37 protein-coding genes and 1 pseudogene are annotated in these 45,175 nt (G+C 70.8%); 10 read left to right on the top strand and 28 right to left on the bottom strand.

What is annotated here, in order from left to right; translation table 11 throughout:
* From der to M8C13_RS41975, 5 genes are all read right to left on the bottom strand, one after another.
* A partial coding sequence (gene der / locus M8C13_RS41995) for a ribosome biogenesis GTPase Der (protein WP_374213357.1) occupies nucleotides 1–1,338 on the bottom strand: 1,338 nt, incomplete at its 3' end.
* 41 nt (nucleotides 1,339–1,379) lie between these two features.
* A complete protein-coding gene (locus tag M8C13_RS41990) occupies nucleotides 1,380–2,069 on the bottom strand; it encodes a 1-acyl-sn-glycerol-3-phosphate acyltransferase (protein ID WP_252486420.1) in 690 nt (229 codons plus the stop codon).
* A complete protein-coding gene (cmk, locus tag M8C13_RS41985) occupies nucleotides 2,066–2,815 on the bottom strand; it encodes a (d)CMP kinase (protein ID WP_252486419.1) in 750 nt (249 codons plus the stop codon). Before cmk ends, M8C13_RS41990 begins: the two co-directional genes overlap by 4 nt.
* Before the next feature lie 191 nt (nucleotides 2,816–3,006).
* The gene (locus tag M8C13_RS41980; RefSeq protein ID WP_252486418.1) at nucleotides 3,007–3,768 is read right to left on the bottom strand and encodes an SDR family NAD(P)-dependent oxidoreductase; all 762 of its coding nucleotides are present in this window, start codon (nucleotides 3,766–3,768) and stop codon (nucleotides 3,007–3,009) included.
* 1,027 nt (nucleotides 3,769–4,795) lie between these two features.
* The gene (locus M8C13_RS41975) at nucleotides 4,796–5,212 is read right to left on the bottom strand and encodes a MarR family transcriptional regulator (RefSeq protein ID WP_252486417.1); all 417 of its coding nucleotides are present in this window, start codon (nucleotides 5,210–5,212) and stop codon (nucleotides 4,796–4,798) included.
* Nucleotides 5,213–5,291: 79 nt separating this feature from the next.
* Between M8C13_RS41975 and M8C13_RS41970 the strand changes: the two genes are divergently transcribed.
* Both M8C13_RS41970 and M8C13_RS41965 read left to right on the top strand, forming a co-directional pair.
* On the top strand, nucleotides 5,292–5,774 hold the full coding sequence (locus M8C13_RS41970) for a TrkA C-terminal domain-containing protein (RefSeq protein WP_252486416.1): 483 nt from the start codon (nucleotides 5,292–5,294) through the stop codon (nucleotides 5,772–5,774).
* Between the two features lie 5 nt (nucleotides 5,775–5,779).
* A complete protein-coding gene (locus M8C13_RS41965) occupies nucleotides 5,780–6,955 on the top strand; it encodes a cation:proton antiporter (RefSeq protein ID WP_252486415.1) in 1,176 nt (391 codons plus the stop codon).
* A gap of 39 nt (nucleotides 6,956–6,994) precedes the next feature.
* Here the strand turns inward: M8C13_RS41965 and M8C13_RS41960 are convergent, their stop codons facing one another.
* Nucleotides 6,995–7,432 (bottom strand): VOC family protein, encoded by a 438-nt coding sequence (locus M8C13_RS41960; RefSeq protein WP_252486414.1) that lies wholly within the window; start codon nucleotides 7,430–7,432, stop codon nucleotides 6,995–6,997.
* Between the two features lies 1 nt (nucleotide 7,433).
* Nucleotides 7,434–8,003 carry a DinB family protein gene (locus M8C13_RS41955; RefSeq protein ID WP_252486413.1) on the bottom strand — a complete coding sequence of 190 codons (570 nt, stop codon included), beginning with the start codon at nucleotides 8,001–8,003 and terminating at the stop codon, nucleotides 7,434–7,436.
* Between the two features lie 62 nt (nucleotides 8,004–8,065).
* Between M8C13_RS41955 and M8C13_RS41950 the strand changes: the two genes are divergently transcribed.
* The gene (locus M8C13_RS41950) at nucleotides 8,066–9,103 is read left to right on the top strand and encodes a YafY family protein (RefSeq protein WP_252486412.1); all 1,038 of its coding nucleotides are present in this window, start codon (nucleotides 8,066–8,068) and stop codon (nucleotides 9,101–9,103) included.
* A gap of 51 nt (nucleotides 9,104–9,154) precedes the next feature.
* On the opposite strand, the gene M8C13_RS41945 is transcribed toward M8C13_RS41950, so the two are convergent.
* The 8 genes from M8C13_RS41945 to sfnG all read right to left on the bottom strand — a co-directional run bounded on the left by M8C13_RS41945 (nucleotide 9,155) and on the right by sfnG (nucleotide 18,435).
* Entirely contained in the window at nucleotides 9,155–10,210 is a 1,056-nt protein-coding gene (locus M8C13_RS41945; protein ID WP_252486411.1) for a glycoside hydrolase family 19 protein, read from the bottom strand.
* Nucleotides 10,211–10,244: 34 nt separating this feature from the next.
* Complete coding sequence (locus M8C13_RS41940; RefSeq protein ID WP_252486410.1) at nucleotides 10,245–11,198, bottom strand: alpha/beta hydrolase family protein; 954 nt, start codon at nucleotides 11,196–11,198, stop codon at nucleotides 10,245–10,247.
* A 91-nt stretch (nucleotides 11,199–11,289) separates the two neighbouring features.
* Nucleotides 11,290–12,969 (bottom strand): chitinase, encoded by a 1,680-nt coding sequence (locus M8C13_RS41935; RefSeq protein WP_252486409.1) that lies wholly within the window; start codon nucleotides 12,967–12,969, stop codon nucleotides 11,290–11,292.
* Between the two features lie 152 nt (nucleotides 12,970–13,121).
* A complete protein-coding gene (locus M8C13_RS41930) occupies nucleotides 13,122–14,279 on the bottom strand; it encodes an LLM class flavin-dependent oxidoreductase (protein WP_252486408.1) in 1,158 nt (385 codons plus the stop codon).
* 11 nt (nucleotides 14,280–14,290) lie between these two features.
* Complete coding sequence (gene ssuE, locus M8C13_RS41925; protein ID WP_252486407.1) at nucleotides 14,291–14,845, bottom strand: NADPH-dependent FMN reductase; 555 nt, start codon at nucleotides 14,843–14,845, stop codon at nucleotides 14,291–14,293.
* Nucleotides 14,846–14,854: 9 nt separating this feature from the next.
* A complete protein-coding gene (locus M8C13_RS41920) occupies nucleotides 14,855–16,060 on the bottom strand; it encodes an SfnB family sulfur acquisition oxidoreductase (RefSeq protein ID WP_252486406.1) in 1,206 nt (401 codons plus the stop codon).
* Nucleotides 16,057–17,295 carry an acyl-CoA dehydrogenase family protein gene (locus M8C13_RS41915; protein ID WP_252486405.1) on the bottom strand — a complete coding sequence of 413 codons (1,239 nt, stop codon included), beginning with the start codon at nucleotides 17,293–17,295 and terminating at the stop codon, nucleotides 16,057–16,059. Before M8C13_RS41915 ends, M8C13_RS41920 begins: the two co-directional genes overlap by 4 nt.
* A gap of 3 nt (nucleotides 17,296–17,298) precedes the next feature.
* The gene (gene sfnG, locus M8C13_RS41910; protein ID WP_308202919.1) at nucleotides 17,299–18,435 is read right to left on the bottom strand and encodes a dimethylsulfone monooxygenase SfnG; all 1,137 of its coding nucleotides are present in this window, start codon (nucleotides 18,433–18,435) and stop codon (nucleotides 17,299–17,301) included.
* Between the two features lie 298 nt (nucleotides 18,436–18,733).
* Between sfnG and M8C13_RS41905 the strand changes: the two genes are divergently transcribed.
* Together M8C13_RS41905 and M8C13_RS41900 are read left to right on the top strand one after the other, a co-directional pair.
* Nucleotides 18,734–19,429 carry an alpha/beta hydrolase gene (locus tag M8C13_RS41905; protein ID WP_252486404.1) on the top strand — a complete coding sequence of 232 codons (696 nt, stop codon included), beginning with the start codon at nucleotides 18,734–18,736 and terminating at the stop codon, nucleotides 19,427–19,429.
* Between the two features lie 100 nt (nucleotides 19,430–19,529).
* A complete protein-coding gene (locus M8C13_RS41900; protein ID WP_252486403.1) occupies nucleotides 19,530–20,324 on the top strand; it encodes a lysozyme in 795 nt (264 codons plus the stop codon).
* A 13-nt stretch (nucleotides 20,325–20,337) separates the two neighbouring features.
* Here the strand turns inward: M8C13_RS41900 and M8C13_RS41895 are convergent, their stop codons facing one another.
* The 4 genes from M8C13_RS41895 to M8C13_RS41880 form a co-directional block, all read right to left on the bottom strand.
* Nucleotides 20,338–21,627, bottom strand: coding sequence for a carboxylesterase/lipase family protein (locus M8C13_RS41895; RefSeq protein ID WP_252486402.1), 1,290 nt, complete (start codon nucleotides 21,625–21,627; stop codon nucleotides 20,338–20,340).
* Between the two features lie 272 nt (nucleotides 21,628–21,899).
* Entirely contained in the window at nucleotides 21,900–22,658 is a 759-nt protein-coding gene (locus tag M8C13_RS41890; protein ID WP_252486401.1) for a succinate dehydrogenase/fumarate reductase iron-sulfur subunit, read from the bottom strand.
* Nucleotides 22,655–24,592, bottom strand: coding sequence for a fumarate reductase/succinate dehydrogenase flavoprotein subunit (locus M8C13_RS41885; protein WP_252486400.1), 1,938 nt, complete (start codon nucleotides 24,590–24,592; stop codon nucleotides 22,655–22,657). The genes M8C13_RS41890 and M8C13_RS41885 overlap by 4 nt, the downstream gene beginning before the upstream one ends.
* Before the next feature lies 1 nt (nucleotide 24,593).
* A complete protein-coding gene (locus M8C13_RS41880; RefSeq protein WP_256510633.1) occupies nucleotides 24,594–25,325 on the bottom strand; it encodes a succinate dehydrogenase cytochrome b subunit in 732 nt (243 codons plus the stop codon).
* 76 nt (nucleotides 25,326–25,401) lie between these two features.
* Between M8C13_RS41880 and M8C13_RS41875 the strand changes: the two genes are divergently transcribed.
* On the top strand, nucleotides 25,402–26,328 hold the full coding sequence (locus tag M8C13_RS41875) for a LysR family transcriptional regulator (protein ID WP_252486399.1): 927 nt from the start codon (nucleotides 25,402–25,404) through the stop codon (nucleotides 26,326–26,328).
* A 56-nt stretch (nucleotides 26,329–26,384) separates the two neighbouring features.
* Here the strand turns inward: M8C13_RS41875 and M8C13_RS41870 are convergent, their stop codons facing one another.
* Nucleotides 26,385–27,086: an NAD(P)-dependent oxidoreductase gene (locus M8C13_RS41870; RefSeq protein ID WP_252486398.1), complete on the bottom strand. Its 702-nt coding sequence runs from the start codon at nucleotides 27,084–27,086 to the stop codon at nucleotides 26,385–26,387.
* Nucleotides 27,087–27,236: 150 nt separating this feature from the next.
* Here M8C13_RS41870 and M8C13_RS41865 point away from each other — a divergent pair, with 150 nt between their 5' ends.
* Nucleotides 27,237–27,908, top strand: coding sequence for a TetR/AcrR family transcriptional regulator (locus tag M8C13_RS41865; RefSeq protein WP_252486397.1), 672 nt, complete (start codon nucleotides 27,237–27,239; stop codon nucleotides 27,906–27,908).
* Nucleotides 27,909–28,384: 476 nt separating this feature from the next.
* On the opposite strand, the gene M8C13_RS44940 is transcribed toward M8C13_RS41865, so the two are convergent.
* The 3 genes from M8C13_RS44940 to M8C13_RS41850 form a co-directional block, all read right to left on the bottom strand.
* On the bottom strand, nucleotides 28,385–28,813 hold the full coding sequence (locus M8C13_RS44940) for an STAS domain-containing protein (protein WP_252486396.1): 429 nt from the start codon (nucleotides 28,811–28,813) through the stop codon (nucleotides 28,385–28,387).
* Between the two features lie 90 nt (nucleotides 28,814–28,903).
* Nucleotides 28,904–30,718: an ATP-binding protein gene (locus M8C13_RS41855; RefSeq protein ID WP_252486395.1), complete on the bottom strand. Its 1,815-nt coding sequence runs from the start codon at nucleotides 30,716–30,718 to the stop codon at nucleotides 28,904–28,906.
* 97 nt (nucleotides 30,719–30,815) lie between these two features.
* Entirely contained in the window at nucleotides 30,816–35,189 is a 4,374-nt protein-coding gene (locus M8C13_RS41850) for a HAMP domain-containing protein (RefSeq protein ID WP_252486421.1), read from the bottom strand.
* A gap of 196 nt (nucleotides 35,190–35,385) precedes the next feature.
* Between M8C13_RS41850 and M8C13_RS41845 the strand changes: the two genes are divergently transcribed.
* Together M8C13_RS41845 and M8C13_RS41840 are read left to right on the top strand one after the other, a co-directional pair.
* A complete protein-coding gene (locus tag M8C13_RS41845; protein ID WP_252486394.1) occupies nucleotides 35,386–36,996 on the top strand; it encodes a PP2C family protein-serine/threonine phosphatase in 1,611 nt (536 codons plus the stop codon).
* Between the two features lie 375 nt (nucleotides 36,997–37,371).
* On the top strand, nucleotides 37,372–38,346 hold the full coding sequence (locus M8C13_RS41840) for a hypothetical protein (RefSeq protein WP_252486393.1): 975 nt from the start codon (nucleotides 37,372–37,374) through the stop codon (nucleotides 38,344–38,346).
* Here M8C13_RS41840 and M8C13_RS41835 read toward each other — a convergent pair.
* Nucleotides 38,343–39,269 (bottom strand): metallophosphoesterase, encoded by a 927-nt coding sequence (locus tag M8C13_RS41835; protein WP_252486392.1) that lies wholly within the window; start codon nucleotides 39,267–39,269, stop codon nucleotides 38,343–38,345. The genes M8C13_RS41840 and M8C13_RS41835 overlap by 4 nt on opposite strands.
* A 239-nt stretch (nucleotides 39,270–39,508) precedes the next feature.
* Between M8C13_RS41835 and M8C13_RS41830 the strand changes: the two genes are divergently transcribed.
* Nucleotides 39,509–40,744 (top strand): YibE/F family protein, encoded by a 1,236-nt coding sequence (locus tag M8C13_RS41830; RefSeq protein ID WP_252486391.1) that lies wholly within the window; start codon nucleotides 39,509–39,511, stop codon nucleotides 40,742–40,744.
* On the opposite strand, the gene M8C13_RS41825 is transcribed toward M8C13_RS41830, so the two are convergent.
* The 4 genes and pseudogenes from M8C13_RS41825 to M8C13_RS41815 all read right to left on the bottom strand — a co-directional run bounded on the left by M8C13_RS41825 (nucleotide 40,631) and on the right by M8C13_RS41815 (nucleotide 44,928).
* Nucleotides 40,631–41,620 carry a Ppx/GppA phosphatase family protein gene (locus M8C13_RS41825; RefSeq protein WP_252486390.1) on the bottom strand — a complete coding sequence of 330 codons (990 nt, stop codon included), beginning with the start codon at nucleotides 41,618–41,620 and terminating at the stop codon, nucleotides 40,631–40,633. The genes M8C13_RS41830 and M8C13_RS41825 overlap by 114 nt on opposite strands.
* On the bottom strand, nucleotides 41,604–43,622 hold the full coding sequence (malQ, locus tag M8C13_RS41820; RefSeq protein WP_252486389.1) for a 4-alpha-glucanotransferase: 2,019 nt from the start codon (nucleotides 43,620–43,622) through the stop codon (nucleotides 41,604–41,606). The genes M8C13_RS41825 and malQ overlap by 17 nt, the downstream gene beginning before the upstream one ends.
* Nucleotides 43,623–43,907: 285 nt before the next feature.
* Nucleotides 43,908–43,997 (bottom strand): annotated as a pseudogene (locus M8C13_RS45925) (hypothetical protein); the annotation flags it as partial.
* 370 nt (nucleotides 43,998–44,367) lie between these two features.
* Nucleotides 44,368–44,928 carry a PadR family transcriptional regulator gene (locus M8C13_RS41815; protein WP_252486388.1) on the bottom strand — a complete coding sequence of 187 codons (561 nt, stop codon included), beginning with the start codon at nucleotides 44,926–44,928 and terminating at the stop codon, nucleotides 44,368–44,370.
* Nucleotides 44,929–45,175: the final 247 nt, after the last annotated feature.

Here is a 45,175-nt window from a genome sequence, read left to right as displayed (position 1 = left end):
CCGGACCGAGACCTGCACCGGGGTGCCGGTGAAGCCGAACTGCTCGCGGAACTTGCGCTCGATGAACCGGCGGTAGCTCGCCTCCAGGAACCCGGAGGTGAACAGCACCAGCGTCGGCGGGCGCACCCCGGCCTGGGTGGCGAAGAGCACCTTGGGCTGCTTGCCGCTGCGGACCGGGGGCGGGGTGGCCGCGATCAGGTCCGCCAGCCAGGAGTTGAGCTGGCCGGTCGGGATGCGGCGTTCCCAGGAGTTCAGCGCGGTGCGCAGGGCGGGGGCCAGCTTGGCCACCGCGCGGCCGGTGTGCGCGGAGATGTTGACCCGCTCGGCCCACGGGATGCGCTTGAGGTCGCGTTCGAGCTCCCTGGTCATGGCCAGGCGGCGGTCCTCGTCGACCAGGTCCCACTTGTTGAAGGCCAGCACCAGGGCGCGGCCGGCTTCGACGACCATGGTGATGACGCGCTGGTCCTGCTCGCTGATCGGGGTGCTGGCGTCCAGCAGCACGATGGCGACCTCGGCGGTCTCGATGGCCGAGTGCGTTCGCAGTGACGCGTAGTACTCGGCGCCCTGGGCGAAGTTCACCCGCTTGCGCAGACCCGCGGTGTCGACGAAGCGCCAGACCTCGTCGTCCAGCTCGATCAGGGAGTCCACCGGGTCGACCGTGGTGCCCGCGACGTCGTGCACCACCGAGCGCTGCTCGCCGGCCAGCTTGTTCAGCAGGCTCGACTTGCCCACGTTCGGCCTGCCCACCAGGGCGACCCGGCGCGGGCCGCCGACGGGGGCGCGGAAGTCGTCGCGCGGGCTCTCCGGCAGGGTCTCCAGGACCTTGTCCAGCAGGTCACCGCTGCCCCGGCCGTGCAGACCGCTGACCGGGAACGGCTCGCCGAGGCCCAGCGACCACAGCGAGGCCACGTCGGCGTTGAGGCGGTCGTCGTCGACCTTGGTGGCCACCAGGATCACCGGGCGGTCGGCGCGGCGGAGCAGCCGGGCCACGGTCTCCTCGGTGGTGGTGGCGCCGACGGTGGCGTCCACCACCAGCATGATCGCGTCCGCGGTGCGCATGGCGTACTCGGCCTGCGCGGCCACCGCGGCCTGCAGGCCACTGGCGTCGGGCTCCCAGCCGCCGGTGTCGACCACGTTGAACTTGCGGCCGTTCCACATCGCCTCGTAGGTCACCCGGTCGCGGGTCACCCCTGGCACGTCCTGCACGACCGCCTCGCGGCGGCCCAGGATGCGGTTGACCAGGGTCGACTTGCCCACGTTGGGGCGGCCGACCACGGCCAGCACCGGCAACGGCTTGGCGCCGTCGGCCAGGTCGCCGTCCTCGGCCGCGTTCTCCACCGCGGCCCAGTCGGCCTCATCAGTCCATGTGCCGTCCAGGCTCACGCGCTGTCTCCTTCTTGCTGCTCGGCGTTGCCCGGGTACCCGGCACGCATCACGTCCAACTCCGCGACCAGTTCGGCCAGCCGGCCGCGGACCAACTCGGTCGCCTCGGTCAGGGCGGTCTTGCCCTTGCCGGGCGGCAGCGCGAACGGCGTGCCGAAGAGCACGTCCACCCGCGGCCGGAACCGGCGACCCGATCCTTCCGGACGACGGAAACCCCGGCAGGCCACGGGCAGCACCAGAGCGCCACCCGATCGGGCGAGCCAGGCCGCGCCGTTGGCCGCCTTGACCACCTCGCCGGTGCCCCTGGTGCCCTCCGGGAACACGCCGACCAGGCCTTCGCCCTCACGCAGCAGCCGCACCGCGGTCAGCAGCGGCGTCCGGTCCGGGGCGCCGCGGCGCACCGGCAGCTGGCCGAGCCGCCGCAGGAACTTGCCGAGCGGGCCCTGGAACTGTTCGTGCTTGACCAGGAACACCGATCGACGACCGAGCACACAGAACAGTACGGGACCGTCCAGGAAGGCGGTGTGGTTGGCCACCATGACCACCGCTCCGGTGCGCGGGATCCGCTCCCGGTGGTGCAGGTGCAGCCGGAACGGGGTGCGCGCGACCACGGTGCCGATGCCGCGGCACAGGTCGTTGAACCAGGGCCAGGCGCCTTCGGGCAGGCCGCTGGGGTGTTCGGTCACGGCCCGGTCCGCTCCGGCACCGCGCTCAGTCCGTGTGCCTCGGCCAGCTCGACGAGGCGGGTGACCACGCCGTCGATGTCCAGTTCCGTGGTGTCGACCTCGACCGCGTCCTCGGCCTTGCGCAGCGGCGAGGCCTTGCGGGTCGAGTCGTAGGTGTCCCGGCGCCGCACGTCGGCCAACGTCGCCTCCACCGAGACGGCCCGGCCCGCGCGGGCGTCCTGGTCGACCCGGCGCTGGGCGCGGGCCTCGGCCGAGGCGGTCAGGTAGACCTTGAGGTCGGCGTCGGGGGCGACCGTGGTGCCGATGTCGCGGCCCTCGGCCACGATCCGGCCGCCGCCGGCCACCGTCTCGGCGATGATCCGCTGCTGCTCGCCCACGATCAGCGCGCGCACCTCGGGCACCGCGGAGACCGGGGACACCGCGAGGGTGACCTCGGGGCCGCGGATCTCGGCGGCCACGTCCTCGGTGCGCTCCAGGTCGGCCGGGTCGGGATCGGCCAGCTCGATGGTCGGCGCGAGCGGGTCGGTGCCCACCAGCATGCGGGTGGACTCGACCACGGCGAGCACCTTCTCCGCGTCGTTCGGGTCGACTCCGGCGCGCAGCACGGCGAGGGTGGCGGCGCGGTACATCGCGCCGGTGTCCAGGTACCGGGCGCCGAGCGCGGTCGCGAGCCGCCGGGTGACCGTGGACTTGCCGGTGCCCGCAGGACCGTCCACTGCCACCACGCCACGCACGCCCTGTGTCACCGTGAGCCCTCCTCGCCTACCCCAACAAAGGTCCGCCGGATATTGTGCCGCCTCCGCCCGGACCCGCCCGCACCAGCCACAACGGAACTGCCGGTCCAGGTAGTCCCGATGCCGTTGCCGCGACACGGAAATCGGTCTGCCAGCACGGATCCCGGATCCGGGCGGAGGTGGCAGCGGTCACATCCCCGGCGTCAGTTCTTGCCGCCGTCCACCACGATCTCGACCGCGGTGATGCCGGCCGCGCCCGGCGAGACCAGGAATCCCACCGCCGCGGCGACCTCGGCCGCGGTGACCAGTCTGCCGATCGGCGTGCCCGCCGTCACCCCGGCAATGGCGTCGCCGAGCATCCGCTCAGCCCGTTCGGAGGCGATCAGCCCAGGCGTGACCAAGTTGACCGTGACCCCGTCCCGCCCAACCTCCCAGGCCAGGCTGCGCGAGGCACCGTGCAGAGCGGCCTTGGCGGCGGTGTAGGCGACCGCGCCGGGCATGCCCGCGTGCACCAGGTTGGAGGAGATGGACACGATGCGGCCGGGACCGGCGGCGCGCATGCCGGGCAGGACGGCGCGGATCAGGTCGAGGGTGCCCTCGACGTTGTGCCGCACCAGGTTTCGCCAGCTGGTGTCCTCGGCTTCGGTGAAGGTGGCGAAGTCGGGGCGGCGGGCGTCGGTCTGGGGGACCGCGTTGTTGACCAGGATGTTGACGGGGGCGAACCCGGACTGGTCGATGGTGTGGAGGAGGGTGCGGGCGGCGGAGGGGTCGGCCAGGTCGAAGGGCAGGGCGAGTGCGGGGGTGCCGTTGGCGCGGAGCTCGGCGGCGAGTGCTTCGGCTCGGGCGGCGTCGCGCTGGTAGGTGATGACGACTCGGTGGCCAGCCTCGCTAAGCGTCCGGGTGATGGCTGCTCCCAGGAGCCCTGCGCCTCCGGTGACCAGCGCTGTTGTGGTGTGTTTTGTCATGGTGATCTCCCCAGATAGATAGTCGGCTATGTAATTAGTCAGTGGCGTGCGCGGTTGTGATTGATTGACCACTCATGGATGTTGGTGAGTGGTCAATCAATCACCGTTCGGCCGGGGTGACACATAGTTGCGAGCACGGCGCGGGTTCACGCACCGGGCGCGGATCCGAGCACGGCACAGGCCGCGAGCGGAGCACGAATCCGGGCACGGCCCGTGCCGCGTAGGCGAGGCACGAATCCGGCACGGCGTGGCCGCAGGCGGTACCGATCCAAGTACGGCTCGAGTCCCGCGAACGGGACGCGAGTCCAACGGCGACCCGAGGCCGCAAGCGAGATACGAGCCCGCCCGCAACCCGAACCCCGCACGAGAGACACAGGTCCAGCCACAGCCCGAGTTCCGCAAGCGAGGCACAAGTCCGACCGCAGCGCGAACCCCGCAAGCGAGACGCAAGCCCGACCACGGCCCCAACCCCGCAAGCGAGACACAGGTCCGGCCACGGCCCCAACCCCGCAGGCGAGACGCAAGCCCGCGCGCGGGCGCAGCCCCCGCAAGCAAGACACAAGCCTGACCACAGCGCGAACCCTGCAAGCGAGGCACGAGTCCGGCCACGGCCCGAATCCCGCAAGCGAGGCACAGGTCCGACTACGGCCCCAGCCCCGCAGGCAAGACACAAGCCCGAGCGCGGCCCCAGCCCCGCAAGCGAGCGCGAGCCTCTTCGGCGAGGCACGTGTTCGCGCATGGCGTGAGGCCGCAAGCCAGGCACGGATCCGAGTAAAGCGTGGCTCCGCGAGTGAGGACGGATCCGCGCAAAGCTTGGATCCGAGCTAGGCGCAGAACCGCGAGCATCCGCGGGACCGTGAGCAAGGTGTCGAACTGTGAGTGGTCAGTCACTCACCTCGGCTCCGGTGTGAGTGGCTGACCACTCATTGCGGCCGGAGTGAGAGGTAGTGAGCAGCACGGCATAGAGTGGTCGACCACTCACAGGACATGCGACACGGCCAGCGTCACCGTGACCATGAGTGGTTGATCAATCACCGCCGAAGCTGCGTTTCAGCAGCCGCACCAGTTCCGTTCGTTCAGCCGGGGTCAGCCCGGTGCCGAGGCGTTGTTCCGCCTCCTGCCAGGCTGCCTCGACCGCCGGACGGGCCGCGCGGCCGCGTTCGGTGAGCCAGATCCGGACCTTGCGCGCGTCCCGCTCGTGCGCGCCGCGGCGCAGGAACCCCGCGGCCTCCAGGCGTTTTACCGCCTTGGCCACCGTGGGCTGCTCGACGCCCAGCCGTCGCACCAGTTCCGCCTGACACAGGCCGTCCTCCTGCCACAGCTCGTCGAGCAGGAAGTCCTGCCCCGCGGACAGGCCAGCCTCCCCCAGCAACGAGTCCAGCGGCCGCCGCCACCGCTTGAAGGCGGCGAGCAGCTGATAGGAGTCGTGCCGTCGGAGGCTCACCTGGCGATGGTAAAGATATATAGCCGACTATGGATTACGCAAGCACCGGCGCGAGCACCGGAAGAGTTAGGGTGGAAACGTGCATGTCGAGGTCACGCCCCTGCCTGGAATCGGCACTCGTCAGGACTTCCTGACCAAGACCGGCCGCCGGATCGGGGTGATCACCCACCGGGACGGCCACTTCGAGCTGATCGCGTCGAAGTCGGACGATCCGGACTCCTGTGTCGCCTCCATCCCGCTCTCCACCGAGGAGGCCGGCGCGCTGGCCAGCCTGCTGGGCGCCCCGCAGCTGGTGGCGCAGCTGCGCGCGGAGCAGAACGAGCTCGCCGGGGTCACCACCAGGCAGCTGCCGCTCGCGCCGGGCACGCCGTTCGACGGGCGGCCCATGGGCGACACCCAGCTGCGCAGCCGCACCGGCGTGTCCATCGTCGCGGTGGTGCGCGCGGGCACCGTGCACCCCTCCCCCAAACCGGACTTCATCCTCGGCGGCGGCGACCTGCTCGTGGTCGTGGGCACCGGTCCGGGCCTGAAGGCCGCGGCGGACATCCTCGACAAGGGCTGAGCCGCATGCACCACACGGCGTTGGCCCTGATCGAGCTGGGCGCGGTGTTCTTCGGCCTCGGCCTGCTCGGCAGGCTGGCCTGGAAGATCGGCGTCTCCCCCATCCCGTTGTACCTGATCGGCGGGGTCGCCTTCGGCAAGGGCGGCCTGATCCCGCTGACCGGCATCGAGGAGTTCACCGGCATCGCCGCCGAGATCGGCGTGGTGTTGCTGCTGTTACTGCTCGGCCTGGAGTACTCGGCGAACGAGCTGGTCACCGGACTCAAACGGTCCTGGCTGGCCGGTGTGGTCGACCTGGTGCTCAACGCCACCCCCGGGGTCGCGGCCGCGCTGATCCTCGGCTGGGGCCCGATCGGCGCGCTGGCCATGGGCGGGGTCACCTACATCTCCAGCTCCGGCATCGTGGCCAAGGTGCTGGGCGACCTCGGCCGCCTCGGCAACCGGGAGACCCCGGTGGTGCTGTCCATCCTGGTCTTCGAGGACCTGGCGATGGCGGTCTACCTGCCGGTCCTGACCGCGCTGCTGGCCGGGGTCAGCTTCTGGGGCGGACTGTCCACAGTGGGCATCGCCCTGTTCGCGGTCACCGTGGTGCTGCTCATCGCGATCAAGTTCGGCCGCTACGTCTCGGCCATGGTCGACAGCCCCGACCCCGAGGTCTTCCTGCTCCGGGTGCTGGGCCTGGCCCTGCTGGTCGCGGGCCTCGCCTCGCAGCTCCAGGTCTCCGCCGCGGTCGGCGCCTTCCTGCTCGGCATCGCCATCTCCGGCTCCACCGCGGAGAACGCCACCAAGCTGCTGGAACCCCTGCGCGACCTGTTCGCCGCGGTCTTCTTCGTGGTCTTCGGCCTGAACACCGACCCGCGCGACGTCCCCCCGGTGCTCGGCGTGGCGGTGGCGCTGGCAGTGGTGACCACGGCGACGAAGATGCTCACCGGCTGGTTCGCCGCCGGGCAGCAGGGCATCGCCAGACTCGGCAGGCTCAGAGCGGGCTCGGCGCTGGTGGCCCGCGGTGAGTTCTCCATCGTGATCGCCGGGCTGGCGGTGGCCTCCGGGGCGGTGGACTCACAGCTGGCGCCACTGGCCACGGCCTACGTGCTGCTGATGGCGGTGTTCGGGCCGGTGGCCGCGCGCGTGGTGGAACCGTTGGCGCGCAAGGCGGTCGCGCTCAGGGCGAGAACGGCGTAGCGGAGTCGCGGCGGGCGGCCGCGACTCCGGAGCGACCGGTCAGTCCAGGCAGAACTCGTTGCCCTCGGGGTCGGTCATGATGAGGTGACCTCCGGCCAGCGGCGGCTCGGGCTCGTGCCGGGACACCCGGGTGGCCCCGCGGGCGACGAGCCGCTCGGCCGCTTCCTCCAACGCCGCCATCCGTTCCTCCCCCACCAGGCCTGGCGCGGCGCGCACGTCAAGGTGCACCCGGTTCTTCGCCTGCTTTCCTTCCGGCACGCGCTGGAAGAACAGCCGCGGTCCCGCGCCATCCGGGTCGATCACCGCGGAGGCGTCGTTGTGCCGCTCGGGCGGGATGCCGAACGCGGTCAGCGCCTGCGGCCAGGAGTCGAAGCCCTGCGGCGGGCCCTGGACGCGGTAGCCGAGGGCGTCGGCCCAGAACGCGGCCAGTGCGGCCGGGTCGGCGCAGTCGAAGGTGATCTGGACGTCGCGGGCCATGTCAGCTCGTCTCCTGTCGGGTGTGCCGGTAGAGGTCGCGGAGCAGGCAGACCTCGGCCAGGTGGTGGATCGCTTCACGGTTGATGTGCAGGACCAGCGCGGCCAGCGGGTGCTCGGCGTACGGGCCCTCGGCCTCGCCGCACGGGCGGGCGAGACCGGCTTCGCCGAGGGACTCGACCCCGGCCAGCCACCTGGTGTACTCCGCGTCGAGCTGCTCCAGCGCGGTGGCCGCGGTCGGGGCGTAGTCGAAGGCGAAGTAGTCGGCAGGCGGGCCGCCGAAGTGCGCGGCGTTGCGCATCGCGAACACGCCGACGATGACGTGCGCGAGCCGCCAGGCGATGGTGGTCAGCGGCGGCGGGCCGGGCTCGGGCACGGCGAAGTCGATGGTCATCGCGCCGGAACCGCCCGGCATCGACGCGGTGCCGGTGCCGCGCGGGCGCACGTTCCAGCAGCCGGGCGCGGGCTCCCAGAAGTACTCCTCGTCGGTGAGGCCGTCGAGGCGTGGGCGCAGCTGCTGGGTCCAGTGCCAGCTGAGCTGGTCGCGGAGCAGGTGGTTCCAGGTCTCGGTCATGGCGGTCAGCCTGCCGCAGATAGCGGACAGCTGCCTTCCGCGATTCGTGCCACGATGGGTGGGTGTCCGTGGAGGCGACCACCGAGCGAGTGCTGCGGCTGCTGGAGCTGTTGCAGCGCAGGCCGTCCTGGACCGCCACCGAGCTGGCCGCCGAACTCGGGGTCACCGACCGTTCGGTCCGGCGTGATGTGGAGCGGCTGCGCGCCATCGGCTACCCGGTGCTGGCCACCTCCGGGGTCGGCGGCGGCTACCAGCTCGGCGCGGGCACCCGGCTGCCGCCGCTGCTGTTCAACGACGAGGAGGCGATCGCCACCGCGGTGTCCCTGCGGCTGGCCGCGGGTGGCACGGTGGCCGGGGCGGGTGAGGCGGCGTTGCGCGCGCTGGCCAAGCTGGACCAGGTGATGCCGCCCCGGTTGCGGGCCGAGGTGCGCGCGGTGCAGCTGGCCACCGACCTCCTGCTGGGGCCGGGGATCGAGATCGACGCCGAGCTGCTGATGACGCTGGCCCGCGCCTGCCGGGACGCCGTCCGGGTCCGGTTCCGCTACGCCGCCCGCGGGGGCGCGGAAGCCGAACGCACGGTCGAGCCGGTCCGCCTGGTGGCCACCCAGCGCCGCTGGTACCTGATGGCCTGGGACACCGACCGCGCGGACTGGCGCACCTTCCGCCTGGACCGCATGCGCGAGCTGGTCGCCACCACCTGGCGCTTCCGGCCAAGGGAACACCCGGATCCGGCCGCCTACGTGCAGCACTCGGTGGCCGAGGCGCCGTACCGGCATCTGGCCAGGGTGCGGGTGCACGCGCCGGCCGGGCGGATCCGCGAGCTGGTGCCGCCGCAGGTGGGACGGGTGGAGGAGGACGGGGAGGGGTGTTGCGTGCTGGTGGTCGGCGGCGTGGACCTGGACTGGATCGCGGTGCACGTGGCGCGGCTGGGTTTTCCCGCCGAGGTCCTGGAACCGCCGGAGCTGCGCGCGGCCATGGGGCGGCTGGCCACCCGGCTGGCCGCGATGGCCGGTGGCGACCGATCTGCCCCCGGCTCGGCGACGGTGGCCAGTGACGACCGATCCGCCCCCGGCCCGGCGACGGTGGCCGACGGCGACTGACCAGCCCCGGCCCGGCGACCGCGATCGCCGGGACGGGGCGTCACCGCACGGTCAGCAGTACAGGTTCCCGCCCGGAGCGACTCCGACGATCCCGGTGAAGCGCTGGTAGGCGCTGACCCGGCTCTGCACCTGCGCCGGGTTCTTGCCATCGCACTCCAGGGATCCGTTGATGCTCCGGATCGTCTGCCCGAACCCGTGGCCGTTGACCATCGCGTTGTGCGGCGTCATGGTGCCCGGTCCGTTCTGCGTGTTCCAGTACCAGAGCGCGGTCTTCCAGGCCACCGCCGGGTCGTTCTGCACCAGGTACGGGTTGTTCAGCAGGTCGATGCCGAGCGCGTCGCCCGCCGCCTTGTAGTTGAAGTTCCAGCTGAGCTGGATCGGGCCGCGACCGTAATAAGCGGCCTGGCCTGCCGGGCAGCCGTAGGGCTGGCCGCGGTCGCAGTAGTGCGGGTAGTTCGCGGTGTTCTGCTCCACGATGTGCACCAGGCCACCGGTCTCGTGGTTGGCGTTGGCCAGGAAGGCCGCGGCCTCCTGCTTGCGGACCTCGTCGGTGCCGGTCTTGGCGAAACCGGGGAAGGCGGCGACCGCGTTGAGCAGGCCCTGGTAGGTGTAGAAGGGGTTCCGGCTCGGGAACATCTGGTTGAACTGGGCCTCGCTGACCACGAACGCGCCGGGGTTGCCGGGGCCGGGGTCGCCGCCGCAGGCGTACGGCTCCCAGTACCAGGTGCTGATCACCGGGTCGTAGCCCGGGTTCTCGTGCTTGGCGCGGTAGTACTTTCCGTCGGTGTAGCGCACGATCGAGCCCGCGGCGTAGAACTGGCCGGCCACCCAGTTCGGGTGGTTGCAGGCCGGGGTGCCCGGACCGCCGCCGCCGTCACAGGCGCCCTGGTCGGCCCAGACCTGGGCGCCGCCAGGGGTTTCGTTCTGGGTCCACCACTTGGCGGAATAGTTGCGGCCGTTGTGCGAGACCTGGGCGCCGCCGTTGTACTGCTGGCCGGCGTTCCAGGCGGCGGCACAGGCCGCGGCTTCGGCTTGCGGGGCTGGGGCGAACAGGGCGAGCGCGCCCGCGACCACCGCGGCCAGGGCGAGTCCGATGAGACGTTTCATGGTGGCTCCTTCAAGCTCTGCGCAGGGATCAGAGTCAGCCGCCGATGGCGCGGAGCAGCATCGGCAGGGAACGCTTCAGGGCGCGTTCCCAGTAGGGCCAGGTGTGGCGACCGGCCCCGTAGAGGTCCGTGCTCACCCGCACACCGTTGCGCCGCAGCTCTTCCGCCAGCGACACGGTCTGCTCGCCGAGCAGCTCCTCCACCCAGTCGCGACCCGACCCCGGTGGGTCGAGCGGTCCTGGCCGACCGTCCCCTGTGGACAGATGAACCGGGGTGTGGCGCAGCCGGGCGGCCAGGTCGAACGGGTTGTGCGCGCGCCAGAGTCGTTCCTGGGCAACGGGATCGCCCCACAGCACGTTCTTGTCGAAGCCGCGCTCGGTGAGGATCCGCTGCACCAGGTCGGTGCTGCGCGCGCCCTGGTAGCGGGTGTGCACCACGCCGCTGTAGGCCGCGGCGTAGCTGAAGAAGCCGGGATGCCTTGCCGCGTAAGAGAGTGCGCCGAAGCCGCCCATGGACAGCCCGGCCACCGCGCGACGCTGGTTCACCCGGAACTCCTTCTCCAGCAAGCGTTTCAGCTCCACCAGGTGGAACCGCTCCCACGCCGGACCGCCGGAAATCCAGTTCGAGTAGAACCCAGCCGCCCCGCCCTCGGGCATCACCACCAGCGCCCGCGCCGCCGCGGTGGCCGCCGCGCCGTCCATGTTGACCGTCCAGGACCGGTACCCGGTCTCGCCCTCGCAGCAGCCGTGCAGCAGGAACAGCGTCGGCCAGCGCCGTCCCGGCTGTTCCCGGTAGCCGGCGGGCAGCAGGACGCGGACGCCAACCTCCTTGCCACCCAGGGCGTCCGAGCGCACCGCTAGCTCCACCAGGCGCTCGGAGAGCGTGGTGGAGCGGATGATCCGCGCGCCGGTCTCCGCCGCGGTGGCCGGGACGGCGAGGAAGACGTTGAGCAGCAAGGCGAAGCTGAGTAGCAGCGTGCGCAGGCGCATGGGGTTCCCCCTGGTGGCGTGGCGGGAGTGAGGGGCGGTCCGCGCACCCGGATGGGAGGTGCGGCTGCGCGGACCGCCGGTCAGTGGCGGGTCAGCCGAGTGAGTTCAGGTGCGGCTTGACCGTGTTGGCGAACTGCTTGCCGTTGCTGTGGTCCCAGTTGATCGACCAGGTCATCACGCCGCGCAGGTTCGCCGCCGCGCTGGCCGGCTTGAAGCTGCCGCAGTTCTGCAGCTTGGCCAGGCAGCTGACCGCGTTGTTCACCACCGAGGGCGCGACGTACCCGCTGCCCGCACCCCGCGTCGAGGCTGGCAGGCCGAGGGCCACCTGGTCCGGGCGCAGCACCTTGAGCAGGATGCAGGCCTGGCCGGTGATGAAGTCGACGCTGCCCTGGCTCACCACGCCGCCGTTGCAGTCGTTCATCGACCCGGAGTTGTAGTACTGGGTGTGCACCACGGTCAGGATGTCCTTGGTGGCCTCGATCAGCGGCATGTACCGGCCGCTGGGCTGCACGTCCAGGGTCTGCGGCGCCATGGTGTAGATGAAGTTCGCGCCGAAGGTGTTGCGCAGCTGGCGGACCGCGCTGGCCACGTTCTGCGCGTGCAGCCCGTGCTCCAGGTCGATGTCCACCCCGTCCACGCCGAACTTGCGCAGCAGCCCGGTCATCGTCTCCACGAACGCGCTCACGTTGGCCGCGCTGCTGAAGTCGACGTTGCCCTTCTCGCCGCCGATGGAGAAGACGAACCGCTTGCCCTGGGCCCGTTTCGCCGCGATGTCGGCGATCAGGTCCGCGTCGGAGTAGCCGCCCAGCGCGCTGGAGAGGCCGGGGTCCACGCTGAAGCCGACCGCGCCGGGCCTGGTGGTGAGCGCGTCGGCGAAGGCGATCGCGATCAGGTCGTACTGCGGGTCGATGTCCCTGATCCGCAGGTTGGCCGCGCCGTTGACGAAGTTCTGCCAGTAGCCGGTGAGGATCCGCTTGGGCAGCGCGCCACCGGGGTTGCCGCTGTCGGCGGTGGTGGTGCCGGTGACGGTGGCCGAGCGGGCCGACTCACCGGCGGTGTTGTAGGCGCTGACCTGGTAGGTGTAGCTGGTCGACGGGCTCAGGCCGGTGTCGGTGTAGGAGGTGCCGGTGACGCTGCCGACCCGGCTGCCGCCGCGGTAGACGTGGTACCCGGCCGCGCCGCTGACCGCGGTCCAGCTCAGCGAGAGCGAGGAGTTGGTGGCCGACCCGGCGGTCAGGCCGCTCGGGCTGGCCGGGGCCTGCGGGTCGGGGTCGCCGCTGCCGGGCGGGCCGGTCAGCGTCACGTCGTCGACGAAGTAGGCGCCGGTGCCGTACCAGCCGTGCGTGTACACGGTGACCCGGCTGGTGTTCGCGCCGGTGGTGAACTTGGTGGTGAGCTGGCTCCAGGAGCTGCCGCCGTGGGTCCAGGTGCTCACATCGGTGGTGCCGGTGCCGCTGGCGCCGAGGTAGGTGTAGCTGCCCTGCACCCAGGCCGAGAGCGTGTAGCTGGAGTTCGGCTTCACCGCCACCGACTGCGCGCAGCGGGCGTTGTCCTGCCCGGAGGGCGTGCTGGTCAGCGCGGCCGAGCCGGACCGGACCGGGGTGGTCACGGTGCCGCCGCCCGCGGTGCAGGTCCAGCCCGCGGTGCTCTGCTCGAACCCTGGGTTGGCCACCAGGTTCGGCTCGGCCGCGGCGGCCGGGACGCCCAGCCCCAGCGCGGCCGTGGCCACGGCTACCAGTCCCACCAGCAGTTGCCGACGTCTGCGCGTCACAACAACCTCCACACCTCAAGAGCAACGGACAACCGTTTGGCGGCGGTGTTGTTGCTCTCGGCGCGGACCCTGTCATCCGGGTCACACCGAGACCGGCGTGCACCCAAAATGGACTAGACCACTCGGCATGTCAAGAGTGTGAACAGATCACCTCATCGCGCAACTCCCTGTTGGGCGAACGGGATCGCGGCGGCGTGCTGCTCCGATCGGCCGAACGGGTTGCGCCACAGGCCTCTGCGAGCCAGCACCGGCAGCACCCCCTCGCCGAACCAGTAGGCCTCCTCCAGGTGCGGGTGGCCGGAGAGCACGAACTCCTCGATGCCCAGGGCGTGGTACTCGGCGATCCGGTCGGCGACCTCCTCGTGGCTGCCCACCAGCGCGGTGCCCGCTCCCCCGCGCACCAGCCCGACCCCGGCCCACAGGTTCGGCGAGATCTCCAGCCCGTCGGTGGAGCCGCCGTGCAGCGCGCGCATCCGCCGCTGCCCCTCGGACTCGCTGCGCGCCAGGCCTTCCTGCACCGAGGCGATGGTGGCCGGGTCCAGCGCGTCCAGCAGCCGCTGCGCCTCGGCCCAGGCCTGCCGCGCGGTGTCCCTGGCGATCACGTGCAGCCGGACGCCGAAGCGCACCACCCGTCCCTGCGCCTCGGCGAGGGAACGGATCCAGGCGACCTTCTCCGCGACCTGCTCCGGCGGCTCGCCCCAGGTGAGGTACACCTCGGCGTGCCGGGCCGCGACCTGGCCCGCGGCGGGCGAGGAGCCGCCGAAGTAGATGGGCGGCACCGGATCCGGCACCCTGGTCAGCTCCGCGCCCTCCACCGCGAGGTGGGTTCCGGTGTGGGTGACCCGTTCCCCGCGCCACAACCGGCCCACGATATCCAGGAACTCGCCGGTGCGGGCGTACCGCTGGTCCTTGGTCAGGAAGTCGCCGTGCGCGCGCTGTTCCTGGCTCTCGCCGCCGGTGACCACGTTGAGCAGCAACCGTCCGCCGGAGTGCCGCTGGTAGGTGGCGGCCATCTGCGCGGCCAGGGTCGGTGAGAGCAGCCCCGGCCGGAAGGCGACCAGGAACTTCAGCCGCTCGGTGACCTCGGTGAGCATCGCGGTGGACAGCCAGGCGTCCTCGCACCAGGCCCCGGTCGGGGTGAGCGCGCCGGCGAAGCCGAGCTGTTCGGCGCTGCGCGCGATCTGCCCGAGGTAGGCCAGGGTGGCCGGGCGGGCGCCACCGGCGGTGCTGGTGTGCACGCCGTGGCCGCCGCCGACCAGGTAGCGGCTGTCGCCGTAGGTGGGCAGGAACCAGTGGAAGGTCAGGGTCATCGAAGTTCCCGTCAGCTAGCGGCGAGGAGTTCGCCGTGGCGGCGGTGCACCGCGGCGGAGAAGGTGTCCACAATGGACAGCAGGGTGCTTTCCGCCTCCGGCGCGAGGGTGATGCCGGTGTCGGTGCGCTGGATGAGCTTGTCCAGCACGAAATAACCTTGGGTGACGTGGTGCGCGCCGAGGGAGTTGAGCACCGGGCGCAGCGCGTAGTCCAGGGCCAGCACGTGCGCGGGGCTGCCGCCGGTGAGCAGCGGCAGCACCACCTTGCCGGTGAAGGCGAACTGCGGCAACAGGTCCAGCAGCGACTTGAGCACGCCGGTGTAGGCCGCCTTGTACACCGGCGAGGCCACCACCAGCCCGTCCGCCCGCGCGATCTCCGCGACCACCTCGGCGATCCGGGGTTCGGCGGCGTCGGCGGCCAGCAGCGACTCGGCGGGCAGCTCGCGGACCGCGACCGTGCGCACCCGGTGCTCCTGCCCGGCCAGCCGGTCGGCGAGCCGCTCCACCAGTGCGGCGGTTCTTGAGGTGGCGGAAGGACTGCCGGAGATCACCAGGATCGAGGTCATCGGGTCTCCCTAGATGAGTCCGTGCCGGGGCGGGTGCTCGCCGGTCAGGGTGTGGCGGCCGATGTGCTGGATCTTCCAGCGCACCGGGTCGTGCAGGGTGTGCGTGCGGGCGTTGCGCCAGTGCCGGTGCAGGTTCAGCTCGTCCAGCGCCGAGCGGGTGCCGGCGACCTCGAACAGGGCGTTGGTCACCTCGATGGCGGCCCGGTCGGCGGCCACCTTGGCCACCGCCACCGCGACCGAGGCGGCGGCCGCGGTGGTGTCGGCCAGGTTCGCCCTGGCCCGGTCGACCTCGGCGGCCGCCGTGGCCAGCAGCGCCTCCGCGCCGCGCACCGCCACGGTCAGCTCGCCGAAGCGCTGGATGGTCAACGGGTCCTGATCCGCCCGCTCGGCCCCGCTCTCGAACCACGGGCGGCTGCGGGTGCGCACGAACTCCGCGGCCTCGGCCAGCGCGCCACCGGCGATACCGGCGTCGATGGCCGCGTGCAGCAGCTGGGCCACCGCGCCGTGCAGCTGCGGACCGGTGAAGGTCCGGTGGTGCGGCACCACGTGCCCGGCAGGCACCCGCACCTCCGCCAGCCGCACGGTGCCGCTGGCGGTGGTGCGCTGTCCCATGCCGTTCCAGTCATCCACAATGGACAGTCCAGGTGCGTCCGCTGGCACGTAGGCGACCTGCAACTTGTCCTCGGGATCCTTGGCCAGCACCGGGATCCAGTGCGCGAACAGCGCGCCGGTGCTGTAGTGCTTGACCCCGTTCAGCGTGAACTCCGCCGGCCCGGCCGGGGTCAGCCGGGTCCGGTAGTCCTGCACGTGCTTGGTCCCGGCTTCGGACTGCGCGTTGCCGAATCGCTTGCCCGCCAGCAGTTCGGCGAAGAAGAACCGCTGCTGTTCCGGGGTGCCCTGGGCGCGCAGCACGTTGACGTAGGCGAAGTGGCTCTGCGGGATCTGCGCCAGGTTGGGGTCCGCGGCGGCCAGCAGCCGGAACACCTCGGACAGCGTGGTGGTGGCCACGTCGGCGCCACCGTGGGCGGCGGGCACGGTGAGGCCGAGCAGTCCGCTGGCCGACAGCTCGGCCAGTTCGGCCTCGGGCAGCCTGCGGTGCGCGTCGCGGTCGGCGGCCCCGGCGGCGAACTTCGCCGCGAGCTGGGCCGCCACCGCCAGCGCCTCGGCGTCGCCGCGGATCACCCGCACCGACGCCGAGGCTGGGATGGTGGTCATGAGTACCAGGTGGGCGCGGGGATCTCGTCGCGGAGCAGGTACACCCCGACCTCGGCCCGCTTGTAGGCCACCGGGTCGTGCAAGGTGTGCGTGCGCACGTTGCGCCAGAACCGGTCCAGGCCCTGGCTGGACGCGGTGGCCCGCGCCCCGGTCACCTCGAAGATCCGGTTGGTCACCTCCAGCGCGACCTCGGTCGCCCTGGCCTTCACCGCGGCCACCCGCACCTCGTGCTCGCCGCGCCGCCGTTCGGTGAGCGCGTCCGGGTCGTCGTGGATGTGTTGCGCCTCAACGGCCACCTGGTCGGCGAGGGCTTCCACCGCCCAGAGTTTGCTGGCCAGGTCGCCGTAGGTGTCGATCACGTGCGGCTCGTCCACCGCCCGCTCGTAGGGGGAGTACAGCCAGGACCGGCTGTGCTCGCGGGTGTAGGTGGCCGCGGTCTCCAGCGCGCCCTTGGCGATGCCGAGGTAGAAGTTGACGAACACCAGCTGGATGGCGGGCACGTTGATCGTGTTGTAGACCCTGGGCTGGAACACCTTGTTCTCGAACCCGGCGGCCGAGGCCCAGTCCACGTGCACGTCCCGGATCTCCACGCTGCCGCTCTCGGTGAGCCGCTGCCCGAGGTTGTCCCAGTCGTCGCCGAAGACGATGCCGGGCTGGTCGGAGGGCACGATGGCGAAGATGTGCGTGTCAGTGCCCTGCAACACCCCTTCCAGCACGGTGACGTCGGAGACCTTGCTGCCGGTGGAGAAGGACTTGCGTCCGTTGTAGACGATGGTGTCGCCGTTGTCGGTGATCACCAGGTCGTTGTCGCGCGGGTTGACCGCGCCGCCGAAGAACCAGCGGTGCTTGGCCGCGGCCTCCTCCACCGCGGCGATCTGCGCCGGGGTGCCGACCAGCCGGGCGGCCCAGGCCCACAGGTAGTGGTAGCCGAGCAGCTGGCCGATCGAGCCGTCGGCCTTGGCCACCTCGCGGATCACCTGGTAGGCGGTGACCCAGTTCTGGCCGCCGCCACCGTGTTCGGCCAGAGCGAGCAGGGTGACCAGGCCGGAGTCCTTGAGCAGCTGGACTTCCGCGTACGGTGTGGCCCCGGCCTTGTCGCGGGCGACCGCGTCCACGGCGAGGATGGCGGCCACCTCACTGGCGCGCTCGAGCCACTCCGCGGGGGTGCGCGGCTGGGGACGGTTGTCGAAGGTGGCCGCGGAAGATGCCACAGGGCGCGCTTCGGTGTTGGTCATGACTCAGACTCCCGTTCCAACCGGCTCGCCCAGTGGGGATCCCTGGTGGGCGGCCTCGGCTTCCAGCTCACGGACGATGGGCAGCACGTTCTTGCCGAAGTACTCGACTTCTTCCAGGTAGTGCAGGAATCCGAGCAGCAGCAGATCCACCCCGCGCCGCTTGTACTCCACGATCCGGTGCGCGATCTGCTCCGGGGTGCCGATCAGCTTGCTGCGGAAGCCGTCGTTGTACTGCACCAGGTCCTCGAAGCTGGAGTCCGCCCACATCCCGCGTTTGTCCGAAGTGGACTGACCGGCCTGGGCGACCGCGTCCCGGAACCCGTGCACGGCCTCGACGTTGGCCTTGGCGATGATCTCGCGCAGCACCTCCTTGGCCTCGGCCTCGGTGTCCCTGGCGATGAGGAAGGCGTTGAGTCCAAAGCGGACGGTGCGCCCGTTGGCCGCCGCCGCGCCCTTGACCTCGCTGACCTGCTCGGTCACCCCGTCGAAGTCCTTGCCGTTGCTGAAGTACCAGTCCGAGACCCGACCGGCCATGGCGCGGGCGGCGGTGGAGTTGCCGCCCTGGAAGATCTCCGGATGCGGCCGGTCCGGCACGTCCACGGGTTTGGGTTTGAGGTCGAAGTCGTGCAGGCGGTAGAAGTCACCGCGGAACTCCGCGGCCTCGGAGGTCCAGATCTCGCGCAGCACCCGGATGAACTCCTCCGAGCGGCGGTAGCGCTCGTCGTGCTCCAGCCAGGGTTCGCCGAGCTTGGTGAACTCGTCCTTGAACCAGCCGCTGACCACGTTCACCGCGGCCCGGCCGCCGGAGAGGTGGTCGGCGGTGGCGATCAGCTTGGCCAGCACGCCCGGCTGCCAGAGCCCGGGGTGCACCGCGGCGATCACCTTGAGCCGCTGGGTGGCCAGCAGCAGGGCGAGGCTGAAGCTGGTGGACTCGTGCTGGTAGGCGGCGCCGTAGCTGGCGATGTAGCGGACCTGGCTCAGCGCGTACTCGAAGCCGTTGTCCTCGGCGAGGACGGCCAGTTTCCGGTTGTACTCATAGCCCCAGTCGGTGCGTTGTTCGATGTCGCTGGTGACCAGGCCACCGCTCACATTCGGCACCCAGTAGGCGAACTTCAACGATTCGGGAGTGGATAGGGACACAGCTCTCTCCAGCCGGTCGGAAAAGAAAGATCAAGAATTCCCGGGCAGGCCGAAAAAGGACGGCACGCCAACGGGTTGAGGTGAAGATGTCCTGGTCAGGGACTAGCTGAGAGAGTTCGGACAGCCTTGAGCGGCGACACGGACGAGGTCGACGTGCCGGCGCCGGACGAGAGGCGTCGAATGGGACACGCCAATGATGGCAACAGGTTCGCCGACCGCTGTCAACGCCGCATTTGCGGGAATCCCGTTCCCTGGGACGTGATTGACCGGCCGCCGCGCCATTCCTAGCGTGCGAATCATGAACCGGGGAACCCTGGTGGTCCTGCCTGGCCGCGGCGAGCACGCGGACCGCTATTCGAGGTTGACCGCGCGGCTGGCGGTCGACGGCTACCAGGTGCGGGTCGTGGACCTGCCCGAGCCAGAACCGGCCCTCGCCCTGGCCCGCGTGCACGCGGCGGCCACCGAAACCGAGGGTCCGCTGTACCTGCTGGGCGCGGACACCGGCGGGCTGCTCGCGCTGCACGTGGCGCGGTTCGAGCCCTCGGTGCGCGCGGTCGTGGCCGCCGGGGTGCCCGGCGGCGCGCTGCCCGCCGGCGGCGAGACGCTGGACTTCGACGACGAGCTGCGACTGCGGCTGCACGGCGAGGACCAGCGCGCCGAGCTGGCCGCCGACGCGGGGCTGCGGCGTGGCGAGCTGCTGCGCACCCCGGTGCCGCCCGCGCTGGCCGAGTCCGCGCTGGCCGGTGGGCCGGACCTGCCGGTGCTGGTGCTGCACGGCGACTCGGACGTGCTGTGCCCGCCGCTGACCGCCCGGACGCTGGCCCTGCGGCTGCGCCGATCACGCTTCGTCACCGTGGCCGAGAGCAGGCACGACGTCCTGCACGACAGCCATCACCGGAGCGTAGCGGCACAGATCGTGCAGCTGTTGGAGCAGACGAGGACCAGTCGCTACTCCACCCCGGCGCTGCGGGTCTCCATCCGCTCTACGTTCTGACACCACGTCCCCGGAAGGGGGGACAACGCGGCACCAAGATCGGGTGATTCGCCGTGGTGCCGCCACGCGGAATCGGACATGAGCGCTTACCGTCCGCGACATGACCTTCTCAACCCTGGGTGCAAGGTCGTTGACGCTGGCCACCCTCGCGGTACTACTGCTCACCGGTTCCGTCCCGGCCCTGGCCGAGGAGTCCGGCGCGGAACGCGCGTTCGCCGGGGCGGGCGCGGCCGCCGAGGCCAGGGACGGCACCGAGTTCCAGCCCAGCGGCAAACCGCTCGGACTGGATGTCAGCGGCCATCAGGGCGAGGTCAACTGGGCCGAGGTGAAGCGCAAGGGCGCGACCTTCGCCTACGTGAAGGCGACCGAGGGCACCGGCTTCAAGAACCCGCGCTTCGCCCAGCAGTACCAGGGTTCCTACGACGTCGGCCTGATCCGCGGTTCCTACCACTTCGCGCTGCCGGACCGCTCCAGCGGCGCGGCGCAGGCGAGCTACTTCCTCGGCAACGGCGGCGGCTGGTCCGGTGACGGGCGGACCCTGCCCGGCGCGCTGGACATCGAGTACAACCCTTACGGCCCAGCGTGTTACGGCAAGAGCCCGGCGGACATGGTGGCCTGGATCCGCGACTTCAGCCAAACCTACGCCCAGCGCGCCAAGCGGCACCCGACCATCTACACCACGACCAACTGGTGGAAGACCTGCACCGGCAACAGCGCGGAGTTCGGCAAGACGAACCCGCTGTGGCTGGCCAGGTACGCCGACGCGCCGGGGGAACGGCCGGCCGGCTGGGACTGGCACACCTTCTGGCAGTTCAACGACAAGGGCACGTTCCCCGGTGACCAGAACGAGTTCAACGGCTCCCTGGAACGACTTCAGCTCTTCGCCAAGGGTTAGACCGTGTCCCGGCCTAACCGCCCAGCCACCGCACGAACGGCGTCTCCGCGGTGAACCGCGGCCAGCCCGGATCCCCGTGCGTGGCAAAGGAAACCCAGTTGCCGTTGACCTCGCGGGCCAGCTCGGCAGGCGGTCGCTCGCCCTCCAGGCCGGAGTGCCCCAGGTTGTCGAAGACGAACCCGAGCTCCAGCCCGTGCGCCGCCCCCACGCCCGGCAGTGGCGAGCGCCAGCCGAACTCGTAGAGGTAGGTGGCCGCGGCGCCGGTCCTGGACTCGGCGAGGGTGTAGGCCGGTTCCCGGAACAGCTGCTCGGTCAGCGCGGCCGCCACGCCCTCGTCCCGGACGAGCAGGCTCAGCTCGTCGGAGTTGGTGCCCAGCAACAGCTCCACGTCCCGGCCCGCGCCGGCCAGCAGCGCGTCGAAGGGATGCCCGGGCAGCACCTGGCCGTCCACCACCGGCCCGAAGGCCATCGAGGAGGCGACCACGGTCTCGCCCCAGCGCAGCGGATCCGGATCGGCCAGCACCGCCAGGGTCAGGTCGGTGGCGAGCTCGGCCAGCCGCGCCGGTTCGACCTCGGCCAGTCCCGCCACGGTGGCCGGGACCCCGGCCAGGCCGGCCAGCTCCTTGGCCATCCGCTCAGCGTCCACAGTGGACAGAGCCGACCGGGGGGTCGCGCTCTGCGCCACCGCCCGCCGGAACAACCCGGTGTCCAGGGACAGCAGGGCCAGCACCGAACCGGCGCCCGCGGAGCTGCCGCTGATGGTGATCCGGTCCGGGTCGCCGCCGAAGCCGGCGATCTCCCGGCGGACCCAGTCCAGCGCGGCCAACTGGTCCAGCAGGCCCCGGTTGGCCGGCGCCCCTGGCAGCTGGGCGTAACCCTCCGCGCCGAGCCGGTGGTTGAGGGAGACGAACACCAGGCCGCGCGCGGCGAACGCGCGGCCGTCGTAGATCGGCTGGGCCGAGGACCCGGTGACGTGCGCGCCACCGTGGATCCACACCAGCACCGGCCGCCGCGCGTCGTCCGCGCCCGGCGTCCACACGTTGAGGTTGAGGTACTCCGCGCCCGCGATGGCCGGTTCGACCAGCAACTCCAGTCCCGTCCGGCGCAGGCTGGCCGAGGGCGCGGTGGCACCGAACTCGGTGGCCTCCCGCACCCCGGGCCACGGCCGCACCGGTTCCGGCGCGGCGAACCGCCCGGCGCCCCGTGGCGCGGCCGCGTAAGGAATACCCAGGAAACGGACGACGCCGCCGTCCTGCCGACCACGGACCCGGCCGCTGGAGGTGGTCGCCAGGACCTCGGTCACCGCGCGGCTCCCTGGAACCACGGCGGCGGCAGGTCCGGCGGGCCGGCCCACCACGGAAAGCCCTTACCCCCCGGGCAGACAACCTTCATCGGTCTTTCCTCGTTCTTCCGGTGCTCCTGGAGCCCCCAGCCAGGCATCCGGCCATCCTCCAAGCGCAGCATAACCACAAGAACCGACCGACCGGTCGCCTTGTTCCACGCTGTGAATTATGTGAACCACGCGGCTGCCCCGAGCCGGACGAACCGGACGTCCGCCGGCCCGGGGCACCGCGATCAGGGCTTGCGACCCCTGCTGGAGACCGTGGCGTGCAGGTAGTCGGAGTTGAGCCGGGCAATCGTTTCCAGGGGGATTCCCTTGGGGCACACCGTGGTGCACTCGCCGGCGTTGGTGCAGCCGCCGAAGCCCAGGTCGTCGTGCGTGGTGAGCATGTTGATCACGCGGGTGTCGCGTTCCGGCTGGCCCTGGGGCAGCAGGCCGAGGTGGGTGACCTTGGCCGCGGTGAACAGCATGCCGGAACCGTTGGGGCAGGCCGCCACACAGGCGCCGCAGCCGATGCAGGCGGCGGCCTCGAAGGCGGTGTCGGCGTCCGGCTTGGGCACCGGGGTGGCGTGCGCGTCCGGCGCGCTGCCGGTGGGCGCGCTGATGTAGCCACCGGCGGAGATGATCGCGTCGAACGAGCTGCGGTCCACCACCAGGTCCTTGACCACCGGGAACGGCGCGGCCCGCCACGGCTCGATGGTGATGGAGTCACCGTCGTCGAAGTGCCGCATGTGCAGCTGGCAGGCGGTGGTCGCCTTCTCCGGGCCGTGCGCGACGCCGTTGATCATCATGCCGCACATGCCGCAGATGCCCTCGCGGCAGTCGTGGTCGAAGGCCACCGGCTCGTCCCCGGCCAGGGTGAGCTTCTCGTTGAGCACGTCGAGCATCTCCAGGAAGGACATGTCCTCGGAGACCTCTTCGAGCTGGTAGCGGACCATCCTGCCCTTGTCCTCGGGCCCGCTCTGGCGCCAGATGTTGAGGGTCAGTCTCACTTGTAGCTCCGCTGGCTGGGGGTGACGTAGTCGAAGGTGAGGTTTTCCTTGTGCAGCACCGGCGCCTGGCCGGGCCCGGCGAACTCCCAGGCGGCGACGTAGCTGAAGTGCTCGTCGTCGCGGCGGGCCTCGCCGTCGGGGGTCTGGCTCTCGGCGCGGAAGTGCCCGCCGCAGGACTCGGTGCGGTGCAGCGCGTCCACGCACATCAGCTCGGCCAGCTCGAAGAAGTCGGCCACCCGGCCTGCCTTCTCCAGCGCCTGGTTGAGGCCCTCGCCGGTGCCGGGCACCTTGACCTCGCGCCAGAACTCCGCGCGCAGCTCCGGAATCCGCTCCAGGGCCTTGCGCAGGCCCTCCTCGCTGCGCTCCATCCCGCAGTGGTCCCACATCAGGCGGCCGAGCTCGCGGTGGAAGTCATCCACCGTCCGCGTGCCGTTCACCGCCAGCAGTTTGTCCACAGTGGACTTCACCCCGGCGACCGCCTCGACCGCGGCCGGGTGCTCGGCGTCCACGGCCTCGAACGGCCCGTCGGCGAGGTAGTCGCCGATGGTGTTGGGCAGCACGAAGTAGCCGTCGGCCAGGCCCTGCATCAGCGCGCTGGCGCCGAGCCGGTTCGCGCCGTGGTCGGAGAAGTTGGCCTCGCCGATGACGAACAGCCCGGGGATGGTGCTGCGCAGGTCGTAGTCCACCCACAGCCCGCCCATGGTGTAGTGCACGGCGGGGTAGATGCGCATCGGCACCTGGTACGGGTCCTCGCCGGTGATGCGCTGGTACATCTCGAAGAGGTTGCCGTAGCTGGCCGAGACCGCGTCCCGGCCGAGGCGGCGGATCGCGTCGGCGAAGTCCAGGTACACGCCCAGCCCGCCCGGCCCGACCCCGCGGCCGGCGTCGCAGACGTTCTTGGCCGCCCTGGAGGCGATGTCGCGCGGCACCAGGTTGCCGAAGCTGGGGTAGATCCGCTCCAGGTAGTAGTCCCGCTCGTCCTCGGGGATCTCGTTGGGCGGTCTGGTGTCCCCGGCCTGCTTCGGCACCCACACCCGGCCGTCGTTGCGCAGCGACTCGCTCATCAGGGTCAGCTTGGACTGGTGGTCGCCGCTGACCGGGATGCAGGTCGGGTGGATCTGGGTGTAGCAGGGGTTGGCGAACAGCGCGCCGCGGCGGTGCGCCCGCCAGATCGCGGTGGTGTTGCAGCCCTTGGCGTTGGTGGAGAGGTAGAAGGCGTTGCCGTAGCCGCCGGTGGCCAGCACCACCGCGTCGGCGAAGTGGGTGGAGACCTCGCCGGAGACCAGGTCGCGCACCACGATGCCGCGGGCCTTGCCGTCGACCACGATCAGGTCCAGCATCTCGGTGCGCGGGTGCATGGTCACCCGCCCGGCGCTGATCTGCCGGGACAGCGCCTGGTAGGCGCCCAGCAGCAGCTGCTGGCCGGTCTGGCCGCGGGCGTAGAAGGTGCGGGCGACCTGCGCGCCGCCGAAGGAGCGGGTGTCCAGCAGCCCGCCGTACTCGCGGGCGAAGGGCACGCCCTGGGCCACGCACTGGTCGATGATCTGGGTGCTGATCTCGGCCAGCCGGTGCACGTTGGACTCCCGCGCCCGGAAGTCCCCGCCCTTGACCGTGTCGTAGAACAGCCGGTGCACGCTGTCGCCGTCGTTGCGGTAGTTCTTGGCCGCGTTGATCCCGCCCTGCGCGGCGATGCTGTGCGCCCGGCGCGGGCTGTCCTGGTAGCAGAAGGAGCTGACCCGGTAGCCCAGCTCGGCCAGGGTGGCCGCGGCCGAGCCGCCTGCCAGGCCGGTGCCGACCACGATCACGCTCAGCTTGCGCTTGTTGGCCGGGTTGACCAGCCGCGCGCCGAAGCGGCGGCGTTCCCAGCGGGTCTCGATCGGCCCGTCCGGCGCCCTGGTGTCGGCGATCGGGTCGCCCTCGACGAAGTAGCTCATGTCAGCTCACCAACCCGGTCAGCACAGCGAAGGGGACGGACAGGTAACCGGCGCAGACCAGCACGGCCACCACCAGCGCGAGGACCTTGAGCCGCGCCTCGGTGCGGGCCCGGCCGCGGCCGAGGCTGCGCAGCGCGCTCCACACCCCGTGCCGCAGGTGGAAGCCCAGGGTCAGCACCGCGACGGTGTAGACCAGCACCACCGGCCAGCGCTCCAGGGTGAAGTCGGCGGTGACGTTGTTGTAGGCCTGTCCGTGCACGCCGTTCGGGTTGGCCCACAGCAGGGTCAGGTCCATCAGGTGGTAGACCACGAACAGCGCGATGATCACCCCGCCCCAGCGCATGGTGCGCGCGGCGTAGCTGCCCTGCACCTTGGGCCGGTGGTGGTAGCGCACCGGCCGGGCCTTGCGGGCGCGGCGGGCCAGCACGGTGGCGGCGATGATGTGCGCGAACACCGCGACCAGCAGGCCGATCCGCATGATCCACAGCAGCCCGCGCTCGGGCAGCAGCGGCTCGCCGACGGTGCGCAGGAACCGGGCGTAGCTGTCGAAGGACTCGGCGCCGAAGAAGATCTTGAGGTTGCCGAGCATGTGCGCGACGACGAAGCCGAAGAGCAGCAGCCCGGTCACCGCCATGACGGCCTTGAGGAGCACCGAGGAGATCCGTGGCGACCGGCGGGCACGGCCGGTCGGCGTCCGTGGTGGGACGGTGGTGGTCAAGCTGGGAACAGCCATGACCCGACGGTAGGAGCGTCGCGACAAGTCGTCCAATATATGGAACGGCTCGACTCGATAGCCGTACGCTATCGAAGTGAACTTGCAGCAGCTCGCGTACTTCTTGGCGGTTGCCCGCACCCGGCACTTCACCCAGGCCGCCGACCAGCAGAATGTGGCGCAACCCTCACTCAGCAAGCAGATCAGGGTGCTGGAGGAGGAGCTGGGCGCGCCGCTGTTCAGCCGGGCCCGCGGCAACATCGCGCTCACCCCGGCGGGCGAGGCGCTGCTGCCGCTGGCCCGCCGCATCCTGGCCGATGTGGACACCGCCCGCCTGGAGGTCCAGGAGCTGGTCGGCCTGCGCCGCGGCCGGGTCCGCCTGGGCGCGACGCCGAGCATGTGCGTGAGCCTGGTCGCCGAGGTGCTGCGCCGCTTCCGCGACCGCTACCCCGGCATCCGGTTGCAGGTGCAGGAAAGCGGCTCGCAGGACCTGGTGCGCGACCTGACCCGCGGTGAGCTGGACCTGGCCCTGGTGATCGTGCCCGGCAGCGGAGCAGAACCCGCGCTGACCACCACCTCGATCCTGCGCGAACCCCTGGTGGTGGCCAGCCCGGCCGAGGCGAAGCCGCTGACCCGCTGGACCCACCTCAAGATCGAGGAGCTGGCCGCCCGCGAGCTGGTCATGTTCCGGCCCGGCTACGACCTGCGCGAGGCCACCCTGGCCGCCTGCCGCCGGGCCGGCGTCGAGCCCCGGTTCGCGGTGGAGGGCGGCGAGATGGACGCGGTGCTCCGGTTCGTGGAAGCCGGTCTCGGCCTGGCCCTGGTGCCCAGCCTGGTGCTGGCCAACCGGCCGGGCCTGCGGTCCACTCCCCTTGCCCCGCCGGGGATTCCGCGCACCATCGCGCTGGCGCACCGCACCGACGTGGCGCTGACCAACGCGGCCGCCGCCTTCCGGGACACCGTGCTGGCCTACGTCCGGGAGGCGGAGTTCCCGCGCGGGGTCGAGGTGCTGCTGGGCGCTTAGTACGACAACGACAGGTTGTGATCTGTCGTTGTCGTACTAAGGAACGTTAGGCGGAGTCAGTAACCAATGGTGAAACGCCGTTGTACGAAGCGGGGATTCTCGGTCTCGTCGAGCAATGCGACGGCGGCGTCTTCGAACGAGATGCGGCTGCGGCCGTCTGCGTCGAGGACCGGTTGGTCACTGCCGATGCGGAAGCGGGCGGTGCGCTCGCCGGGAGCGATCTGTTCGGCGGGACTGAGGTAGGTCCACCAGCGGTTCGAGGTCCGCAGCACGTTCAACGCGTCCCGGTGCCCCCGCACAGCGGCGGCGTAGCCGCGGGGCAGCCCGAGGCTGTCGAGGGCCGTGTGCAGCCGGTTGTCGTTGTCGGCGGTGACCTGTCCGGGGGCGTATTCCAGACTGCCGGCGCCGCCGACGACGATGAGACGGGTGCGGGGGTGGCTGTCGAGAGCCTTCAGTAGCGCTCGTGCCACGGTGGCGTATGCGGTGGGGTCCGCGATCGATTTCGCGACCGTGTCCTCGAGATCCGCTGCTGCGTTACCGGGTTGGTAGCAGCTGATCAGCACGTCCAGACCTGGCAGTTGAGCGGCGACGGCGTCGCTGTCGAACACATCCAGCCCGACCCATGTCAACTGCTGGTGGGTGGCGGTAGCGCGGGCGATGTCCCTGGTGAACGCCTTGACGTGATGCCCGCGGGCGAGGGCTTCGCCGACCACACGCTGACCGATGTTGCCCGTTGCGCCGATGATGCCGATGAACACTGGCTTCCTCCTGATGCCGTCGGTACGGCGTGAGTAAACTATACACCGTGAAGTATGTGTGCGGCGTGTGATTATGTCACGTCAATGTAGGGTGCTGGTATGGGTAGTGCGACGCCGACGCGGCGAGAACGGCGCCGTTCCGAGACGACGGTGGAGATCAAGGAGGTGGCGCTTCGGCTGATGGCCGAGGGCGGTCCGGGTGCGATCACGTTGCGGGCGATCGCCCGAGAGATGGCCATGACCGCCAATGCGGTCTACAGCTACTTCCCGGCCCGCGACGATCTGATCACGGCGCTGATCCGCGACGTGTACTCCGACCTCGCCGACGCATTGGTGACCGCGCGAGACGCGCTCCCCGCCGAGGATGCCGCAGGGCGGATCCTGGCCTGGGCGTGCGCTTTCCGATACTGGGCACTACAGAACCCCGAAGGATTCCGGCTCATCTACGGCGACCCGGTGCCCGGCTATCGGGCACCCGAGGGCGGTGCCGCCCCGGAAGCCGAACACCGAGTCTGCGCCGGTTTGACCGGACTGGCCGCCGGTGCGTGGTCGCACGCCGAAGCCATGTACGCCGACACCGGCTTCGAGTGGTCGGACTTCGACCCGAAACTCGTGGCCGAGGTGCAGGAGGAGTTTCCGGGCCTGCCGCCCGCCGCGGTGGCGATCGCGCTGCGCATCTGGGGCCACCTTCACGGCCTGGTGTCGCTGGAAATCCTCGGCCACCTACGCACCCAAACGACCAACCCGGACAAGCTGTACCGCAATGAGATCGGCCACCTCATCCGAGCACTGGGGCTCACCCTCCACACCACAAACCCGTAATCCCAGGGCAACCGTGCCCTTTCCTACGCAACGCACTCTTCTGCCACTGATCGTGCGTTGGTTTAAGTGATCAGTTCAGAATGAGCTGGCGTGTCGGCTGTGCTGGCAGGGCAGGACGTTTCCAGATCATGGGATGCGCGAGGAGGTCCTGGCCGACGAGCTGTGGGCTCGGCTGGAACCGTTGATCCCGGTGCGTCCGAGGCGCTTCCGTCATCCGGGTCGCAGGCGTCGTGCGAGGCGCCGGTGACCAGCACCGCGTCCACGTCGTGCTGGACGCAGGTGGCTGCCGGATCGGCCGTCGCGACGCCACCGGGCAGGAGCAACGCGCCCGCGAGTACGCAGGTCAGCGTTGCCGCGACAACGGATCGGGTAGTCATGCCCGGTCCGTCGCCTGCCTGGGGTGCTTGTTATCGGCCGCGACCACACGTGACCGAACCACACCATTCGTTGTGACAACCGTCACAGCGGGCGAGCGGTCAGTCGCTGGCCGAGGTCACGTCCGCGTACAGCGCCAGGGTGGCGTCCAGGCCGGTGCTGGTGATCGCCCGCTTCACGATGCCCTCCACGCAGACCACCCGCAGCTCGCGCTCCTGCTCCTTGGCCTGCTGGTGCACCTGCACGAGCAGCGCCAGGCCGCTGGAGTCCAGGAAGTCGACCTGGGACAGGTCCACCACCAGGCGCCTGCTGCCCGCCACCGACTCCTCGCGGAGGCAGTCCTCCAGCAGCGGCGCGGTGTACATGTCGACCTCGCCGCTGACCGAGACCACCGCGGTGTCGGCGTCCCGGCTCGACACTTCCAGGCCGATCAGCTCTTCCGGTTCGCCTTCGGCGTACGGGGGCGCGATCGGCGCGCCACTGCCCGTGGCGTTGGAGCCGTGCGGCTCCACGACGTCCGGCTGCTCCACTCCGCTTCCCCTGTCCCTAACTCGCGAACTCGCGCGCGCTGATTGCCACCCTAGACCGCCGCGCCACGCGTCGGCAGAAGGCCCTGCTCGTCAACTCGGGGGAATACCGGTCGCGGGGCTGGGTTGGGACTCATCCGGCTGGCTGGCCACCACCATCACCTCGGCCACCGCGTGCAGCCCGGTGTTGGCCAGCACGTAGGCCGCCGAGCTGCCGGTGGCCGCGTGCACGTGCAGCCGGCAGCCCGCGGTGCTGGCCTGGTGCGCCAGCTCGAACAGCAGGGTCACCCCGGCGCTGGAGAGGTGCCCGACCTGGGACAGGTCCACCGAGAGCGGCACGGTGCCGCCGCAGGTCAGGTTGGCCAGCTGGCGGCCGAGCACCTCGGCGGCGGCCACGTCCAGCTCGCCGGAAAGCCAGGCGTGCACCCGCTCACCCACGTAGGCGGTGCGCAGGTCCGCGCCCGAGGGCAGCCGGTTGCCGTCCTGCGGCACGCCGAAGGCCGAGAGCAGGCCGTTGTCGTCCTCCTCGGCCACGTCCAGCCCGCGCAGCCGGTGCCGCAGGCAGACCGAGGTGCCGTGCTCGCTGGGCGAGACCCGCAGCTCGTCCACGCACTGCCGCATCAGCAGCAGGCCGCGGCCGCGGGAGCCCCGGTCGTGCCTGGGCGCGACCCAGCCGCCGTGGTCGGCGATGTCGACCTGCACGGTGCCGTCGGGGTCCAGGCTGGCCCGGAACTCGACCTGGCCGTCCGTGCCGGGCGGGTAGGCGTGCTCGATCGCGTTGGTCATCGCCTCACCCGAGGTGAGCTGCAGGATCTCCACGTCCTGCTGGCTGGCCCCGGCCGCGGCCAGCCACTCCTGGAACTGCCTGCGCACCGGCCGCAGCTGCTCCGGCCGGGCGGGCACCACCAGCGCCAGCGGGGCCAGCGAGCTGGGCTGCAACCGGGCGGCCAGCAGCACCGCCTCGTCCCGCAGCTGACCGGGCCCGGCCAGGTCCTCGATGATCGAGCGACCGGCCTGCTCCACGGTCAGCCCGGTCTCGGTGAGCCGCTGCCCGGCCGAGCGCAGCAGCAGGTGCGCGTTGCGCTCGGCGTCCGGGCCGGGCAGCCAGAGCAGGCCGTTGGTGTGCAGCAGCACGGTGTCGGCGTCGCTGAGCTGGGCGGTCTGCGCCCGGTAGCCGCCGTCGCCGTAGCCCAGCGGGGCGCCGCCGGTGCGGGCCAGCGCGCGGCTGGTCCCGTTCGCGCCGATCAGCAGCGGCGGCGGGTGACCGGCGGTGACGTAGTCCAGGCGCAGGCTGCCGGGGTCGAGCACGGCCAGGCTGGCGGTGCTGCCCGCCGCGCCCGCGCTGCGCCCGGCGAAGCGGCCCAGGTTGGCCATCACCTCTTCCACGCCCATCCCGGCCAGCAGGTAGGCCAGCAGCGCGCCGCGCAGCCGGGCCATCGCGCCCGCGGTGTCCTCGGTGGCGCCGACGTCGCCGACGGCCAGCGCGATCCGGCCGCCGTCGAGCGGGATGGCCTCGTAGAAGTCGCCTGCCGCGGCGGAGTGGCTGGCGTTGACCCGGTGCACCCCGGCCACCGCCACCCCGGGCACGGTGTGCGCCTCCGGGGCCTCGCCGCCGGTGCGCAGCGCCTCGCTCAGGTCGGTCAGCACGACCAGCACCGCGGAGTCACCGCCCAGCAGCGGGGTCACCGCGCCGGCGTGCTGTTCCAGGGTGATCTTGGAGGCCTGCCCGGTCAGCGCGGCCTCGGTGACCGCGGCGCGCACCTCCGGGCCGCCGAAGGCCGCGGCCCCGTGCGCGCGAGCGGCCGCGTTCGCGCCGAGGGGCTCGTTGCGCAGCCCGTCGACCAGCCAAACCAGCAAGGGGGCCGACTCGAATGCGGCGAGCGCGGTCAGCCCTACGTTCCGGGACACCCCTTCACGAGGGTCGCCCAGTTGCTCTGTCACGTTCAGTGCCCCAAAGGTGGTGCGTGCACGTTCCCCAGTGTCTCCTACCCACTGGGTTCCGATGCTAAGCCTCAATTCCGAGCGGATCGGTGTCCGTGTCGAGGTAGCTGGCGATCAGCCGGATCAGGTGCTCGGTGTCCACCGGCTTGGTCACGTAGTCGGTGGCCCCGGAGGCCAGGCTCTTCTCCCGGTCGCCCTTCATCGCCTTGGCGGTGACCGCGATGATCGGCAGGTCCTCGTAGGCCGACATCTCCCGGATCGCGGCCATGGTCGCGTTGCCGTCCAGCTCCGGCATCATGATGTCCATCAGCACCAGCGCGATGTCGTCGTACTGCTCCAGCGCGCGCACCCCGGCCACCCCGTTGTCGGCGTAGACCACGTGCAGGCCGTGCAGTTCGAGCACGCTGGTCAGCGCGAAGACGTTGCGCAGGTCGTCGTCCACGACCAGCACCTTCTCGCCGTGGAAGCGCACCGGCGCCTCGGCCCCGTCCTCCTGCGGCAGGTGCACCTGCACCGGCAGCGGCGCCCGCTGCGGGGCCGGGGGCTCGGGCTCCTGGCCGCCCGCGGTGGCCTGGTCGATCACCGGCTCCAGCGGCGGCTCGTCCCGCACGTCCGGCACGGTGGCCTCGTTCGGCGCCTCCACCGGCAGGATCAGCGTGAACGTGGAGCCGTGGCCGGGCGCGCTGCGCACCTGGAGCTCGCCGCCGAGCAGGTCGGTCAGCTCGCGGCTGATGGACAGGCCCAGGCCGGTGCCGCCGTACTTGCGGCTGGTGGTGCCGTCGGCCTGCTGGAACGCCTCGAAGATCACGCCCAGCTTGTCCGCGGCGATGCCGATGCCGGTGTCCTGCACCGCGAAGGCCACCAGCGAGGACTGCCCGCGCAGCGCGGAGCGGCGCACCTCGGCCGGGTCGGCGTTGCGGATCTCCAGCCGGATCCGGCCCTCGTGGGTGAACTTGACCGCGTTGGAGAGCAGGTTGCGCAGGATCTGCTGCAGCCGGTGCTCGTCGGTGTGCAGCACCTCGGGCACCGCGGGGTCGACCAGGACCGCGAAGTCCAGGCCCTTCTCCGTGGACAGCGGGCGGCACAGCGCCTCGACGTAGCGGACCAGCTCGGTGACCGCGACCGCGGCGGGCTGGAGCAGCAGGTGCCCGGCCTCGACCTTGGTCAGGTCCAGGATGTCGTTGATCAGCTGGAGCAGGTCGCTGCCCGCGTCGTGGATGGTGCGGGCGTAGTCGACCTGCTTGTCGGTGAGGTTGTTCTCCAGGTTGTCGGCGAGCAGCTTGGCCAGGATGAGCAGGCTGTTCAGCGGGGTGCGCAGCTCGTGGCTCATGTTGGCCATGAACTCCGACTTGTACTTGGAGGCCAGCGACAGCTGCTGGGCGCGTTCCTCCAGCTCCTGGCGGCCGCGCTCGATCTCGATGTTCTTGATCTCGATGTCGCGGTTCTGGGTGGCCAGCAGGGTGGCCTTCTCGGCCAGCTCGGTGTTGGAGCGCTGGAGCTCCTCCTGCTGGGCCTGGAGCTGCTCGGAGCGGGCGCGCAGCTCCTGGGCCAGCCGCTGGGACTCGGCCAGCAGCGCGTCGGTGCGCGAGTTGGCCAGGATGGTGTTGACGTTGACGCCGATCAGGTCCTTGAGCTGTTCCAGCAGGTCCTCGTGCACGCCGGTGAACTCGCTGACCGAGGCCAGTTCGATCACCCCGAGCGTGCTGCCCTCGAACAGCACCGGCAGCACGGCCACGTTGACCGGCGCGGTGGACCCGAGCCCCGAGCTGATCCGCAGGTAGTCCGGCGGCGCCCCGTTGACCTTGATGGTCTTCTTCTCCACCGCGACCTGGCCGATCAGCGACTCGCCGAGGCCGAACCGCTGCGGCTGGTCGTCGGCGGCCCGGTAGCCGTAGCCCGCGGTCAGCTCCAGCACGGTCTGGCCGTCGTCCAGCTGCTTGGCCAGGAAGAACGCGCCCTGCTGCGCGGAGACCACCGGGGTCAGCTCGCTCATGATCAGCTGGGCCACGGTGGCCAGGTCGCGCTGGCCCTGCATCAGCGAGGTGATCCTGGCCAGGTTGGTCTTGAGCCAGTCCTGGTCCCGGTTGGCCGTGGTGGTGGCCTTCAGGTTGCCGATCATCTGGTTGATGTTGTCCTTCAGATCGGCCATCTCGCCCTCGGCGTCGACGGTGATCTGCCTGGTCAGGTCGCCCGCGGTGACCGCGGTGGCCACCGCGGCGATGGCCCGCACCTGGGTGGTCAGGTTCCCGGCCAGCTGGTTCACGTTCTCGGTCAGCCGCCGCCAGGTGCCGGCCACGCCTTCCACCTGGGCCTGACCACCGAGCTTGCCGTCGGTGCCGACCTCCCTGGCGACCCGGGTGACCTCCGCGGCGAAGGAGGACAGCTGGTCGACCATGGTGTTGACGGTGGTCTTGAGCTCCAGGATCTCCCCGCGCGCGTCCACGTCGATCTTCTTGGACAGGTCGCCCTTGGCCACCGCGGTGGTCACGGTGGCGATGTTGCGGACCTGGGCGGTCAGGTTGTCCGCCATGAAGTTGACGTTCTCGGTGAGGTCCTTCCAGGTCCCGGCCACGTTGGGCACGGTGGCCTGGCCGCCGAGGATGCCCTCGGTGCCGACCTCGCGGGCCACCCGGGTGACCTCGTCGGCGAAGGCGCGCAGCGTGTCCACCATGCCGTTGATGGTGGAGGCCAGCGCGGCCACCTCGCCCTTGGCCTCGACCGCGATCTTCTTCGACAGGTCGCCACCGGCCACCGCGGTGGCCACCGTGGCGATCGAGCGGACCTGCACGGTCAGGTTGTCGGCCATCACGTTCACGTTGTCGGTCAGGTTCTTCCAGGTGCCCGCCACCCCGCGGACCTGCGCCTGACCACCCAGTTTGCCGTCGGTGCCGACCTCACGGGCGACTCGGGTGACCTCGTCGGCGAACGCGGACAACTGGTCCACCATCGTGTTGATGGTGTTCTTCAGCTCCAGGATCTCCCCGCGCGCGTCCACGGTGATCTTCTGGGTGAGGTCGCCCTTCGCGACCGCCGTGGTCACCTCGGCGATCGAACGCACCTGCGAGGTCAGGTTGTTCGCCATGAAGTTCACGTTGTCGGTCAGGTCGCGCCAGGTGCCCGCGACCCCGGCCACCTGCGCCTGACCACCCAGCCGCCCGTCCCCGCCCACCTCACGAGCGACACGCGTGACCTCGTCCGCGAACGACGACAGCTGGTCCACCATCGTGTTCACGGTGTTCTTCAGCTCCTGGATCTCCCCACGAGCATCGACCGTGATCTTCTTGCCCAGGTCGCCCTTGGCCACCGCCGTCGTGACCTCGGCGATCGAACGCACCTGAGAAGTCAGGTTGTTCGCCATGAAGTTCACCGACTCGGTCAGGTCCCGCCAGGTGCCAGCCACCCCGGGAACCTGCGCCTGACCACCCAGAATGCCCTCGGTGCCCACCTCGCGCGCCACACGCGTGACCTCATCGGCGAACGATGACAACTGGTCCACCATCGTGTTCACGGTGTTCTTCAGCCCGAGCAGCTCGCCGGAGACCTCGACGGTGATCTTGCGGCTCAGGTCGCCGGTGGCCACCGCCGTGGTCACCTCGGCGATGTTGCGCATCTGCGAGGTCAGGTTCTGCGCCATGAAGTTGACGTTCTCGGTCAGGTCCTTCCAGGTCCCGGCCACGCCGGGCACCTGGGCCTGACCGCCGAGGCGGCCCTCGGTGCCGATCTCGCGGGCCACCCTGGTGACCTCACCGGCGAAGGTGCGCAGGGTGCCGGTCATCGAGTTCAACGTGTCGGCCAGCGCCGCGACCTCACCCGAGGCGTTGACCGTGATCTGCTGGGTCAGGTCGCCGTTGGCCACCGCCGCGGCCATCTTGGAGATGTCGCGGACCTGGCTGGTCAGGTTGGAGGCCATCAGGTTCACCGAGTCGGTGAGCGCCCGCCACTGCCCCGCGGCTCCCGGCACGTCGGCCTGGCCGCCGAGCTTGCCCTCGGTGCCCACCTCGCGGGCCACCCGGGTGACCTCGGAGGCGAACAGCGAGAGCTGGGTGAGCAGCCCGTTCACCGTGGTCGCCAGGTGCGCGAACTCCCCGCGCAGCGGCCGCCGGTCGGTCTGCTCGGTCATCCGCAGCGACAGGTCGCCCTGGGAGGCCGCGGCCAGCACCCGGCTCAGTTCCTCGGTGGGCTGCATGAGGTCCTCGATCAGGCCGTTGACCTCGTCGATCGCCTGCGCCCAGCCACCCTGGGGACCACCGTCACCGCTGGAGAGCCGCTCGGAGAGGCGCCCCTCCTCGGCCACCGCCTGCCGGACCCTGACCAGTTCCCCGATCACCCACTGCTTGCGCGCGGCGATCTGGTTGAACACCTCGGCGATGCGGGCGGAGGTGCCGTTGCTGCCCGCCACCAGACGTCGACGGAAGTTCCCATCCCGCAGGTCTTCCATCGCATCGAGCAGTCGCTCGAGGAACGGCTCGTCCACGCCGGCCTCCTGGTCCTGTGTCGCTCGCCGTTGGTCATCATCCCCGAGTGCCTAGCCTCCCATGCCGAGCGTTTGCTCACGACCGAGCGGTGCGCGCTCGCCAGGCGCGGCTAGACTGATCACCCGATCCCTGTCCTCCAGCGAACGGGAAGTGCTCGCCGTGAGCTACCCGGAACGCCCGCCTCCGGCGCACGTCCCCACCGTGGAAACGGGGATGTGGCAGGCGCTGCTGGACGGGGTCGAGGACGCGGTGCTGGTCCACGACGAGCACAACGCCATCCGCCTGCTCAACCACGCGGCCGCCGCCCTGTTCCCCAAGCTCAACGTGGGCGGCTCACTCGAAGACCTGGACATCAGGGCTTTGGGTGCGGGTCAGGCCATGGACACCGAGCTGGTCGAGCTGCAACACGATGGCCGGCGACTGCGCGCCCGGCACCGTCGCCTGGGCGAGGCCCTCTACGCCTGGTACATCCAGAACGTCACCGACGAGATCGACCACGTCAACGAGCTGCTCATCCAGCGCTCCCAGGTCAGCTTCCTGGCCGAGGCCAGCCGCCAGCTGGGCAGCTCCCTGCAACGCGGCCGCACCCTGCGCTCCATCGCCCAGCTCGCGGTCCCCACCCTGGCCGACTCCGCCACCGTCCTCATCCCGGCCAGGCGGGGCCTGTACGAGTGGTGGCGCTGCTCCGCCGCCGCCAGCCCACCCGACCGGGGCCGCGCAGGCCGCCGAGTCCTGCGCACCGTCCCCGGCCTGGCCGAAGCCCTCACCGGCACCCTCACCGAACTGGACCCGGCCCGCCTCCCCGCGGACGCCGCCTGGGCCCTCCCGGACTCCCCGGAAGGCTTCGGCCAGATCCTCCTGGCGCCCATGACCCACGAGAACCGCACCGTCGGCGTCCTGGCCCTGTCCCGCTACAAGGCCAGAGGCGGCTTCCAGCCCGAAGAGCTCGCCCTGATCGAGGACTTCACCACCCGAGCCGCCCTGGCCCTGTCCCAAGCGGCCAGCTACGCCGAACAGGTCGACACCGCCGCCACCCTGCAAGCCGAACTCGTCCCACCCCCGCTGCCGACTGTCCCCGGCGCGGTCCTCTCCGCCTGCTACCGCCCAGCCAGGGAACCCCTCCGGGTAGGCGGCGACTTCTACGAGGTCCACCCCCGCACCGACGGCAGCGCCATGTTCATGCTCGGCGACGTCTGCGGAAACGGCGTGGAAGCGGCCGCACTGGCAGGCCGCGTCCGCCACTCCCTGCACGCCCTCCGCCTGGTCGAAGAAGCCCCGGCTCGCCTACTGCACCTGGTGAACCAAGCGGTCCTCTCCCACGGCGGCAACCGCTTCACCACAATGCTGGTCGGCTCCATGACCCCAGAACCCAGCGGCGAACTGGAACTCGTCCTGGGCGGCGGCGGCCACCCCAACCCCATGGTCGTCAGAACCAACGGCACCGTAGACGAAATCGACGTCCCCGGAGCCCTGGTAGGCATCCTCCCCGACGCCAGATTCGGCGAAGCCACGGTAACCCTGGCCCCCAGCGAAGTCTGCGTCCTGTACAGCGACGGCGTGACCGAAGCCCGAGGCGGCAAAACCGGCCGAGAACTCTTCGGCAGCGAAAGACTCCGCGCCGCCCTACGAGAATTCGCCGGCCTCCCGGCAAGCACCCTCATCCACCGGGTAGAACAACGCATCGACGCCTGGCTGGACGGCCGAGACCACGACGACATCGCGCTACTGGCAGTCCAAGCAGCCCCAATGACGACAGCGGAGCTGAGCTGACAAAGGCCAACGGCCAGCGAAACATCGCGAAGAGTAAACCGAGCGTTCACTAACAATTAGCGCGCGGTGGATTGTGTGATTTTGTTTGGGGGGAGGCCATCCCATAAGCTAGCCCAGCGATTGGGCAGGCCTCACCGCCTGCCCCGTCAGCTCAATCAGGGATGGCCTAGGGGCCCCAAACCAAATCACACAATCCACCGCCCCCAGCGACTGATCGCAAGTAAAACCGGACCGACCAGAGTACCCCGACGCCACTGGGTAAAAAAGAAAACACCCCCTGTGGAAAATCACCGACATCCAGCCGTTGCCTATTAAGCATTCGCCCAGCACAATGACCCAGCCTGCCGCGCCAACCCGCCACCCTGCGGAGGGGTCATGCCCACCACCCAGGCCACCACAACCCGCAAGGCCACCACCCGCAACACCACAGACCGCGCCACCGAAGCCCGCCTAACCGCCGCCCTCCACAACGGCCCCTTCAGCCTCGCCCTCCGCCTGGCAGTCAAATCCAGCGGCCTAAGCCTCGACCGCCTCCAAGCCCGCCTCCACTCCCGAGGCACCCCCGCCAGCAAAACCGCCCTCAGCTACTGGCAACACGGCCACACCCGCCCCGAACGCCCCGAGTCCCTCCGCGCCGTCACCAGCCTCGAACACATCCTCAACCTCCCCCCGGACTCGCTCACCTCCCTGCTCGGCCCCCGCCGCCCCAGGGGCCGCTGGCTGCGCCACCACGCCGGCGTCCTCCCCGCCGACCGCGCCTGGGCCCGCCCCGACGGCCTGGCCCGCGCCCTGGACCGCCTCGACGCCCGCCCGGAGTCCCTGCACGACCTCAGCCGGGTCGGCACCCACCTCACCGTCTCGGTCGACGCCTCCCGCCGCATCGCCGCGATCGCCTACCACCAGCTGCTGCGCGCCGAACGGGACACCGACCGCTACCTGGTCGCCTTCCGCAGCGACCACGCGCACGGCCCACTGCACATCCCGGAGTCCCGCGGCTGCCGGGTGGGCAGGCAGCGCGCCGACGAGGCCACCGGCTTCCGGGTCCTCGAGCTGCTGCTCGACCGCCCCCTGCGCGCGGGCGAGCTGACCGTGCTCGACTACACCGTGCTGCCGGGCGGGTTGCCCGACGCGGAACAGACCATCCGGGTGGGCGAGGCCGTCCGGGACCTCTCCCTTCAGGTGCAGTTCGCGCCGGGCGCCCTGCCTGCCCGGGTCGTGCGCGGCTACCGGCGTTCAGTCAGCGAGCCGGACACCGTGGCCGAGCTCTGGGTCGGCGCGTCCCGCACCGCCCAACTGACCGAGGTCGACCCGGTGCCCGGCATCTACCGGGTCCGCTGGGACTGGGACTAGCCCTTCGCGTGGCAGCTGCCGTTGAAAGAATCCTGGTAAGACTGCCCACTCACCGGCACGAAGTCACCGCGGTAACCCGACCCGGACAGCGTCAGCTTCAGCACGCCGTGCGACTTGGCGTCCTTCGCCTCCACGTTCGGCAGCGTCCGGCTGAAGTTGTAGTTCGACTTCCCACCGGTCCCCACCAGCACCTGCCGCAGCCCGGCCGGGTCGGCCTTGCCCTGCGGGTTCTGCGGCGCGAACCGCTGGTAGTTGTGGTCGTGCCCGACCAGCACCAGGTCGGCGTGCGCGTCGTAGAGCGCCTGCCACAGCGGCCTGGCCTGCGTCTCACCGCTGTGCGAACCCAGGGTGAACAGCGGGTGGTGCCAGTAGGCCGCCACGCACGGCTTGGTGTTGGTGCGCAGCTTCTCCTTCAGCCAGCTCAGCTGCGCCGAGCTGTCGATCTTGCTGAAGTTGCTGTTCAGCGCGAAGAACTTCCACGACCCGATTTCCCAGTCGTAGTAACCCTTCCCGCGCTCACCGGCCCGTCCACTCTGGACACCGACGCCGTTGAAGTAGTCGAAGTAGCCGGAGGCCTTGGACGTGTTGTACTCGTGGTTGCCCGCACTGGGATAGGTGATGGTCTTGTACTTGCCCCAGGTCGGGTCGTACCTGGTGCGGTACTCCGACAGGGTGCCGCTGTCGTAGGCGTTGTCGCCGGCGGTCAGCACCGCCGCGGGGTTGATCTGCCCGACCACCGCGGCGGTAGCCTTGCAGTTGGAACCGCAGATGTCACCGGCGGCGACCACGGTCACATCCGCCGCAGGGGACTGCGCCGCGACCGGCGCGGCAACGGGCAGAACGGCTTGTGGCGCAGTGGAAAACGCGCCCAGGCCCAGCAACAGGGCGCCACCTAACGCGTAGGCAGCCAGGGGATGGCGCATGAACGTCAGCTCCTCATTCTGATGGTGGGAGGTGCTTTCCCCACCGCACGGTATTGCCCGCTCGCGCACTTTCAACGGGCTGAACACCCACCCCCGCTGTTCTCGGAACACCCACCGCGCCGACCAGCGGGAACCGGCCGGAAACCCGGACCGTTCCGAGAATTGCCCGGCCGCGCGGAACGCGGTTTTCCCAGTTCGCCGAACAAACCCCGGTCGCACCGCCCCGCATACTCCTGCCCATGGGACAGCATGCGACAGAACCCGACCTGTCCACTGTGGACACCGACGCCCGGGTGGCCCGCCGGGTGCGCCTGGTGGTCGCCTGGGTGCTCGCCCCGGTGATCGCCGTCGCGGTCACCGCGATGGTGCTGCTGTGGCCGGAGCGCGGCGGCATCGTGCAGGACGTGCTGGACGCCCCGCGCGGCGCGGGCACGGTGCAGGAGCTGATCCCCTGCCCAGTGGCCCCCACCGACTGCCAGGTCGCCACCCTCGCGCTCACCGACGGTCCCGGCGCGGGCAGCACGGTGAAGGCGGTGGTGCCGACCAGCAGCGGCGTCAAGGTCTTCGTCGGCCAGACCGTGCTCGCCGCGCACTACCCGACCCGGCTGGTCGAGTGGGAGCGCTACGAGATCGAGGCCCCTGACCGGTCGCTGCCGCTGGCCCTGCTGGCGCTGGTGTTCGCCATCGCGGTGCTGGCGCTGTCCCGCTGGCGCGGGCTGGCCGCGCTCGGCGCGCTGGGCCTGTGCCTGGCCGGGCTCACCGAGTTCGTGATGCCGGCGATCATCCAGGGCGCCAACCCGTTGCTGGTCGCGGTGGTCGGCGGCACGGTGATCATGGTGGCCGCGCTGTTCATCACGCACGGCTTCAACGCGCGCACCGCGGTCGCCGTGCTGGGCACCGCGGCCGGCCTCACCCTGACCGGCGTGCTCGGCTACGGATCACTGGAGCTGGCCGGGATCACCGGTCTGGGCAGCGACAACGTCGGCTTCCTCAGCGGCTACCTGGACGGCGTCGACCTCCAGGGATTGTTGCTGGCGGGCTTGGTGATCGGCGCGCTCGGCGTGCTCGACGACGTCACCGTCACCCAGGCCACCGTGGTGTGGGAGCTGGCCGCGGCCGACCCCACGGCCAGTCGCGCCAAGCTGTTCAGCGCGGGCCTGCGGGTCGGCCGCGCGCACGTGGCCTCCACGGTGAACACCCTGGTGCTGGCCTACGCGGGTGTCGCGCTGCCGCTGCTGATGCTCTTCGCCATCCGCGGCCTGCCGATCCAGCACGTGCTCTCCAGCGCCCCGATCGCCGAGGAGGTGGTGCGCGCGCTGGTCGGCAGCCTGGGCATCATCGCCGCGGTGCCGCTGACGACGCTACTCGCCGCTCTCGCCGTTGGCGGCCGTCCCGCCGCTGTCGTCGAGGTGCCGCAACAGGATCCCCTCCCGGATGCCCCACGGGCAGATCTCCACGCGGGGAACGTCCAGTAGCTCCATCAGGGTCCGCGCGAGCACCGCGCCCGCGACGATGTTGCGGGCGCGGGCCGCCGAGATCCCCGGCAGCTGCGCGCGTTCGGCCGCGGGCATCCTGGCCAGCTTCGGGATCCAGCGCCGCAGCTCCCGGTACTCCAGGGCCAGCGGTTCCCCGGCCTCCGGCCCGCTGGTCAGCTTGGCCAGCTGGGTGAAGATCTTGGACACCGCGACCACCCGCTGCGGATCGGGCTGCTCGCGGAAGGCGGCGATGGTCGGCGTGAGCACCTCGCGCAGCCGCCGCCGCAGCTTCTTGACCTCCTGCGCGGTCGGCGGGTCCTGGCTGAGGTAGCGGCGGGTCAGCCGCCACGCGCCCAACGGCAGCGACACGGCCAGCTCCGGCTCCTCGCCACGCCCGGCGGCCAGCTCCACGGTGCCGCCGCCGATGTCGAGCATCAGCATCCGGCCAACCTGCCAGCCGTACCAGCGGCGCGCGGCCAGGAAGGTCAGCCCGGCCTCGGCCTCGCCGCTGAAGAAGGCCATGTCGACGCCGGTGGCCCGGCGGATCTGCTTGCACGCCTCGGTCCGGTTCGGCGCGTCGCGCACCGAGGAGGTGCCGAAGGGCACCAGTTCGGCGACCCCGTAGGCCTCGGCCTCGGCCACGCACCGGCGCACCGCGCGCACCAGCCGCTCCATGCCTTCCGGACTGATCACCCCGTGCCGGTCGATGTCCTCCGACAGCCCGATCTGCGCCTTCACCGAGTGCAGCGGGTCCGGCGAGCCGCCGGGGTAGACGTCGACGACCTGGAGATGCGCGGTGTTGGACCCGACGTCCAGCACCCCTAGGCGCACGGCCTGGGACAGCGCGGGCATCGATTGGTCAGTCGTCTTGCGCACCCACACCCTCCTTCACCACAGCGACGATCCGGTTGACGACCGGATCGCGGAACAGCTCCGCCACCGTCACCGGCAGCGGAATCCGCCAGTTGGGATAGACGTCCACGGTGCCCGGCAGGTTGGGCTGGCGTGGCTCACGCAACACGTCGTAGGGCGAGATCAACACGAACCGGGAGGGAGTCGCGGCGAGGAAGGCGTGCATCGCCACCACCACCTCCTCCTCGTCCGGATCTCCTTGCCTGCCAAGGAATCCCTCGCTCCGCAACAGTCCGATCAGCTCGTCCCGGTCCGCCTCGGCCCGCGCCCGCTCGTCCTCGACGGACCCGGCCAGCACACCCAGCTCCGCCCGCACCCGGACCTGTTCGCCACGCAGGAACCCCGCCGCCGTCGGCAGGTCATGGGTGGACACGCTCGCCGCGGCCTCGGCCGGCCAGCGCGCGCTCGGCAACATCGGCTCGCCCTCGGCATCGGCGTCCCGCTGGAACCACAGCACCGCCGAACCCAGGATGTTGTGCTCTCGCAGCGATTCGGTGACCTGCGGCAGCACGGTGCCGAGATCCTCGCCGATCACCACCGCGCCTGCCCGCACCGCCTCCAGCGCGAGGATGCCGAGCATCGCCTCCGCATCATAGTGCACGTACGCGCCACGCTTCGGCGACTCACCCGGCGGCACCCACCACAGCCGCCACAGTCCCAGGATGTGGTCGATCCGGATCCCGTCGGAATGCCGCAACACCGCCCGCAACATGTCCCGGTAGGCGGCGTACCCGGTGGCCACCAACCGATCCGGTCGCCACGGCGGCAAAGCCCAGTCCTGACCTTGTTGATTGAACGCGTCCGGCGGCGCCCCCACGGTGACCCCCGCGGCCAGCACGTCCTGCAACGCCCACGAGTCAGCCCCCTCAGCCGCCACCCCCACGGCGAGGTCGTGCACCAGCCCCACGGACATCCCGGCATCCCGCGCGGCCGCCTGCGCCCCGGCCAACTGCCGATCACACAACCGTTGCAGCCACACGTGAAACGACACCCGCTCAGCCAGTTCCACCCGCGCCGCGGCCACCGCGGGCGAGGACGGATGCTGAAGCTCCACCGGCCAGCTCCGCCACCGCGCGCCGTGCCGCTCGGCCAGCGCGCAGAAGGTCGCGAAGTCCAGCAACCCAGGTTCAACCGGCTCATCACGCCCCTGAGCCAACGGCCACAACAACTCCAACGCCGCGAGCTTGCTCTCCCACACCGCGTCGTAGTTGATCAGCTCAACGTCCGAGGCCGGCCGCACCGCGTCAACCTCAAGCCGCACACCAGGTTCGGCGGCGAGGTACTCCTCGGTGTCCTCCACCCGCAGGTACAACGGATTGGCAAACCGCCGGCTCGAGGGGGAATAAGGAGAAGCCTCCACCGGCCGCACCGGCGTCATGGCGTGCAACGGATTGAGCAGAACCACATCCGCCCCACCCGCCCCCGCCAACCCCGCGAACTCGCCAAGGTCAGCAAGGTCCCCAATCCCCCAAGACCCGTTGGACCGCAACGCGTACAGCTGCACCATCCAGCCCCAGCTCCGCGGCGGCCGGGGCAACGACCGCGGCGCCACGACGACGGTGACCTCGGACCCGTCGACGCGCAACGTGTGCCACCCCAACGGCAAGTCCCCAGGAAGCCCATCCGGCAAAACCCGCCGAGTCCCGTCCTCCAGAATCAGTTCGGCGGTGCGGTCCAACGCCCGCTCCTGCCCTTCCCGCAACACAATCGTGCCGGGCAACGCACCAGCCGCGCGCTCAGCCCGCGCCGCGGCCAGCCCCGCCCGAACCGCCTCCGGCGAAGAGGCATCCACCCCAAGCTGGGCCAACACGGCAACGACAACATCCGCCTCGATGTCAACCCGCCGCCGCCCACTGCCCTCATACCAGGTGGACACCCCGTGCGCCTCGGCAAGTGCGGCCAACTCGGCGTCCACGGGCCTCCTTCTGTTCACCTGTCCGTTATTTCCACTTTCCCAGCAAACCACCCTCAACCCGTCATCAATTTGACGATTTGAGCGAATTTCTTACGTCGAATGGCCCACACGTCACCCAAAGTTAACCCTCCGTAACCCCAAGTCACCACTCCCAGCTACCGAACTCCCCCACCAGGCCCCCACCCAGTCCACCTCCGGCCGCGCCGCCCATCGACCGGAGCCCCGCCGTCAGCCCGCCCCGCCAGTCATCTCACCCGCGACCAGCCCCCATAGACCCGGCAGCCGCACCCCACCCTGCCCACCAACTCGAACGCAACCGGCTCGAACGCAACCGACTCAAGCACCACCCAACCGAGCACCACCCAACCGAGCACCACCCAGCCGAGCACCACCTAGCCGAGCACCACCCAACCGAGCATCGGCGACCCGAGCACCGGAAACCTGGGCTCACCCACCGCCCGCCCGCAGCCCCGCCCCAGCCTCGAACGCCCTCGAATATGACCGGTCATCTTGCGCAGGCGAGTCGTCCGCCCGCCTCAATCCACCTCAACCCCCATCCAGCCTCACGCCCGCCGCCGAGCACCAGCCCCGCCGAGCTTCAAGCCTCACCCACCGCCCACGACACCCCGCCCCACGTTGCCCGGGCGCCCCAGCCCCAGCCCCCGCCCACTCCCCACGGCTCCCACGACCCCGACGACCCCCACGACCAGCCACTCCCCCACTGTCCCCCGGTGCCAGCCGCTCCCCCTCCACTCCCATAGCCTCCGCCCAGCTCCTGGCGCAGCCCGCCGCCCACTCAGCCAGCCGACCCCTCGTCCCCATCCCCCTGGGCGTCAAGCTGCTCAACCGCCCACTCCGCCCAGTCCCGAATCGCCGCGAAATGCCGCCGCCCCAACTCCGCCGCGATCCGCCCAAACGCCGCACTCCCCGGCCCCGAGGCCTCCTCCATCTTCTCGATGTCGGCCCCGATCTCGGCGATCTCCCGCTCACTGTGCGCGATCTCGGCCCGCAACAACGCCTGCGCCGCCCCCGGCTCCAACGCGGTGATCAAGAAGATCCGCAACAACGCCTTGTTCCGCACGGTGTTCACCGTCTCCAGCGGCCCCTCCCCCAGCCACGCCTGGAGCTCCGCCCGCCCCGCCTCGGTGACCACGTAGTCCCGCCGCCCCCGGGCCCCCTCCGCCACCGCCTCGACCAGGCCGTCGTCAGCCAGCTTGTTCAGCTCGGTGTAGATCTGGTTGTGCCGCGCGCTCCACGCGTACCGGCCAATGCTGCCCTCGAAGTGCTTGGCCAGGTCGTACCCACTGGCCTCGGGACGCAACGCCAGCATGCCGAGCAGCGCATGACGCAGGGACATAACCCTTCCTCACCTCACAAGATCGCCCAGAGCCTAGACGCTCCACCACGACCAAGACCGCAAGCGCCGCCGCCTCCGAAACCGCCGGCATCCCGCACGAGGCTCACGCCACCCAGTCCCTCGTCGCCCGACCCCGCATCGCGCCGAGCCGAGCCGAGCCGCCCCGTCTCGCACGACCAGCGGCGGCCGTTATCCCGGCGGCTCCCACCGCGCCGGGCTCGGCGACCACCGCGCCTCGCCCTCCGGC

The organism is Crossiella sp. SN42 (genome assembly GCF_023897065.1).
Classification (GTDB): Bacteria; Actinomycetota; Actinomycetes; order Mycobacteriales; family Pseudonocardiaceae; genus Crossiella.
This window is presented reverse-complemented; position numbering and strand designations above follow the sequence as displayed.

Bases quoted from the DNA above. Each gene is read 5' to 3' on its own strand.
- M8C13_RS41955 (WP_252486413.1), bottom strand. From the start codon at position 8,003: ATGACCGAGACCTGGAACCACCTGCTCCGCGACCAGCTCAGCTGGCAC.
- ssuE (WP_252486407.1), bottom strand. From the start codon at position 14,845: ATGACCTCGATCCTGGTGATCTCCGGCAGTCCTTCCGCCACCTCAAGA.
- M8C13_RS41815 (WP_252486388.1), bottom strand. From the start codon at position 44,928: ATGTCCCTGCGTCATGCGCTGCTCGGCATGCTGGCGTTGCGTCCCGAG.
- M8C13_RS41960 (WP_252486414.1), bottom strand. From the start codon at position 7,432: ATGGCCCGCGACGTCCAGATCACCTTCGACTGCGCCGACCCGGCCGCA.
- M8C13_RS41920 (WP_252486406.1), bottom strand. From the start codon at position 16,060: ATGACCACCATCCCAGCCTCGGCGTCGGTGCGGGTGATCCGCGGCGAC.
- M8C13_RS41830 (WP_252486391.1), top strand. From the start codon at position 39,509: ATGGGACAGCATGCGACAGAACCCGACCTGTCCACTGTGGACACCGAC.
- M8C13_RS41915 (WP_252486405.1), bottom strand. From the start codon at position 17,295: ATGACCAACACCGAAGCGCGCCCTGTGGCATCTTCCGCGGCCACCTTC.
- M8C13_RS41980 (WP_252486418.1), bottom strand. From the start codon at position 3,768: ATGACAAAACACACCACAACAGCGCTGGTCACCGGAGGCGCAGGGCTC.
- M8C13_RS41850 (WP_252486421.1), bottom strand. From the start codon at position 35,189: ATGGAAGACCTGCGGGATGGGAACTTCCGTCGACGTCTGGTGGCGGGC.
- M8C13_RS41835 (WP_252486392.1), bottom strand. From the start codon at position 39,269: ATGCGCCATCCCCTGGCTGCCTACGCGTTAGGTGGCGCCCTGTTGCTG.
- M8C13_RS41930 (WP_252486408.1), bottom strand. From the start codon at position 14,279: ATGACCCTGACCTTCCACTGGTTCCTGCCCACCTACGGCGACAGCCGC.
- M8C13_RS41905 (WP_252486404.1), top strand. From the start codon at position 18,734: ATGAACCGGGGAACCCTGGTGGTCCTGCCTGGCCGCGGCGAGCACGCG.
- M8C13_RS41900 (WP_252486403.1), top strand. From the start codon at position 19,530: ATGACCTTCTCAACCCTGGGTGCAAGGTCGTTGACGCTGGCCACCCTC.
- M8C13_RS41940 (WP_252486410.1), bottom strand. From the start codon at position 11,198: ATGCGCCTGCGCACGCTGCTACTCAGCTTCGCCTTGCTGCTCAACGTC.
- M8C13_RS41885 (WP_252486400.1), bottom strand. From the start codon at position 24,592: ATGAGCTACTTCGTCGAGGGCGACCCGATCGCCGACACCAGGGCGCCG.
- M8C13_RS41880 (WP_256510633.1), bottom strand. From the start codon at position 25,325: ATGGCTGTTCCCAGCTTGACCACCACCGTCCCACCACGGACGCCGACC.
- M8C13_RS41965 (WP_252486415.1), top strand. From the start codon at position 5,780: ATGCACCACACGGCGTTGGCCCTGATCGAGCTGGGCGCGGTGTTCTTC.
- M8C13_RS41945 (WP_252486411.1), bottom strand. From the start codon at position 10,210: ATGAAACGTCTCATCGGACTCGCCCTGGCCGCGGTGGTCGCGGGCGCG.
- M8C13_RS41840 (WP_252486393.1), top strand. From the start codon at position 37,372: ATGCCCACCACCCAGGCCACCACAACCCGCAAGGCCACCACCCGCAAC.